The following is a 57,671-nucleotide window of genomic DNA, read 5'->3' on the forward strand; positions in this document are numbered from 1 at the left end:
AAATATCTTTACGCCGTGTATTGAGTGCACTATTTAAGTTGCGCTCAATGGGTTAACAAGGCGTGAAATCGTGTGTTAAACGTCTTAAGCGGTTAACCTGATCAGCGTAAGGAAAGTGTATGCGTAAACTTTTAGCATATTGCCGTCGTGCACCACAATTAACAGTCGTAATTTTTGCTTTTCCTTTTATTGTGGCTTTTTACTCATGCAATTTGCCTATATTAACTACTTTCTGTGAGCACATTGCTAACTTTACGCAACAAATCTTTAATCTTTTAAAACTCAATTACGATATTTCCATAAATCTTAGTCTTGGCAAAACTATTATCGCTATTCTAGTTTTATATACCAGCCTTGTTTCTTTGCATAATATGATTAAAGATTTATTGCATGGAACTTTAGGTATTGATTTGCTAGCTTTTGTTGCATTGCTTGCAACGCTTTTTATTGGTGAGTTCTGGGCAAGTTATTTGATTGTTGTAATGGTTTGGACGGGAGAAGCGATTGAAGATTTTGCGCATATGAAAGCTCAGCGCAATCTATCTCTTTTAGTAAGCGCAGCTCCAAAAACTGCTCATCTTATGACTTTGCCAGGTATTGAGCATGGAATGAATAATAATCAAGCAAATGATGAATCCTACGAACCGCCATGTTTGAGTGAAAATCAGTGCAAGCCTAGCTCGTGTGTTCTGTGCCAGCATGCTGAATTTAGAAAAGTAGATGCCGCTAATTCTAAGCAATCTAATAGTAGCGAGCAAAATTGCGAAAGTAATTGCGAAAATAATAACTTGCAAAATTTCAACTGTAAACGAAATAATTGCCCATTTTTGCAAGCATCTGCAGACGGCGAAATCTCCTCAAATTTGCAGCGTTACAAAACGGTTCCAGTTGATGAATTAAAGATTGGAAACGTAATTATTGTGCTTCCTGGCGAAACTGTGCCAGTTGATGGCGAGCTGCTAAGTGGTTCTGCAATTTTAGACACAAGTGCTATTAACGGAGAATCCGTGCCCCGAGAAGTCTATGCGGGAGCTGCAGTGCTTTCAGGCTGTGTAAACGGTGGAGTTGTGCTTATTATGCGCGTAACAAAGCTGTCTAAAAACTCGCAGTATCAGAAAATCATGCAGCTTGTTGAGTCTGCTAGGTCTTCTAAAGCTGCAGTAGTTAGATTTGCAGACATGCTATCTGTGCCGTTTACAGTATTATCTTTTGCGATTGCAGGTATTGCATGGGGCTTTTCTGGCGACGTATTGCGATTTGCGCAAGTACTGGTTTTGGCAACTCCTTGCCCGCTGCTTATTGCGGTGCCGGTTGCGTGCATGGCTGGTACTGGGCGTTTAGCGAAACTTGGAATCGTTGTAAAAAGTCAGGATGTTCTGGAGCAGTTAAGCCGAGTAACAGACGTATTCTTCGACAAAACTGGCACATTGACAGTTAAGCAGCCGCAGGTGGTAAACGTAGATGTAATTGACGCTACGCAGAATGCTGATCGAATTGTGATGCTCGCAGGTGTTCTAGAAACTTATTCTCAGCACATACTTGCAGGCGGTATTGCTAAAGCTGGAGCAAGCTTGTGGGAAAATACTCACCCATCTTCGGTTCCGCAGCTTCCTAGCGTTAGAGAGTACCCAGTAGTGCACAGTGTTAAAGAAACTGCAGGTCAGGGTATTCAGGGCGTTGTGGACGGTGTTTTGGTGCGCGTTGGCAGACGCAAGTACGTTACAGAGCAAAACGCGAATCAAACTATAGGTAAATCTCTTGCAGCAGACGAAATGGCAACCTACGTGTCTTTTGACGGCGTGCTGGTAGGAAGAATCGTATTAAAAGACGTGCCGCGAAATAACGCGAAATCAACTGTTGAAAATTTGCGTTCGCTTGGAGTTAAATCAATATCTATTCTTACTGGCGACGGCATGCAAGCTGCAACAACCATTGGCAAAAGCGTTGGTATTGATTCTGTGCATGCAGATTTACTTCCGCAAGATAAATTAGCGTATGTAAAAAAGCGCAATTATAATGCAGTCAAAAATAAGAAAGATTCAACCGTAACCATGATGGTTGGAGACGGCGTAAACGATGCTCCTGTGCTTGCTGCCTCCGATATTGGCGTAGCGGTAACGGACGGCACGGATACAGCAGCATCTGAGTGTGCGCAAGTAGTTATTATGAACAACAATATTGCGTCAGTTGCTGGCGCAATACGCGTGGCAAAACAAACTAAGCGCATTATGGTTCAGTCAGTAATGATTGGAATTGGTTTAGCGATTATTAGCATGATTTTTGCAGCTTTTGGCTTTATTCCAGCGGTTATTGGAGCCATGATGCAAGAAATAATCGATGTTATTGCAATTACGTGGGCTTTAACAGCATTGCGCGAACGCAAGTAAATTATTCTTAACCATAGTTACTTGGGTATGTTATAAGACGAAACAATGCGCTAGTCTAATTATGAAAGCATACGAGTTAGCTTCGCCTATTAATAATTAAGCTGGAACGTAACTTATTTTTGCAACGTACAGATAACGCTTTTTAGTTACGTAGAAATAGAAGCAACCTATGCTTGTAGGCCGCGCAAAATAGCGCGAACACGGTGAAACTGCCGTATATATAGCTCAATATGGGGATAATAATGGAAAAAAATAATTTAAACGAAAATGTTTCACGCGAAACATCTCAATTGCGAATTGCAGTAATTGGTGCAGGCCCTGCAGGAGTGTATTCTTCCGATATTTTCTTGCGACAACTTGCTAAACGTGGCGAAGAATTAGGTCTTGGCACGAGCGCTCGCATTGATCTTTTTGAAAAGTTGCCTGTGCCTTTCGGCTTAGTGCGTTATGGAGTGGCTCCGGATCACCCAAGTATTAAATTTATTGCTGACGCACTTGAAAAAACGCTTTATAATCCAAATATTCATCTTTATGCAAATGTTGAATTTGGTAAAGATATTACTTTAGAAGATTTATTGGAGCGCTACGATGCAGTGTTATTTGCCACAGGAGCTGTGGAAGATAGGCCGCTTAGAGGGGTTCCAGGTGCTGATTTAGACGGAGTTTACGGAGCTGCAAAATTCGTAGAATGGTACGACGGATACCCAACTAGCAAGCGCACATGGCCGCTTGAAGCAAAGGAAGTAGCTGTTATTGGCGGCGGAAACGTGGCAATGGATGTTGCTCGTGAGCTTTTGCGCGACCCTGATTATTTGCGCGCGCATACAGATATTCCAGACGACGTATACGAAGGATTACAAAAAAATCAAACTCATACTTTGCATTTATTTATTCGCCGAGGCGTAGCTCAAGCGAAATTCTCCGTGCAAGAATTGCGTGAAATGGAAAAGTTATCCGGAGTGCAAATTGTTATTAACGAGGACGATTTTGAGCTAGACGATGAAACGATAGAAGTTGCTGGTAACGATAAGCTCACGCGTCAAATGGTTGAGGAGCTTTTTGCGATTCGAGACATGGCAGAAGACATGGAAGATGGCGGAAACGTTGATTTTGAAGGAAATCCTGCCAACCGACGTTACGTTATTCATTTCAATTCGGCTCCGGTTGAAATTCTTGGCGAAGATGGGCGTGTGAAAGCAATACGAGTTGAGAAAACTGTTACAAGCGCGGACGGCACAATGACTCGTACTGGTGAATTTGAAGATTACGATGTGCAAGCTGTGTACCATGCGATTGGCTACCATCCTGCAGAAGTTGCAGGCATTGCTTACGACGAAAAGCGCACTCTGCTTGCAAATAATGATGGTCGAATCGTAACTTCTGTAGAAAATGGTGAGGTGCGCGAACGCTTGTATGCTACCGGCTGGGCTAAAAGAGGACCTGTTGGTTTAATCGGCTCTACTAAATCCGACGCGCTTCTTATTGTTGACCGCATGCTTGAAGATTTAGCAAAATCCGGGCTTATTGCAAAAGATCGTGACGAAAAGTCTATTGATAAACTGCTAGCTTCGCGTGAAATACGCCATGTTGACTACGCAGGCTGGAAGCGAGTTGATAATTACGAGCGTGCGTCCGGCGCAAGTGAGCAGCGCGCGCGAAAGAAAGTGGTATCTTCTGCAGAACTTTTAGAAATTGCTCTAGGAAAATAGCTGAAATTTAATATTTTTTCTTGTAGTGAGTAAACATGCAGTATATATTCAGAAAAATTTAAGTTCAAATTATTAAACTGGCTCCCATGTTTAAAGGCGTAAGGGACTACCACTATAACAGCTTGAAAGCCATACTGTTTTTTGGCGTTGTGTGGCTCATTCTTGCGTTAATTTGGGTTCTTTCTGGCACTAATTTTGTGATGCTTATATGGCTTTCGCTGATTGGAATTGTTTTCAGCGCTAGTGCTTACTGGTTTTCTAGCAAGCTCGCCATTTTTGTTATGCATGCTGTTGAAGTTAGTGAAGATGAGGAGCCAGTTTTATACGGCACTGTTAGAGAATTATCTGCGCGAATTGGTAAGCCAATGCCGCGCGTGATGGTGTCTCCTCACCAAAGTCCTAATGCTTTTGCCACTGGAAGAAGCGAGCGTCACGCAAGCATATGCTTTACTAGAGGATTAATAAACATACTTAACGAACGTGAGCTTCGCGGAGTAGTAAGCCATGAATTAATGCATATTTATAATCATGATATTCTTGCTTCCGCTTTAGCTACTGCGACTGCAACAGTTCTTACGTACGTTGGTTCTTGGCTTGTTTATATAGGCGATACATACCATCGTGATATTCGTAAGTATTGCAAATTTGTGGGCAGAGTTTTTAATATGCTGTTTGCTCCTATTGCTGCAATTATTATGAATGTTAATATTCCAGTTTCTAGAGAATTTGATGCAGATAAGGGCGGAAGTGAAATAACTGGTGATTCTGCTGCTCTTGCGTCTGCTTTAAACAAAATTGCGTACGGATTGCAACTTCATGAGATGAAATCGACTGCAGGATTGCAAGCTGTAGCTTCATTGATGATTATTCAACCATGGAATAATCATGCTTCAATGTTAGTGCGTTTGTGCTCATCGCATCCTCCTGTTAAAGAGCGCGTTGGTCGTCTTATGCGAATGGCTGCGTAAATTCGTATTTGTTGTGTGCTACATGTGTTGAAGCAGTAAGCTGCACATGGTACCCTTAAATGGTTGTTAAGAGTTATTTTGACGAATTATGGTTATAAATAACTTGATTGATTGCAACTTGCGGACATAGTTCATCGGTAGAATGGAAGCTTCCCAAGCTTCAGAGGCGGGTTCGATTCCCGTTGTCCGCTCCACTTGAAAGACATTGATATTAAGTATGGAGTCTATAGAAAATCTCTATAAAACTAGAATTCTTTATAGGCGTAACCTATTCTTAAGGTGAAAATCAAAAGCACAAAGAAAGCGCAACGAATGCGCAAAATCAATATATTTAGGAGCATAATATGAGTCTTATGAACACGCATATTCTTCCATTCAAAGTTAATGGCTATAAGAATGGTGAATTTGTTGAAGTAAGCGATGTCGACGTACTCGGCAAGTGGGCTATTTTCTTCTTCTACCCAGCAGATTTCTCATTCGTTTGCCCAACTGAGTTGGAAGATTTAGCAAACCATTACGAAGAATTGCAAAAGCTTGGCGTAGAAGTATATTCCGTTTCTACGGACACTCATTTCGTGCACAAGGCATGGCATGACGATTCCGAAGCTATTGCAAAAGTAAAGTACACAATGTTGGGAGATCCTTCCGGTGCGCTTTCGCGTAATTTTGATGCTTGGAATGAAGAGTCCGGTTTAGCTCACCGCGCAACTTTCTTGGTTGATCCACAAGGCATGATTCAGTTCTTCGAAATGACAGCTGATGGAATTGGACGCAACGCTGACGAACTTCTTCGCAAAGTTAAGGCAGCACAGTATATTGCTGCTCACCCGGGCGAAGTTTGCCCAGCAAAATGGGAGCAGGGCGAAGAAACGCTCGAGCCTTCTATCGATTTAGTCGGCAAAATCTGATTTTTGCAATTAAATATTAAAGAATCTTTTTTAAAGAATCTTCTCAATGCGTAGGGAGCTACGTTCATAGTTTCCTACGCATTCGCTTATTTTTACTTGTGACTAAAACTACCGAAGGAAGTAAATTATGTCTTTGTTGAATGCGTCATTAACTGCTCAGCTGGCGGAATTATTAAAGAAGATGGTTTCTCCTGTTGAACTTGTAGCGTATACGGATAATTCTGAAACATCTCAAAAAGTTCGCGCACTACTTAATGAAGTATCTCAACAAAGTAGCAAAATCAGTATTGTTGAAGGCGAACAAGTAGCAAATCAGTATGGCATAATTCGAAAGCCAAGTTTTGTAATTAGGCGCGCAGAATCTAAAAATAGTAATAATCAAGAAAATGAAGTATTAGTGACCTTCGCAGGCTTGCCTTTGGGTCACGAATTTAGTTCGCTTGTTTTAGCACTGCTGCAAGTAAGCGGATATGCTCCGAAAGTTAGCGAAGAGCAGCGCAACGAAATACTAAAACTCGGTTCGCACAACGTAACAACCTACATGTCGGTAACTTGCTTAAATTGCCCAGAAGTTGTGCAATCACTAAATACTATTTCCATAATCAACCCTAAAATTCAGCATACCGCAGTAGAAGGTAGCGCTTTTAGAGAAGAAGTAGAGCGCCTTGGTGTAATGAGCGTGCCGGCAGTGTTTGAAGACGGAAAACTTATTTCTTCCGGACGAGCAGGAATAGACGAACTGGTGGCAATACTTGCGTCTAACGAAAAATCTGATGGAAATAATAGCACTTCTGCGCAAAACGCTTCGCTCGCAGAGAAAATGAATGCACAAGATCCTTACGATATTATTCTTGTTGGCGGCGGTCCTGCAGCCTCAGCTGCTGCAATTTACACTGCGCGCAAAGGTTTGCGCACGGCTATGATTATGGATCATCGCGGCGGTCAGGTTGTAGAAACCGAAAGTATTGAAAATCATATTTCGCAAACGCATACTACTGGCGCTCAGCTGGCTGCAGATTTAACTAAACATATTGAGCAATACAATATTGACGTTTTTACGCCAGATTGGGCAGATTCGCTTGATTTAGCTAAAGAAGCATACGGTTTGCATACTATTCACGCGCGTTCTGGTGGCTCTTTGAAAGCTCGTGCCGTGATTGTTGCAACTGGTGCAACTTGGCGTACTTTGGGAGTTCCTGGAGAAGACGAGTATCGCAACAGGGGAGTGTCATTCTGCCCTCATTGTGACGGTCCGCTTTTTAAAGACAAGAATGTTGTAGTTGTTGGCGGAGGCAATTCTGGAGTAGAAGCAGCGATTGATTTAGCTGGTATTGCAAAGCATGTTACTGTAGTCGAATTTATGGATACTCTTAAAGCGGATCAAGTATTATTAAATACTTTGCATAATTTGCCAAATACTGAAATTATTACGAGCGCTGCTGTAAGCAAAGTTGAAGGTAATGGCAATAAAGTTACGGCAGTGCATTACTTAGATCGAAACAGCGCAAATAATTCCGAATCTAAAGAGCATGTTATTGAAGCGGACGGCGTATTCGTGCAAATTGGTTTGGCTCCAAATACTAGCTGGCTGGAAAATCAGCTGCCTCTTAATAAGAGAAAAGAAATTATTACGGATAGAGCAGGATGCACAGAAGTTCCTGGTATTTTTGCTGCAGGAGATTGCTCGGATGAGCCGTATAAGCAAATCGTTACGGCGTACGGATCTGGCGCAAATGCAGCTTTATCCGCATTCGACTACATTATTCGCAATCCGCAAAATAAATAATTTGCTATTTTGTAAACACTTATTAATTGCATTAATATTAAATACGCAACTTTAAAGACAAGAGATGTGTTATGAATATTAGAGCCTTGGAGTATCTTGTAGCTTTTGCCCAAGAGGAAAGCTTTACTAAAGCTGCTATTCGTATGAAAGTTTCGCAACCTACTCTTTCTACGCAAATTAAAAAGCTTGAAGAAAGTTTAGGAGTGGATCTTATTGAAAGAGCTCCTGGCAAACAAATTTTGACACCAGCTGGGCGAGAAGTTGTGTACTACGCAAGGCGCATACAATCAGACGTGTCTAGTATTCGTCAAGCTGCAAGACGTGCAGAAGACCCATGGTCGTCGACAGTAGTTTTAGGTGTATTCCCAACGTTATGCCCGTATTTACTGCCACGTATTATGCCAACGATACGCAAGATAAAACCGAGTCTGACTATTCGTTTCGTAGAAGAAAAATCTTCAAAACTTATTGGTTTGCTTGATAGTGGTCAAATTGATGCAGCTATATTAAGCGAAAGCTTGAACGAATCCTCAATAAAAATGCAACATATTTTTGATGAAGATTTTCTCTTAGCCGCTTCTACAAGTTCTAAACTTGGGCACGAAAGCACTCCGATTGATATTTCGGAATTGTCAACTCAGCGCATACTTTTGTTAGAGGATGGGCATTGTATGCGAAGAAGTATGCTTGACGTGTGCCAAAAAGTTGGTGCAAAACAGTCAGAGTTTAGAGCTACTTCGCTAGAAACATTGCGTTATATGGTTGTTGGCAGTCGCGACGTGACTTTATTGCCGCGTTTAGCAACAGTGCCGCCTATTGTGCAACCGGCTGGTTTAATGCTGCGTGAATTTAAGAATCCTAAGCCTTATAGATCGTTGTATTTGAATTGGAGATCAGCTTCTCCAGTGGACGCGATTATGGAAGGATTGTGCAAAATAATCGCTTCTGCGTGCTTCAATTTGCACGAAAAATAAACGTGCCCTATGTGGTTGGAATTATACAGGCGTTTTAGTGTTTGAGTGTTACTTTCTCAGTTTGTTAGCTGAGTTAGTAACGGTGTTTTGCTTATTACCGTTATTTTCTCAGTTCGCTAGCTGAGTTAGTAACGGTGTTAAGCGCATGGCCTATGCTGTGTTGCTTGGCTTAAAAAAATTTAACCCCGGCGCTATGCGCCGGGGAAATAAAGGAGAGAAGAAAAGAATAAGTTTTAGGTGCTGCGCACCTGCCGTTTCGTTCGACAATATTATAAAACCATATTATTCTGTGCAGTACAGTAATACAGCCTGAAAATTCTCTGTGAATACTGTACTTTTCTTCTGAATTTTCAATTTTTCTATAAAATTAGACTGATTAATCAGCCTAATTTATTATTCGCTTAAATTATTCGCTTAAATCCGCGCGATAAAAATGCTCGTACGAGCGCGAAGGTGTTGGGCCGCGCTGACCTTGGTAGTGAGATCCATTAACAGCTGAGCCGTACGGGTTTTCGCATGGTGAGCTTAGCTGGAAGAAGCACATTTGACCAATCTTCATTCCAGGCCAAAGCTTAACAGGCAAAGTACTCACGTTAGAAAGCTCCAAAGTAATGTGCCCTTCAAAACCTGGGTCAATAAAGCCAGCTGTAGAATGAGTCAAAATACCAAGGCGACCAAGCGAGCTTTTGCCTTCCAAACGCGCAGCAATAGTTGCGTCAAGTTTTACGTACTCCCAAGTAGCTCCTAGAGCGAACTCGCCTGGATGCAAAATCCACGGCTCGTTTGGAGCAACTTCAAACTGCTCAGTAAGCTCACCCTGATTTTCTGCAGGATCAACATACGTGTACGCATGATTGTTAAATAAGCGGAAGAATCGGTCAAGACGCACGTCAATCGACGCAGGCTGCACCATTTCCGGGGTCCATGGGGTCAAATCAATATGACCCTCATCATGAGCTTTGAGAATGTCGTGATCAGACAACAGCATAGCGTCAAATCTCCTTGTGATGTATCAACACATAAACAACTTCATTGTTCGCACGAAATAATTTGTTCTCTATTTTGTACGAAAATTACAATACGGCCAATTGTAGCGCGTGCCGCGGTCTGTGATTGAGTGCAAAAAATTTTATAGAAAATAAAAACACAAAACGCGGCACAGAAACGTAGCCGATGTAAGAAAACTACGTACTGTACCGCGTATTTGCAAGGCAGATTAATAATTTATTTATTAAGCTGCAATAGTTAAGGCTTTTGCAGCTTTACGCTTAGCAAGAAAACGCAAGAAGCACTTTCTAAGTTCGGAAGCTATTAGCACAACCATTGAAAGGCCAAGGCACTCAAACCATTCAGTTAAGCTCAAAGGCACAGTGCCAAATGGTTCGTTCAAGAATGGTATGTAAATTACAGCCAACTGAAGAAGAACAGAAACTGCAATAGCGCCCCAAAGCCAACGGTTTGCAAACAAACCTACGAACACACTTTGCGAATCGGAACGAGATGCCAATGCGTTCAACATTTGTGCAAACACAAGAATTGTGAAGCCCATTGTGCGAGCGTGAGTCATTTGTGCAGCGTGGCTCATAATGCCAACAGAACGGTCAGTAAATAAGCCTCCTGCCAAATGCATATCCATGCCAATTAACGTAATAGCAGCCATGATTATGCCGATAAATACAATATCTCCCCACATTCGTCGGTCAATAACGCTATCGGTAAGCTTTCGAGGCTTCCTGTCCATTACGTCATCAGTTTGAGGATCAACTCCCATAGCAAGAGCAGGAGCAGCGTCCGTTAGCAAATTAATCCACAAAAGCTGAGTTGCAAGCAAAGGCAAAGTAACTCCAACAGAGTGAGGTTGCGTAATTCCAAGCGCGCCAGCAAAAACTACGCCACCGAAAACTGTGCAAACTTCACCAACGTTAGAACTTAACAAGTATCGCAAGAATTTACGAATATTGTCGAAAATTCCTCTACCCTCGCGCACAGCAGCAACAATAGTCGAGAAATTATCGTCCGCAAGAATCATCTTTGCAGATTCTTTCGTAACTTCTGTGCCGGTAATGCCCATAGCAACGCCAATATCTGCCGACTTTACAGCTGGAGCGTCGTTTACACCATCGCCAGTCATAGCAACAATATTTCCTTGACGTTGCAATGAAGACACAATAGCAAGCTTGTGTTCAGGAGCAACTCGCGCGTAAACGCTGGTTTTGTTTATTGCTTCGTCAAAAGCAATATTGTCGTCGTCTAGAGAAAGAAGATTATCGAGATCGTCGCCAGTAAGTGCGTGCTCGTCTTTGCCAACAATGCCAAGATCTCGAGCAATACGAGTTGCCGTAAGCGGATGGTCGCCGGTAATCATAACAGTGCGGATTCCAGCTCGGTGAGCTTGAGCAACGCTGTCTCGAACTTCAATGCGAGGCGGGTCAATAATACCAACCATGCCGTTCCAAATTAAATCAGACTCCAACACGTCACTTTGCTCAGCAACGTCAGCAATCTGGCCGGCAGCGTTAGATGTCATGCCGTCAACTTTCGCCAAACTATCCACTCCAAGCGGACGGTACGCCATGCCAAGAGTGCGGTAAGCTTCGCCCGAAAGACGCTCAACTGTAGCCAAAATATCTTCACGATCGCCATCAGTAAGCGGACGTACGGCACCAGCTACTGCAATACGCGTGCAGTAAGAAAGAAGCACATCCGGAGCGCCCTTAGCGCAAACAATAAGATTTCCAGAATCTGAACCATCTTTTACGACTACAGACATGCGCTTGCGTTCGGAAGTAAACGGAATCTCCGCAACACGAGTTAAGTGAGCGTAACGCTTATCTGCCTTCGTTTTACGCGCGGCAACAACAATAGAAACTTCTGTAGGATCACCAACCGGCTGCCAACTCTTAGTAGATTCGTCGTAATGAAGATCGCCATCGTTAGCCAAATAGCCGGAGCCTAAAGCTCCTAACACTTCCGTAGCAAGATTTTGAGGAACAGCAAGATCCGCATCCGCAGAATCAAGAAGAACCATGCGACCTTCCGGCTTGTAACCGCTGCCAGTGAGCTGAACTTCACCGCTAGGTGTTATTACGCGCTCAACAGTCATCTCGTTACGAGTAAGAGTACCTGTTTTATCGGAGCAAATAACGGAAGCAGAACCAAGAGTTTCTACAGAAGAAAGCTTCTTCACAACCGCATGATGCTTAACCATGCGCTGAACGCCCAAAGCAAGTACAACAGTCAAAATAGCAGCTAAGCCTTCTGGCACAGCAGCAACCGCAAGCGAAACAGAAAGCAGAAGCGAATCAATAATATCCTGGATTGTGTGGAAGCCTTCGAGAAGCCACATTGATGCAAGAACAATAACCGCAATAACACACACTGCAATTCCAAGAACTTTAGAAACTCGCACCATTTCACGCTCAAGAGGAGTGGTTTCTTCTTCCGACTTGGAAAGCATATCCGCAATTTTGCCAACTTGAGTGTGCATACCAGTTGAAGTGACGATAGCGCGACCGGTTCCTTGAGTTACGGCAGTGCCGTTGAAAACCATGTTTGTGCGATCGCCCAAAGCCTTGGCGGATTGCAAAGTATCCGGGCGCTTGCTTACAGCAACTGATTCGCCTGTAAGACTTGCTTCAGCGATACGCAACGATGCTGCAGCAATTAAACGACCGTCTGCAGAAACTGCGTCGCCTTCGCCAAGAACAAGAATATCGCCCGGAACTACTTCCGTAGTATCGATGCGTATGACGCGTCCGTCTCGCAAAACTGAAGTTTGCGGAGCGCTCATTCTTGCCAAAGCTTCAACTGCTTCTTCTGCACGTGATTCCTGAATAAAACCAAGCACAGCATTTGCAATCAAAATTATGATAATAACAATGGAATCAAACGGCAGAATTTCGCCGCCACTGTTACCCTTATGTTGCGCTCGCTCTACGAACCATGCGATTGCAGAAATAATTGTTGCTGCAATAAGCAAGTAAACAAGCGGATCTTTGAACTGATCAAGGAATCGTTTCCAAGCTGGCGTCTTTGGAGCGGCAGCAAGTGCGTTTGGGCCAAATTGTGCAAGTCGTTTAGATGCTTCTTCGGAACTTAAGCCGCGAGTCACATCTACATGTAAAGCTTGTGACACTTGCTGAACGTTTTGCAGTGACGGATCCTGATTAGCAGAATCAGACGCATTATTTTTGGATTGATCAAGAACGTGATCAACCATGTTTTCCCCCTTGGGAGCGCCGCGGAGTAGTCAATAATCGCAATGCGAACGCTATTTTCGCGCGTTCTACACTGTAACTATTGCGCGGTTGTGGAATATTGCGTAACTTTTGCCGATTAATATAAATATGTTTATTTAATTAAGCAAGCAAAAGCTTATTGCAATAAATTAAGTACTTTTCTATTATGTCATACAACTCGCCGCTATTAGCCAAACAGAAAAGAAAAGCGGAATTAAAAATTAATAAGCAAGAGAGTTGTAATAAGTAAGAACGCACTAATAATAAAGAACGTAGACTCAATGCCTCGGGGGCATGTGAGAATAGAAAATATGACTACGAAAAAAGGGCCGACCAAGGGGTCGGGTGGAAAACATCGCAATGCGTTGCGTGGTAAAGGTCCTACTCCAAAGGCTGAAGATCGCGTGTATCACAAAGCTTATTTTGCTAAGAAAGCCGCTATTAAGCGCACTTTCGCTGATCCGCGATTAGCTGCAAGGCGAAGGGTAGATAAATTTGCGTCTGATTCTGACGAGTTGGTTATTGGACGTAATTCTGTGCTTGAAGCGCTTCGAGTTGGAGTGCCAAGTACGCAACTGTATGTGGCAAGCAGAATTGAGCATGACGATCGCACGCGCGAAATTGTTAAGCTTGCAGGCGTGCGCGGCTTGCGTTTGCTAGAAGCTGACCGATTGGAAATGGATCGTATTGCTCGTTCCAGCAACCATCAAGGCATTATTTTGAAGGTGCAGCCTTACCAGTATTACTCTTTACAAGAGTTGGTTGAGCGTGCAGAAAAGAAGTCTCGCGCAATGGAGGCCGCCGATTCTGCAGCCGCTCGAATTAATGCTCGTCCTCTGTTTATTGCTTTGGACGGCGTGACTGATCCGCAAAATTTGGGTGCTGTTATTCGTTCTGCAGCAGCTTTTGGTGCTAACGGCGTTATTTTGCCGGAGCGTAGAAGCGCTTCCGTAACGGCGGCTGCGTGGAAAGTTTCTGCCGGTGCTGCAGCGCATTTGCCAGTTGCGCGAGTTGTTAATTTGAATAAGGCAATTCAGGGCTTGCGCGAACGCGGTTGGTATGCGATTGGTCTTGATGGCGGCGGCGATAAGCTCGTTGGCGAAACAGGTTTTGAAACTGATCCGTTAGTTGTGGTTCTTGGCTCTGAAGGCAAGGGCATGAGCCGTCTTACTCGCGAAGTTTGCGACGCTATTGCAGGAATACCAATTTCTAACGCAGTTGAGTCTCTTAACGCTTCGGTTGCTGCCGGAATTAGCTTGTATGCTGTTGCTAACGCTCGTCGTTTGGCAGCAGAAAAGTAAAACTAAAAAAATTTCAAACTTTAAAATCACGCTTGCACTGTATTGTTACGGTGTTAGCGTGATTTTATTTGGTTGGGGCTTTTATTTGCTGAAGTTTAGTACTGACGCAATTTTGAAAGAAATAATTAAATATAAATATGCGTATTAGTGAAAATACTATAGAAGAAAATAAAACATTTATGAACGAAAATACTATTACGAATACGAGTACTGCAAATACAAATACTCCGAAAACAACAGATAAACTATGGATTGTAAAGCATGCGCGCGTGCTTAGTTTTATTGCATACATGGCTGTTGTTGCGGTAGTTATGTACTTTCATGAACCGTGGTTTGACGAGGCGCAGAGTTGGCTTATTGCGCGTGACTCGTCTTTTGCTGATTTGCTAACGCTTCGCCCGCACTACGAGGGGCATCCTCCGCTGTGGACGCTTCTTCTTTCTATACCTGCAAAAACTGGTGTTCCGTACGAAATTGGTCTTAAAGGCGTGCAACTTTTATGCGCTGCGCTTTTAGGTGGATTCTTGATTTTCCGCGCTCCTTTTAATCGCATTACGACTGCGCTTCTGCCATTTACTTATTTTCTTTGCTTCCAATACGGCGTGACAGCGCGCCCTTACGCATTACTGTGCCTTTCTTTGCTAATGGTTGCGTATTACTGGAAACAAGCGGATTCTAATCCGGCTTATACTTGGAAACTTGCGCTAAGTCTTATGCTTATGTGCGTAGTTAGTGCTTACGGAATTGCGATTGCTGCAGGTTTCGCTTTAGCTTGGATTGTGCGAAGCGTTAAGGCGGCTGTAATTAAGCGCGCTTTTTACGAAATATTTTCTAACGTAAATCGTCTTATAAGTTGGGTTCTTCTTGCTTTTGTGGGATTAGCAAGTATTGTTTGCATCTGGCCAGCTGCTAATGCTTTTGCTGCACGCACAACAGTTAGCGGAAATTCTCATATTGTTCAATTCTTGTCTTTTATTTTCGTAGTGCCATCGGAAAGCATGTTTACAGCGTTCGCTGGCGACGTTTCTTTGCGCAGAATGTCTTTAGGAGTATTGCCAACTATTATTTGCGTGCTTATTTCGCTACTTATTTGGGCTTTTGCTATTCTTATTGCAAAACGTAGGGGAATGCTGGTATCTCTTATTCTTCCTTATTTGACTTTTGCTATTATTGCGACGCAATATTTCACTTTGCATCACGCAGGAATCGTATTTGTGTTCTTTATTGCGCAACTGTGGATGTGCGTTGATCAAAAGCCGCTTAATTTTGATATTGCGTTTGCAAATAAGCTAAGTAATAAGCTAAGTAATAAGACAAATAATAAGAGCGCATTAACGCACGCTATTATTGTTATTTTGCTTGCTCCAAGTTTGATTTGGAATATATTTGCTTGCGTTAACGATATTCGATTTGACTACTCGGGTTCTCGCGCACTTGCGCAATTTATTCAGAGCAAGCATGCAGAAAATAAGCGTTTTGTAACTTCATGGTTGCATCAAGACGAAAAATCAGATAGCAACGGTAATACTATTTCGCCTGAATTTGAAGATGTACACCAATATTCTTGGCAACTTATTACCGCAAATCCTTATTTTGCAAAGAATCTTATTGATTGTAGCTATAAAAACAGTTCGTTTATTACTAACGAGCGTCCTTCTGAGGATCAAGAGTGGAGTGAAATGTCAGCTTGCAAAGCGAAGAAAGAACCGCAATTCTTTGTCACTGAATCAAGCGAGCCATGGTACTACTTTGTTGCACTAGATTACAATATTGAGCACTATACTCCTCATGTTATTGCGCAAACTAAATCTTCTTGGAAAGCGCAAACAAGCGATGGAAAAGTTACTGTTTACGAGCGCAAAAGTAGCGTTAAATAAATGAATAAATAAACAAATACGCTCCGATGCAAGATGGATTTTGCAGTCGGAGCGTATTTATTTGCGCGTATTTATTTGCGCGTATTTATTTGCGCGTGCTTATTTGCGCGTGCTTATTTGCGCGTGCTTATTTGCGCGTGCCTCTCAATTTACCAGAAGCCGAACGGATCGAAGATTCCACCGTCGTCACCGTCTCCGTCGTCTCGCTGTTGCATGTCATCATCGTCGTCAGAACCATTGTTGTTCTTGTTTGGATTGCGCTTTTGACCCTTATTTGTTTGATTCTCTTGACGATTCATGCCAGTAACTTTAGCTTCTTCTTGATCAAACTTTACGGTTAATTTAAGAGTGTTTCCTCCACGAACTACCGTAAGCGTAGCCTTTTCATTGAAAGCTGTTGCTCGCACATAACCAAGCAGTGCGTAATTATTTGTTACAGGCTTATTGTCGAACGCAACGATAGTATCGTTAGCTTTCAATCCAGCTTTAGACGCAGGAGTGTCTTGGTTTACAGAAATAACTTGAGCACCTCCGCGAGTGATGCCATTCGACTCAACAGCTACGCTCTTAATCGTAATTCCTAAAGCTACGTGCTTAACTGAACCTTTTTTAATAATCTCTGAAACAACTCGTTTTACCAAATTTGCCGGAATTGCAAAGCCGATGCCAATAGAACCAGCTGTGCCACCTTTAGAAGATGTTGCGGCAATAGACGAATTAATACCAATAATTTGGCCGGCTGCATTAAAAGTAGGGCCGCCAGAATTTCCAGGATTAATAGCTGCGTCAATTTGTACAGCGTTCGTAACAATTTCTGCACGGCTTTGATCGTCCATAACAGATACTGGGCGGTTCAATGCAGAAACAATGCCTGTAGTAGCAGTATCGTCATATCCAAGCGGATTGCCGATTGCCATAACTGGTTCGCCAACTGCAAGCAAGTTTGAATCAGCAAACTGCGCTGCCTTCAGATTTTTTGGAGCGTTATCAAGCTTAAGAACAGCTAAATCAGTTGTTTTATCGGCTCCAACTAATGTTGCTGAATACATTTGGCCGTTAGAAAGAGTTACTTGAATTTGTTTTGCGCCTGCAATTACGTGATTATTTGTAACTACATAGCCTTTCGGATCGATTATTGCTCCGGAACCTTTTGCGGAACCCTTATCTAAACGAGTTTGTATTGATACAACGGATCCTGAAACCTTGCTTGAAACTGCACGCCAGTCGGGAGCTTGGCCACCTTTAATAACTGCGCTTCCAGGGCCGGAAGTATTTGAAATATTTTCCAAAGATCCGCTTTGAGGAAGTGAAATAAGTCCTTGCGATATTGCAAAAGCCATTACTATAACGCAAACTATTGCAGAAATTGATGCAGATATGATTGCAGTAAATACAGGCGGTATTGTATTAACGCTTTGTTGGTTTGGCTGATTATTCGGCTGATTGTTAAGCTGATCGTTCGGCTGATTGTTTTGCGAATTATTCTGCAACTCGTTATATTGAGGATTTTGCTGGTTGATTTGATTAAAATCAGCGCCTGCATTGGAAACATACGGATTCGCAAAAATGCCAGCATTCGGTGACGAATTTCCTTGAAGATTTTGTGCGCCAAAATATGCTTCTTGCCCAGAATTATTATTTTGCTCATTAGATTCAGCGTTTACATTCGCATTATTTGCAGGTCCGTAAGCGCCGAATTCTGGAGCAGGACTATACGAAGGAGCTGCCTGATATTGTGGCTGCTGCTGAATTGGTTGAGTTTGCAGCTGATTCTCCTGAGTAGCTTGAGTAGGTTGAGTATCTTGAGTAGCTTGCGCTGGTTGCGCTGGTTGCGCCTGCCACGCAGCTTGTGGAGCTACTTGCTGTTCAGACTGTTCATACTGCTGATACTGTTGCATTGGGTTGATTTGCTCATTCTGAAGCTGCTGTTCTTGCTGAGTGTAGGACTCATTATTCGCATTTTCATTGGATTCTTGCTGATTTGCACCATACATATCGTCAGCCATTCATCCTCCTTAAAAAGACTCTTGATACACAATAATAAACCATGCTATTAGTTATGCGCTAGTAAATTTATTTACGTTATTTTCATGCCTCCTAATAAAGTAAAAGATATGACAAGTCTTCTTGAACATCCACGCGGAGCTGAGCCTGGGAAGCCCGGTGACCGCAAAGAATTTTCGTTTACAAACAAAACGCGACTTTCTAGCACTGCTGAAGGTAAAGGTCGTGACGGCGCTCGCTACGGGCGCACAGGCGTAATTCATACGCCTCACGGAGATATTCAAACTCCAGCATTTGTGCCAGTCGCAACTCAAGCTGCGATGAAAGCTGTATTGCCGGAAAGTATTAAAGATTTAGGCGCCCAGTGCATGCTTTCAAACGCTTTCCACTTGTATGAGCGTCCGGGTGCGGATGTTCTTGACGAAGCTGGCGGTTTGGGAAAGTTTATGAACTGGGATAAGCCAACTTTTACGGATTCTGGTGGTTTTCAGGTTCTGTCTCTCGGCGCTGGCTTTAAAAAGACGCTTGCAATGGATGTTACTGGCATGAAGTCGGATGACGTTATTGCAGCCGGTAAGGAGCGTATGGCTTTTGTTGACGAAGATGGCGTAACCTTCAAGTCTCCTCTTAACGGATCCAAGCACCGTTTTAGTGCCGAAATTTCTATGGGAATTCAGCATAAGCTGGGTGCTGATATTATGTTTGCTTTCGATGAGCTTACTACTTTAATGAATACTCGTCGATACCAAGAAGAGTCTGTAGAGCGCACTTTCCGTTGGGCAAAACGTTGCGTTGCAGAGCATCAGCGTTTAACTGAGGAGCGCGTTGGCAAACCATATCAGGCATTGTATGGAGTTGTGCAGGGCGCGAATTATGAGGATTTGCGTAGGCATGCGGCTGAGCAGATTGCTTCTTTAGATTTTGATGGCGTAGGTATTGGTGGCGCTATTGAAAAGCGAATTATTGGTGATACTTGCGCATGGATTTGCGATGCTATGCCGGAAAATCGACCTCGTCACGTGCTTGGTATTGCTGCAGTTGATGATATTTTTGCTTGCGTAGAAAACGGCGGAGATACTTTCGACTGCGTGGCTCCAGCTCGCTGCGGAAGAAACGGTGCAATTTTTACTCGCCATGGACGTTACAACGTTAAGCGTGCTGAATTTAAGCATGATCAGCGTCCGCTTGAAGAAGGTTGCGATTGCTACACTTGCACGCATTATTCCAGAATGTATGTGGATCATTTGTTGCGCGCTAGCGAAATGAATGGATTTACTCTTGCAACTATTCACAACGAGCGTTTCTTCGTGAAATTACTTGACGATATTCGAGCTTCTATTGATGGCGGATATTTTGAAGAGTTCCGCGATGAAACTCTTGCGCATTACTACGAAAACGGTTCAAAAGGCTGATATCAATTTTGAGCACAAAAGTATATATGTAAAACACAAAATGCTAGGCTAAATATTGCGAATTTATATCAAATATGATAGCCTTGCACTTTGTATGCGAACGTGGCGGAATGGTAGACGCGCTGTCTTCAGGTGGCAGTGAGTGTATACTCGTGCGGGTTCAAGTCCCGCCGTTCGCACTCTTTCTTAACTCTGCAAAATCAAGATGCAATTAAATAATTTAGTTTGTATCTAATTTAATTTGTATCTAATTTAATTTGTATCGAAGCAACTTATTTTATTAATTTATTTAGCTAGTTCATTTAGCTAATTTATTTGTCTAATTTATCCGCAATTAAAGCGATGCAATTAGAGTTACGCAATTAAAGCTTGCGAGAATAGTTGGAATATTCCGTCAATTAAATGAAAATGTGTGATAGACTATATAATTAACTAACGTAAGACGTCAGACGTGTTAAAACATAGGAGTTTTAATTTTTACGTTTATTGAGCTGGAAGGAGCTGATATGGAAGAAACGTTTAGTGATAATGAAGACAGCGAAATGTCAACGCTGAATCGACTAGCTCTTCTACAAGCAGGCACAACTTCTGCTCCAATCGTCTTAAGAAAGCGCTGCGACGAAACGATGGATGCAATTAGATCGCTTATTTTGCGCGAGCGTTTGCAACCAAAAGATATGCTTCCAACCGAGCCGATGCTTTGTAATCTAATAGGAGCTTCAAGATCTTCTGTGCGCGAGGCTATTCGTAAATTAGAAGCGCTTAATATTGTTGAGGTTAAGCAGGGTAAGGGCATGTTTGTTGGATCTTTGTCGCTAGACCCAATGGTGGAAACGCTGGCTTTTCGCTCGCTTGTGTCCGTTAATAAAAATTTTGAAGACTTAAGCAATGTTGTAGAAATGCGAAAGTTCTTGGATCTTGGTTTTGCGGATAAAGTTGTTGAATCGCTTAAAGGAACACAGCAGCCTGAGCTTGAAGCACTTTCGGAAAAGATGACTAAAGAAGCGCTTTCTGGAAAGACATTCCTTGAGCAAGATATTGAGTTTCATACTGGAATTTTGCGAGCAGTAAACAACAAGATTGCTGAACAGTTTGTGCGATGCTTGTGGCTTGTGCATATGGCCGTTTTGCCGCAATTGGGGTTGGCTGTTTCGGATGAGCTTGAAAAAACTGCTAAAGCGCATGAGCTTATGCTGCATACTGCTATAGCTGGAGATGCTGATGGCTATAGGGAAGCAGTAAATTCTCATTATGAGCCGATTCAGTCGATTTTGTTGCACAGATTGAAGCAAGATTAATCGCTGCAAATTAGCGCGTAAATTGACTCATAAATAAACGCGCAAATAAAAGAACCGCTCTTATTTACAGAGCGGTTCTTTCATCTTCAATGGTGATGCCTGAGTACTACAGCATCACAATTAATCGCAACGATACGATTTCCGTTACGAAATTTTATGGCCGTCGCACCAAACGTGCTCAACTGCCAAAGTTCCTGGATTAAGCAAAAGCAAATCGGCAGCATATCCTTTTTCAACCAAGCCCAAAGGAGCGCTAGTTATAGCGTTCGGCTTATCTACTCCAAGCACGTGAGCAGGAACAAGAGTCGCCGCAGCAATCGCCTCTGGCAAACCAATGCCAAGCTCTTTAACAGCGCGCTTAATTGCAACGTCTAAAGTTAAAGTAGATCCTGCTATAGCGCCGTTAGAAACAAGCCTTGCGTGACCGCCTGTAACTTGAACGTCAAGAGCGCCAAGCTTATACGCACCATCCGCACATCCAGTTGCAGCCATAGCATCTGTTACAAACGCAATCCTTCCAGCCGCCGCCTTAAACGCCATTTGCAAAACTGGATTTTCAACATGGAAACCGTCGTTAATAAGCTCAATCGTTACGCGCGGATCTTCCAAGGCTGCAGGAATTGGGCCTGGCTTTCGGTGATGAATGCCATTCATAGCGTTAAACATGTGAGTCATAAGCGTAGAGCCATCGTTAAAAGCCGCGCGCGCTGTTTGATAATCCGCATCGCAATGTCCCACTGCTGGAATCACGCCAGCTTTCACAAAACGCTTAATAGCTTCCATACCATGTGCGCGCTCTGGAGCCAAAGTAATCTGGCGCAAAGTGCCATCCGCCGCCTCAAGCAGCGCCTCAACGCGCTCGGGAGTAGGATCCACTAGGCAATTAGGGTCGTGCGCGCCTTTTCGAGAAAGCGCCAAAAATGGTCCTTCCAAATGCGAACCAAGCACATCCGGGCGCGTCTGCATAACGTGCTTAACTGTACGCAAATTCTCTTGCATTACGTCAAGAGGATTTGTAATCAAGCTAAGAACTTGCCTAGTTGTTCCGTGAAGCATGTGATACGCGCGCGCAATGGCAATCCCTTCGGCGCCGTCGTCAAACGAATGCTCCCATGCTCCATGCGCATGCAAATCAATATATCCTGGCGCAGCAAAGCAGCCACGCCCGTCTACAATGCTTAAATCGGATTCGCTTAGACCGTAAGAAGTAATCGCTGCGGTAAGCTCGTCTTTTAAAATGCCAGTTTCTAGAATCACGCCGTCTTTAACCAAAATCCAAGCGTTTGGAACGATTCCGCGCGCATCAACAATGCTTACGTTTGTAATTGCAAACGCTTGGTTTTCGGTTGATTTTAGCGAATTATCAATATTGTTTACTGCTTCTAAATATGCATTTTTTGACATTTCACTCACCTGCGGGTATGCGATTTTGTTCGGTTTTCTGCGGTTCCTGCGGTTCCTGCAATTTTCTGCAGTTCCTGTGGATGATTCTGTAACTTACTGCTGGTTTATAAACGCAACTATATATTAAATTCCCTGCCAAGATGGCTTGTTTGCGTACACCCAGCGATAGTAGTCAGCAAGTTTTAGCTTGCTTGCTGCTGCCTCGTCTATAATCACGGTTGCGTGTGGGTGCAATTGAAGCGCGGAGGCTGGGCAAAGAGAGCTAACTCCTCCTTCTACGGTTGCTGCGACAGCTTCCGCTTTGTTCTCACCAAACGCAAGAAGAACAAGATGCTTAGCGCGCAAAATCGTTCCAATTCCTTGCGTTATGCAATGAGTTGGAACCTGGTTAATATCTCCGTCGAAGAATCTGCGATTATCTACGCGAGTCTGCTCGGTTAGTGTTTTAACGCGCGTACCAGACGCAAGAGAAGATCCTGGCTCGTTGAATCCAACATGGCCATCGGAGCCAATTCCCAAGATTTGCACGTCGATTCCGCCGGCTGCCGCAATAGCAGCATCGTAGTCTGCGCCGGCGTGCGCAATCTTGCTGCCTTCGCTTAATGGCGCTCCGTTAAGAACATCTCCTGGAACGTGCACTAAATCTGGGTTTAAGCCGATTAAGTCTGTTACGGTTCTGCGAATTGTGCTGTGGTAAGACTGTTCGTGCTCTAATGGCAATCCAATGTATTCGTCGAGAGCATATCCGCGCACGTTAGAGACGTCAATATTTTCTTCTTTGACTCGTTTTGCAAGATGCTCGTAAGCTTTAAGCGGACTTGAGCCGGTTGCCAATCCTAATACTGCATCCGACTTGCGTTTAATTAAATCCGCAACTGCTTTTGCGTAAAGCTCGCCGGCTTCATCTTGATCTTTTACAATAATAACCTCTGCCAATTTAACTTCTCCTTTAAAGTCTTGTGATTATTAGCATTGCGGCATACGGCTAAACGTATACCGCAACGCTATTTACTTACTATGCCAATAGATAAACGCCAATAAATAAACGAATTTTATTTAAGTGATTTAAATTATTAATCTAATAAATTATTAATCTAATAAAAACCACTTAAGACGTTACTTTGTGGAATCGCTCACTTCTTGCGGAGTCTTTGCCAAAGTCAAGCCAACTTCCTTAAGAACGCGAGCCACGGCTTCAACATTTTCTCCCTTAAGTGGGCAAACTGGATCTGGCATCTGATTCGTGTCGAACACACCAAGCAACGCCATTGCGGTCTTAAAGGCACCAACACCAGCGCCAAAGCCAGCCACGCCGCTAGGCACTGTAACAATTCGCATCAAAGCCGAAAGCCAATCCTGCTCCTTCTTAACCGTTGCCCAATCTCCCTCTTGAGCAGCCTTCCACATTCGCACGTAACCAGTTGCTTCAACGTTTGCAAGACCAGGAACAGAACCGTCTGCGCCAGCCATGTATGCGCCGTCAACAACAACCTCTTGGCCGGTAAGAAGAATCAAAGGATGGCCAGCCTTGTTATTGTCATCAACCAAGAATCTGAAGGACACGTCATCGTTGGATGAATCCTTAACGCCTGCAAGAACGCCATCTTTTCCAAGCTTTACAAGCAAATTGCCAGGAAGTTTCGTGTGCACGCAAACTGGAATGTCGTAAGCAAATAACGGCAAATCTGGAACAGCTTCGTGAATAAGACGGAAGTGGCGCTCAACTTCTGCCATTCCGCCAAGTGCGTAGAATGGCGCAGTTGCAACGATTGCGTCTGCTCCAAGTTCCTTGGCTTCTTTTGCGTGCTCAATTACGCGGTTTGTTTCAGTGTCAATGCAACCAACCAAAACTGGCACTCGACCGTCAACAATGCGCATCACGTTTTCAATAATTTCACGGCGGCGCTTATCGGTGCTAAAAGCAACTTCGCCAGAAGAGCCAAGAGTAAACAGGCCGTCTACTCCAGCATCAATCATGCGATTAAGTGAGCGCTCAAAGCTAACAACATCTACTTCGCCGTCTGCAGTTAATGGAGTAACAACTGGAGGAATAACGCCATGGAATTTTTCAGTCATAATTACACTTCTTTCGTGCTTAAAATTTCGATATTAAATTTCGATATTAAATTTCGAATTTAAAATTTCTGTTTAATATTTTTTCGTAATTTAGTTGAGTGAGATGGGCGGCTCGCTTGAGTTTTGTTGTGAGGAATAGCGAACCGCCCAAGATTTTGTGTGGATTTATTTAACGCACCTTACTTGCACTCTTCTTCCGTTGGGTGCAATAGCGACGGTGCTGCGCCCATGAGAATCTTCGTGTAATCATTTTGAGGATTGTTAATAACCTGATGCGTTTCGCCTCGCTCAACAATCGTTCCGTGATTCATAACAACGACTTCGTCGGATATGTAGCGGATTGTTTGAATATCGTGGCTAATAAACACCATCGAAAGATTCAGCTTCTTCTTTAAATCGGAAAGAAGATTCAAAATCTGCGCGCGAACCGAAACGTCCAAAGCGGAAGTTGGCTCATCTGCGATGATTGCATCCGGATTAAGGGAAAGTGCTCGAGCGATTGCAACGCGCTGACGTTGACCACCAGAAAGCTGGCCTGGCAAAGCGCCAAGAACAGAAGAAGGCAAACCAACCATTCGTATTAGCTCCTTCGCCCTTGCGTCACGCGCTTCCTTGTCGCCAATTTTGTGTACAACAAGAGGGTCAATCAGCTGGTCAATAACGCTCATGCGCGCGTTCAACGCCATTGCTGGATCCTGGAACACAACGGAAACAACGCGACCAATATCCATACGCTCTTTTGCAGTGCGATGCGTAACGTCTTGCCCCTTGAACAGAACCTTGCCGCTCGTAACCTGTTGAAGACCGCACATAATATTTGCGGTTGTTGACTTTCCACAGCCAGATTCGCCAACAATACCAATTGTTTTGCCCGGCATCAGCTTAAGGTTTACCTTGTTTACTGCAGTAATCTGGTTCTTATGGAACAGGCCAGATCCAGCTCGAGTAGTAAACACCACTTCTGCGTCTACAAGCTCAATAATTGGAACATTGCCATTTTCGTTCTGTACTTTGTTTATTTCGCTAGTATTCATGTTCATCGCACATCTCCTTGATCAGATGCGGTCAAAATTGCGGAAGGTGCATCAGTTTCAGACTCTGGAGGTGCGGCGTAGAAGTGCCATGTTCCTGGAATGCGCTTCATTATTGGGCGCACATCAAGTCCTTGATCTGGATGCGAGGAGCGCGGAGCGAATCGGTCTCCCTTAGGGAAGTCGGATGGGCTTGGAACTGTTCCTGGAACCTGGTGCAATCTTGGAGCTCCAGCTTCGATAGAAGTTACAGAACCGAGCAAACCGCGCGTGTACTCGTGGTGAGGATCTGTAAGTATTTCTTTAGTTGCACCCTGCTCAACAACCTGTCCTGCGTACATTACGGTAATGGAGTGCGCAACCTTAGCAACAAGAGCCAAATCGTGACTTACGAATACCATTGCAAATCCAAGCTTTTCGCGAAGCTCATTAAGAAGGTCAATTACCTGCTTTTGAACAGTAACGTCCAAAGCGGTTGTTGGCTCATCTGCGATTATAAGTTTTGGATCGCGCGTAAGTGCCATTGCGATTAACACGCGCTGACGTTGGCCGCCAGAAAGCTCGTGTGGATATGATTCAAGCGTGCGTTTTGGATCCAAACCCACAAGCTCCAACAGTTCTTCGGCGCTACGAGTTCCTCCGCGAGATGTCAGCTGCTTCATTTGAGTTTTAATCAGCATGGATGGGTTTAAGGAAGACAATGCGTCTTGATAAACCATTGCAATTTCGTGACCGCGAAGAGCGTTATGCTCCTTCGGGCTAAGTTTTACAAGATCCTTGCCATTAAATAGGATTTGTCCGCTAATTTTTGCTTTTGGATCAAGCAATCCCATAATTGCGAGCGAAGTAATCGACTTTCCGCATCCGGATTCTCCAACCAAGCCCATTGTTTCGCCAGGGCGAACTGAGAAGCTCAAGTGGTCTACAACGTTTACGTTTCCGTAACGAGGGAACTGAATGCACAAGTCCTTAACCTCAATAGCTGGAGCTTCTGTAGACATTGGTTGCAAGCGGTCCGTGCGCTTTAGTTCAGCTTCGCGAAGTTTCGCAAGAGATTCAACCAAAGCTGCGTGCTGTTCTTTGTAAGCTGCAACTGGGTCGGTAAGAATCCTGTCTTCCTTGCGTGCGGCGTCAGCGTCGGCAGCAGTCTTAGAAACTGGAGCAGTTGGCGCTGCGACCATTGCGTCAGTAATTCCTTCAGAAAGAATGTTCAAGCACAAAACGGTAATCATAATCGCAAGGCCTGGGAACAATGCCTGCCACCAGTATCCAAAGATAACGCCTGCTTTTGCGGAAGACAAAATGTTGCCCCAAGTTGGAGTTGGCTCTGGAATACCTGCGTTAATGAAGCTAAGCGAGGCTTCGAAAACGATTGCGTCTGCAACACAAAGCGTCGTGAACACCATAACTGGTGCTGCAATATTTCGGGTTACGTGCTTGAGTAAAATCCATGGTGCTCGAGCGCCGGAAACGATTACTGCTCGTACGTAGTCTTTTCCATATTCGCTTATAATATTTGCGCGCACAATTCTTGCGATTTGTGGAACGTAAAGCACGCCGATAGAAATGATGATGCCAATCATGGATTGTCCAAGAATTGCAAGGCATACGGCCGCTAATGCGATTCCTGGAATGGACATTACAATATCAATCAATCGCATTATAAGCTCAGCAATCCAGGTGCGGCTTACTGCTGCGATTGAGCCGATGATAGCTCCCACAACCAGTGCGAAAAGCACAGATGACAAGCCAATTACAAGCGAATAGCGCGCGCCATACATAACCCTAGAGAACACGTCTCGGCCAAGGTTATCGGTACCAAACCAATGAGCACCTGTTGGAGCTTGATAGTTTTGCGTAATCTTTACTGGATCGCACGGAGCTATAAATCGCGCGAAAATAGCGCAAAATGCTAGAAGCGCAATCACAATGAACGCAATTCTGGAGCCTAAGCTCATTTTGTTAAATCTATTAAACTTGATGCCTGGCTTTGATGCGGCATCTACTACCTGATTCTTTCCAAATAGCATGTCACACCGTCCTAATCCTTGGGTTGATTAATACGTAGAGCAAATCAACAATGATGTTTATGAAGATGAATGCGATTGCAACAACCAGTACAACGCCTTGCACAAGCATTGGCTGGTTGCCGTTAATGCCATCGAACATTGCAGTGCCCATTCCTGGCAGAGCAAAAATAACCTCAATAACGATTGCGCCACCCATAAGGTAACCAATCTTCATGCCCAAAGTTGTAATTGGGGTGATTAGGGCGTTGCGGAATACGTTTCTAGCAACTACTACGCTTTTTGGAATTCCTGCGCCGATTGCGGTTCGTACGTAATCTTTATCCAATTCTTCTACCATTGAGGTTCGTATGATTCGCGTAAGCTGGCCGGCTACCGGAAGTCCTAGTGCGAAGCACGGCATTGCCATTCTTGCCATGTATGCTTCTGGATCTTCGAAGAACGGCACAAAATCGCCGGAACCTGGGAGCCAAGCTAGCTTAATTTGAAGAACGTAAATCAAAAGAACACCAAGCCAGAAGGATGGGGTTGCAATTGCAATAATCGAAAGAATTCGAACTGTTTGGTCAACCCAAGTATCGCGGTAAAGTGCTGCAAAAACGCCAAACACTACTGCAAAAATTATTGCAATTAATAAGCCGATGAAAGTTAACTGCAGAGTGATTGGGAATGCTTCTGCAACGCGTTCTGCTACGGAGTCTTTATTTACGCCGTAAACACCCATGTTTCCTTGGAAAAGACCAAGAATGTAGGATCCGAACTGTTCCCACCATGGGCGGTCGTAGCCCATTTCGTGGCGGAAAGCTGCAAGTGCTGCTGGAGACGAGTTTTCGCCTAAAGCTGCAACTGCTGGATCATATTTTGAAAATGACATAAGGAAGAATACGAGGAACGTAACGCCGAATGCCATGAACGGCAGGGCAATTAGTCGCCTACCTAAAAGTCTAAGAAAATTACTCATAAGACATCCACACATCCATTGAAGAAATTGTTATTTTTTATAACAAAACCGGCCCGTCTGCACAGAAGCGAGAAAGGTAAACAGTTGGGCCGGTTTTGCGGTTAGAGGTTAGGGGATTGACGTTTATTTAATACTTCTGGTTCTGCACCTACTTTGTAAGCTTTGCTTTTACAAGGTTGATGCCGGTGGAACCGATTGCATTCCACTCTGCCAAAGAGCCTTTCTTTACGGCAGTCGTAGTCTTGCGGTGGAAGAGTGGGTACAGAGGAACTTCGTCGCTAATCAAGTCGAAGCACTGGTTCCAATAATTTTGGCGCTCAGCTGGGGTGCTAGATGCCAAAGCCTTGTCCATAAGACTGTGAAGTTTTGCGTATCCTTCGGAAGTCTTCCAGAATGTGCGCTGACGGGTCCAAGCGTTGTCGCCGTACCACCAGCTCATCAACAAATCTGGGTCGTTTCCGAATACGGATGGGTCGCCTGGTGCCAAAACCATCGAGTAGTTTGCGTCTTCGCGATCGGTGATTGATGGGTAAAGTGCGGAAGACTTCATAGACTGAATGTCTACTTCCATACCTATTTCAGCGAGATCGTTCTTGATTTGTGGAGCGAGCTGGGTGATCCAAGTGTGGTCGGTTGTGTAAAGGGTGAACTTGATAGGTCCTTTTACGCCGGCTTCCTTGAGTAAGCTCTTTGCTTTTTCGATGTTCTTGGTGTATACGTTCTTTGCCTTATGGTAGTTTGCGTAATTCTTTGGCAAGAAGCTTGTTGCAGGATCGCCTTGGCCGCTCATTTGGTTTGCTATGAGCTTATTTACGTCGATTGCGTAGAGTACGGCTTGGCGCACGCGCTTGTCGTCGAATGGCTTCTGCTTCGTGTTGAACATAACGAATGGGAGATTGAAGCCCTGAGCGGTTTTAAGTTCAGAACCGGAAGACTTCAAAGTATTGAAGGCTTGTGCTGGAACCATTTCCATTACGTCTGTTTTGCCGCCTTGCATAGCAGTTACGCGAGCTGTATCGTCAACGGTTATGTTCCAAACCATGTTCTTGGCTTGTGCCTTGTACTTTCCGTTGTACAAATCGTTGCGCTCAAACTTTACCTGATTGTCGGTGATTGATGAGTACTTCCATGGGCCGGATCCGATTGGCTGATTCTTTAAGTCTGCATCCGACTTTGAGGTTGGAACAATTTGAATCAAGGCAAGACGCTGCTTGAACAGTGGGAAGGCTTTCTTTAGCTTAAAGATTACGTGACGATTGTCTTTTGCTTCTACGGAATCAATGAAGTCAAGCATCGATATGTAGAGGCTTCCTTGCGCGGTTGTGCGCTTGAATGAGGATACTACGTCGTTTGCGGTTACTTCTGTTCCGTCCGAGAATTTGGCTGCGTCGCGAATTGTTACTTCGTACTCGGTGTCGGAAATCTTCTTTGGTTCTCCTTTTGCAAGTGCGTTGAAAACTTTAAAGTTGCTGTAATCAAGAGCGTAAAGTGGCTCTGTAACATGCCAGTTTGCTGCCATTGGCAGTGCGCCGGATGTTGTTGATGGTGCGAAATCGCGGCTTGCGTACGCAACTTGAGCTGTAATCGTATCTTTTACAGCAGTATGTGCTTTTGCTGACTTATTTTTTGCTCCACCGCAGCCAGATAGCATAACTAATGCGGCTAGGCTTGCAGCTATTGCAGCGGTTAGCTTTGAGCTAATTCGTTTCATATTTTCTCCTCACCGTTGAGTTTGTTGATTCACATTTCATCTTTGAATGTGAATAGTTTTCAATTATGCGCTCGCGTGATTTTCACGTTACTTTAAACATAAGAGGTCTGATGTCTGATGTCAAGTTGTACGTGTGTCGAGATTGTGAAAATTCATTTATTCTTTTTAAAGCTTTGCTGCAAACCAACGCGTAATTGACGTTGGATGCGTAATTGCCGTCCCAACAACTGCAGCCCACGCGCCCATTTGCATAACCTCATGCAATTGTTCAGGAGTGTGAATGCGCCCCTCACAAATAATAGGGTAATTTGGGAAAGCTTGCAAAATTTGGCCTAAAAGTTCAAAATCAGGCCCGTCTGTTTTCGGTCTTCCTGGAGAAGTGCCAGCTAAAGTAGTAGATATAATATCCGTTCCACAATCTGCAGCGCGTTTAGCGTCGTCGAAGTTTCCGCAATCAGCCATAACTACTATGCCCTCATCGTGCAAAGCGCTAACAGTCTGCTCGTAAGTAAGCCCGTCTGGACGCGGCCTATCAGTTGCGTCAATCGCAATAATATCTGCTCCAGCCGCCGCACAGCAGCGCGCATGACGCAAAGTAGGTGTTATATAAACTCCATCGTGTCCATCTTTCCAAATGCCGATTACAGGAACGTCAACTTGACCCTTAATCGCGGAAATATCCGACAATCCTTGGCATCTAATTCCAATAGCGCCGCCTTCTACGGCAGCCATTGCCATTTGCGCCATTGTTTCCGGGTGCCTAAGCGGCTCCTCAGGGTAAGCTTGGCAGCTAACAATTAAGCCGCCCTTAATTTTTTCAACTACAGGATTCATAGTTTTTCTCCTTTTTAAAAATATTTCAAATTTGAGAAGCTGTAAAAGCGGCGAAAGCAGCACCAATAAGCGGAGCTGTGCCACCAAGCTTTCCCTTAAAAATCGGCGTGCTTTTAACCAAATCTAAAGCAGAATCTTCAAATCCAGCTCGCATGGAATCCCACCAAATATTTCCTGCCTCTACAACAGACCCCGAAAGCACAATAACATCCGGGTCTATAAGATTTGCCATTCCAGCTATGCATTCTCCTAATGCTTTTGCGCTTTTAGCAAGCGTTTCTTTGGCGTGCGGCTGACCTTCGTTTGCGTAAACGCATACTTCGTACCCGTTTTCCGCTTTTTGAACACCTGCAGGCAAATTATGGTTGTATAAAGTTGCAAGACCAGTTCCGGACGCAACTGGCTCAATATGCCCAGCATGCGTTCCGCAAGAGCATTCGAATCCAACTCCCAAATCGCTAACAACGTGACCGGCGTGACCGGCAACTGAGTGGGCTCCCGTAAAAAGTTTGCCGTTTATAATAATTGCACCGCCGATGCCGGTTCCTATTCCAACGGAAAGTACGATTGATTTTCCGCGTCCAGCTCCGTAAATAGCTTCCCCTAGTCCGTGTCCGCCAACGTCTCCAATCATATAAACTGGCAAATCAGTTATGCTTTTAAACGCGTCGTAAATTCGCTGCCCGCGCCAACCGGGAAGAATGTCTGTTGCTGCAACGATTTCGCCAGTTTTACTATTTGGTACTCCTGCGGCTGCTATGCCGATTCCGCTAATGGTTTTGCCATTTTCTTGCGCTTTTTCCAGGATTTGTTTCGCTAGTTCTACTAAACGATTTTTTATGCTTTCGCCACCTTTTGACGCTTCGGTTGGTATTGAACCGTATTCTTGCACGGACGGAATAACGCAACCTGCAGCATCTGCAATATTTTTGCTGCATGCCGGCTCCGGTAATGTAACCAATCCGTAAGCTATTTTTGTTCCGCCTATATCAAAAGCAAGATATGTAGAGCGAGAATCTTTTATTTCGTTCATAAGTCACATCCGTAGAAATATATTTTATTTGCTGATATTTGCTGATTGATTGAGTCTTTAATTCACGCAATTTGTGTTGCGTTTACAGCTTCGTAAATATGCTTTAAGTAGTTCAAGCGTTCCGGAACGCTGGAATCCTGCGGCACGCATACTTTTGCACCCAAATAGTCGATTAAATAATCGTCTTTTAAAGCTTCGCGCGCAGTTTCCTGAATTTCCGCAAGAGTCATTAAGGACGTTGGTTCGTCCGGAGCCATAGGCAAGTGTCCGTCAATCCATTCGTACCCGTATTGCGTAGCGTCTGGGCCTGCTCCCGAGAACATCACTCCCTTAAGCACTCCAGCTTTTCTTGCTTCGCATACGTGATTTATAGCGGCTTTAGCATTGCGCTCTTCAACAACGCTACGACCCCAATTAATTGTGATTCCAATTCCTGCATCTTTTGCAATTTGAATTTCATCTTCGAGTGAAAGGAAGCCTTTTTCTGGATTTTGCCCTTCAATATACCTGTCGCAATGTTCTATTACGAGCTTTGCTCCAAGCCAATCTAATTGCGCGAGCTCTTCTAGTGACTTTTTCATTGCGTCCGCGCTCGCTATTCGAGTTGGTGCCGTGTGTATTTCAATATGCGAAATATCGCAGCTGTGTCGAAGGTTTGCAAAATCAGCTACTGCGTTACGAATATTTTTGAAGAAGTCGATTGCGCGAAGTCGACCTTCTTCGCTCGGGCTTGCTAAGCCAAATTCTGGATCGGGATCAAAATTTATATGCCGCATTGTTCCGGGAATTGCGGTTATTGTGTTTTTGTGCCAGTTTGATGGTATTGCGTTTGCTAGCCATTCTCGGGTTTGCGGATCTGCTAAATCGCCTGGGTATGGGATTTCTGTTCCTGCAACCCAGTTTTGACTTCCGAGTAAATCGTAGTATTGTTGTTGTTCTTCGCGTGATTTTGGCAGTGACGCGTACGCGCCTACAACGAATTCAGTTTTCAGCATGATATCCTCCTTGAAATCGCGGCTGAATTGGCTTTCTTTGTATGTTACAGTAAGCACGTTACAATTCGTCAGACGTCTGATAAATTATCAAATCGTACTAAATTTGCGATACTTTGCTTTTTTAATTCGAAAGTTACGAAAATCAAAATATTTATTAAAATAAAGATTTGTAACGTAACAATTTATACAAGCGGCGGTGAGGCAATGACTACTAACGATGAACTGAAGCGCAATAATGCGCAAATCAATTCTTACGAACCGCATATTGGCCGCGAATCTCATGTTGTACCCGGTCGTTTTGGAGAGCCGCTGAAAGTAACGCACGCACAATATTCACAAGGGAATGCTGCTGCGCACCCAACGCACCCACTGCTACTGTTATTGCACGGTTGGGGATCTAACGAAGAAGATTTACTAGATTTATTGCGAATCGTTGCGCCTTACAATGATGCAATCGCACTACGCGCTCCACTTAAGCTTGCGCAAGGCGCTTACAGCTGGTTCCATGACGCTGTGCCGCAGCGAGAAGATTTAGATTATGACATGTACGCTGCTGCAGCCGCAATAGACGAGTGGGTGTGCGCAAATATTCCTGAAAATCGCGACATTGTGCCATTCGGATTTTCTCAAGGAGCAGCGCTCGCAGTTCATTTATTGCGATTGAATCCTGCACGTTATCGCGCATCCGTTGCGCTTTCCGGATTTATAGCTCCTAACGTTCCTGCTTTAGCAAACGAAATTTCTTTAAAAGATGACGATTTAGCAGAGCGCAATACGCCTGTATTTTTCGGCTACGGTTTGGAAGATGCCGTGATTCCGCCTTACGAATTTTCGGCAGCTGCCGCTTGGCTTGAGGAGCACACGTGGTTGGAAGAAAAGCGCTACAAAGGTCTTGACCACGCTGTGCATATGGAAGAACTTGGGGATATTCGAAAGTGGTTCTTGCTTCACGATATTACGTCGGGACTTCTGTAGTAGTTGCGATTTATGGGTTGATTGTGTGAGTTGATTGTGCGAGTTGATTGTGTGAGCCGATTCTATGAATAAAAATGATGATTCCGTTACTTACGCAATGAATGAAGCGTTGCGATTGGCGCTAGAGGCTGCTGAGTCTGGAGAAGTTCCGGTTGGTGCAGTTGTGCTTGATGGTGACGGAAATATTATTGGCCGCGGCGCAAATTTGCGCGAGGAAATGCACGATCCTTTAGCACATGCGGAAGTTCTTGCTATGAAATCTGCTGCTTCTTCGCGAAAATCTTGGAATTTATCTGACTGCACTTTAGTTGTAACGCTTGAACCATGCCCAATGTGTGCTGGAGCGATTTTGCAAACTCGTCTTAAGCGCGTAATTTTCGGCGCGTGGGATGCAAAATTAGGTGCATGTGGGTCGGTATGGGATATCTTACGAGACCCTCACGTAGGTGCTTACCCGGAAGTTATTGGCTCGGTGCGCGAATCTGAATGTGCGCAAATTTTGCGAAACTTTTTTGAAAATCATAGATAAAACTGAATAATTTTTAGTAAGAAACGCCATAAGAAACGTAAACAGAAAAATTTTGACAATCTCAGCGAATTGAGTAATATGCTATAAAAACAAAAAGCAATCGTTTTTACTTTTGCTTTTATTTATACCTATAGTCGCTTCGACGTAATTCCTGTAAAACGCATGAATCTCGCCTAAGCACACTTTTACCTAAAAGGAGGTGTCACTATGAGTGGCATGAAATATGCAATGATCGGTTCTGGAGCTATGGGATATCGCTATGGCGTTTTGTTGCAGGAAACGGCCGGTATTCATGTTGACTTCATTGACGCCTGGGATAAGAACGTAAATAAAGTGCGCGAGCAGGGCGGCGTAATGGTGAGTCGAGACCACGAAAACCGCCATTTAGTGCCGATTAATATGTATACGCCGGAAGATTACGATGGCGATCCAGACGTGTGGATTGTGTTTATGAAGCAGATGCAGCTTGCAGAAATGTTGGAACGTTGCAAGCATCTGTTTAAAGATCATCAAGTTGTGTTTGCTGCAATGAACGGTTGGGGACACTTTGAAAAGTTGCAGCAGTACTTCCCGGATGATCATATTTACGGCGGAACTGCCATGATTGCAACCGTTTTGAACGGACCTGGAGACGTTGATTTTATTGGTAAAGTTGGCGTTGGAACCATGAATATGTGCGCGCTTAATGAGCAGGTGAGTGACGTTGAGCTTGCTATGCGAGACGATTTTAAAGCTGCAGGATTGAACCCTACAATTACGGAAGATTTCAAGGGTACTTGCATGGCGAAGGTGATTTTCAATTCCGTAATTAATACTTTGTGCACTATGTATCAGATTCAAATGGGTCAGTTTATTTCTTACCCAGGCGCTATGGATATGGCTCGACAGCTTATTAACGAAGCGTACGATGTGTGCGATCGCGCCGGAATTCGTATGGTTAATACGCGTCAGCAGGAGATGGAAGCTATCGATTACGTAAGTCGCGTGGCAAATCCTTTGCACTATCCTTCTATGTACCAAGATATGAGCCGCGGCCGCGAAACGGAAGTCGATTATATCAACGGTTATATTGCGAAACTTGGTCGCGAAAACGACTACGTTTGCCGCACTCACGAATTCCTAACTCACGGCGTGCATTTAGCGGAACTTGCTTTTAAATTGCACCATCAGCAATGATTTGGAGAGCATTCTACAATTCGTAACATGAATGAGAAGGAGGCGCGGATCGCGGTTTTTACTGCGGGCCGCTTTTTTATTAGCTGCGCAACATCTGATATTCTGCTAAAATTTAGAGTCTAAAATCACAAATACTATTAAATAAATAAAAAATAGTATTAAATAAATAAAATTATCTGCAGCAAATAATAAAGAAAATAAATAATAAAGAAAATAAAAAATAAATATTTATACAAATAAATGGGGAATGTATGACGACTTTTGACAGAGCGAATTTGCCGCAATCCGTGCGCACAAACGGCGCTACGCCAAACCCTTGGTGGGCGAATGCAGTTGTGTATCAGATTTATCCGCGAAGCTTCCAGGATACTAACGGCGACGGTATTGGCGATTTGAAGGGAATCACTTCGCGCCTCGATTATTTGGCTGATTTAGGCGTTGATGTGATTTGGCTTAGCCCTGTTTATAAGTCTCCGCAAGACGACAACGGCTACGATATTTCCGATTATCAAGATATCGATCCGCTTTTTGGCACTTTGGAAGATATGGACGAGCTGCTGGCTGGCGCGCACAAGCGCGGGCTTAAAGTCGTGATGGATTTGGTAGTAAATCACACTTCCGACGAGCATGCTTGGTTCCAGGCTTCTAGGGATGCTTCAAGCGATTACGCGGATTGGTATTGGTGGAGGCCTGCGCGCGAAGGATGCGTTCCTGGAGAGCCGGGCGCGGAGCCGAATAAGTGGGGTTCGTATTTCGGTGGCTCTGCGTGGACTTACGACCCGAAGCGCGGCGAATACTATCTTCACCAGTATTCTCCAAAGCAGCCAGATTTGAATTGGGAAAATCCTGCGGTTCGCGCTGCCGTGTACAAAATGATGAATTGGTGGATGGATCGCGGAATTGACGGTTTCCGCATGGACGTTATTACGCAAATTTCTAAGCATGTTGATTCGGAAGGCCGCTTGCCGGGCGAAGTTGGGTGCCAGATTGAAGATTTGCCAACTGGTGCTGATGGCTATTCTTCGCCATTCCCATTCTGCTCAGACGGCCCTCGTTTAGACGAATTCTTGCGTGAAATGCGTGCAAAAGTTTTCGAAGGGCGCGAAGGTTATCTTACTGTTGGCGAAGCTCCGGGAATTTCAGCGCATCGCAACACTTATATTACCGACCCTTCACACAGCGAACTCGATATGCTATTCCTGTTTAATCACGTGGATATCGATTGCGAAGACGGTACGAAGTGGAATCCTGTGCCGCTTAAGTTGACTGATTTGAAGCGCGTGATGGCCGAGCAGCAGCAGGCTGTAGCGGATGCTGGTTGGGCGAGCCTGTTCTTTAATAATCACGATCAGCCGCGTGCGCTTTCGCGTTGGGGAAGTGAGTCTAGCGACGAGATGCGCGTGCGCTCTGCGAAGGCGATTGCAATGCTTCTTCACATGCATCGCGGCACGCCTTACGTGTACCAAGGTGAGGAAATTGGTATGACTAACGCGCACTTTACGCGTCTCGAGCAGTATCGCGATTTGGAAGCGTTGAACATGTTTAAGCAGCGCGTAGAAGAAGCGCATATTCAGTCGGCTGAGTCGATGATGGATGCGCTCGCAAAGCGCGGCCGCGACAATTCTCGAACTCCAATGCAGTGGAATGCGTCTAAATATGCGGGATTCATGCCTTTTAATGTTCAGTCGGTAAATAACGCAGAGCCGTGGATTAGCGTGAATCCTAATTATGTGGATATTAATGCGGCTGAGCAGATGGAAGATTCAGATTCCGTTTACGCTTTCTATAAGTATTTGATTGCGTTGCGTCATTCGGAGCCGATTGTTTCTGCTGGTTCTTGGGATTTGGTTGATGCGGAAGACGAGTGCGTGTACGCTTTCGTGCGCGAGCTTAAATCTGGTTGCGCAAAGCAGGAGAATTCTGCGGAAGCTGAAGCGGAAGTTACGGAAGAATCTGCAGAATCTTCTACTGAATCTAAAGCAGAATCTTCTTCAGAATCTTCTTCAGAATCTACAGAACGCATGCTTGTAATGGTTAATATGACTGATTCAACCGTGCCTGTTCCTGCGCAAAGTGCGAAAATGCTGCAAAATCGCGCTTCTGGCAGCTTTACAGCGCATGACGTAATGGTTACAACCTACGACGTAAATCACGCGCTTATATCGCTTAAAAACGGTACTCTTGCGCCTTGGGAAGGTATCGCTGTTACTTTGCAATAGTTTTAATAGCGGCACTTAGCAATAATTACTTTGCAAACTTTGCAATAATTGTTTCGCAATAATTACTTTGCAATAGTTTCGTCTACTAATTTTGGCAGAGCTTTCGCAATATCTTCGCGAATAATACGCTCTGCCAAATAATCATATTGCGTAGATCCCAAGTTCATTATCGTAATCGGCACTCCAGCGCGCGCAGCTAACGGCACGAGGCTGGCAGCCGGGAATACTTCCAGCGTGGAACCAATAACCCACAGCTCATCCGCTTTTACAATTGCCTGCGCGCTGCGTTCCATAGCGCCTTCCGGAAGTGCTTCTCCAAAATAAACAACGTCTGTTTTTATAAGACCGTTGCAAGGCATATTCCCGCGGTACGGCAGAGCGCGCCTGCAATGCGGATCTGGATGCTCGTCTAAATCTGCCATAATATCGGCGGTTTTATAGCTTGCGTGGCAGCTCATGCAGTGCGAAGTTCCAATACTTCCGTGAAGATTGACTATAAAGTTTGGATCGTTTCCGGCTTTTTCGTGAAGAGCATCAAAGTTTTGAGTGGCTATAAGATCGAGCATTCCAGCTTTCTCGAGTTTTACAAGCGCTTTGTGCGCAGTTCCCGGCTGCGCGTTCCACACAGGCGACTCTTTTTGCCATCGCCAAGAATATATGCGCTCCTCTTCGCTGCTTAGGAACGCGTCTATATCGTAGACGCTCATTTGCTCCGGGTGCTTAGTCCAAACGCCGTCCGGGCCGCGAAAGTCGGGGATACCTGCGCTTGTGGAGATTCCGGCTCCTGTGAGCACAACAATGTGGTGTGCTTTGTTGCTTGATTGCTTGTTGCTTGATTGATTGTTGCTCATTCTTCTTCTCCTGCGTTCTGTTGATATCTTATTTTTGTTTTGTTTTATTTTTTATTTATGTTCTTTGGTTATGTTTTTTGGTTTTATATTTTTAGTTTTACGCTCTTTATAAATGCTTACTTAATAAGTAACTATTTTATATACGTATTTCTTATTTCATAAATAGAGCTCATTATTTTGCGTGTACTGCTGCTGGTTTGCGCGAGCGTTGTAAAGCAAGCGCTACCGCATTAAGCTCGCTTTAAGTTAATCTTCTTTGGTCGTCAGATTACGCTTTCTTAATTAGTTTAAAGAAAGCGTAATCGTGTGCGCGCTTGCGTTGAAAGCACACTGTGCTTTCAACTCTGAGCAAGCGCTACCGCATCGGGTTGCTTTTCGCGCTACGCTTAAGCGAAAAGCAAGTCGATGCGACACGCCCGGTTTTTATGTTTTTGGGGTTGTTTTTGGTTATTTTTTGTTGGTTTTGGTTGTTGGTTTTGGTTTTGTGTTGGTTTGTGGGGTGTTTTTTCACTGTTTTCGACACGCCGGTGTTTTGGCTTGTTTTCAATGGTTTTGGGGTGTTTGTTTTTGGTGGGTTTGCGTTTTGGCGTGGGTTGGTGTAAGTTTATCTCTTGCTGCTCAGCGCGGCTGGTTCTCCTCGGTTGAGGTTGATGGGCCGGCTGGTGTGGTGGTGGTTTGAGAACTCAAGAGCGTGTCTGTACTACTTATTAGTTAATTATTGCCAGTTCATTGTCAGCCTTGCAGGTTGCAGGGTGCCTGAGAGATGGTTAAATGGTGGTGAGGTTTTTGTTGGGATGTTCTTTCCTTAAAGAATGTCTCGTCTTTTTCTTTATTATTGGAGCCTAGTTTGGCTCTTCATTGAAGTTTTTCGTGGAGGGTTCGATTCTGGCTCAGGATGAACGCTGGCGGCGTGCTTAACACATGCAAGTCGAACGGGATCTGACCAGCTTGCTGGTTGGTGAGAGTGGCGAACGGGTGAGTAATGCGTGACCAACCTGCCCCATGCTCCAGAATAGCTCTTGGAAACGGGTGGTAATGCTGGATGCTCCAACTTGACGCATGTCTTGTTGGGAAAGTGTTTAGTGGCATGGGATGGGGTCGCGTCCTATCAGCTTGTAGGCGGGGTAATGGCCCACCTAGGCTTCGACGGGTAGCCGGCCTGAGAGGGCGGACGGCCACATTGGGACTGAGATACGGCCCAGACTCCTACGGGAGGCAGCAGTGGGGAATATTGCGCAATGGGGGAAACCCTGACGCAGCGACGCCGCGTGCGGGATGAAGGCCTTCGGGTTGTAAACCGCTTTTGATTGGGAGCAAGCTTTCGGGTGAGTGTACCTTTCGAATAAGCGCCGGCTAACTACGTGCCAGCAGCCGCGGTAATACGTAGGGCGCAAGCGTTATCCGGAATTATTGGGCGTAAAGAGCTTGTAGGCGGTTCGTCGCGTCTGGTGTGAAAGCCCATCGCTTAACGGTGGGTCTGCGCCGGGTACGGGCGGGCTAGAGTGCAGTAGGGGAGACTGGAATTCCCGGTGTAACGGTGGAATGTGTAGATATCGGGAAGAACACCAATGGCGAAGGCAGGTCTCTGGGCTGTTACTGACGCTGAGAAGCGAAAGCGTGGGGAGCGAACAGGATTAGATACCCTGGTAGTCCACGCCGTAAACGGTGGACGCTGGATGTGGGGCCCATTCCACGGGTTCCGTGTCGGAGCTAACGCGTTAAGCGTCCCGCCTGGGGAGTACGGCCGCAAGGCTAAAACTCAAAGAAATTGACGGGGGCCCGCACAAGCGGCGGAGCATGCGGATTAATTCGATGCAACGCGAAGAACCTTACCTGGGCTTGACATGTGCCTGACAGCTGCAGAGATGTGGTTTCCCTTCGGGGCAGGTTCACAGGTGGTGCATGGTCGTCGTCAGCTCGTGTCGTGAGATGTTGGGTTAAGTCCCGCAACGAGCGCAACCCTCGCCCTGTGTTGCCAGCGGGTTATGCCGGGAACTCACGGGGGACCGCCGGGGTTAACTCGGAGGAAGGTGGGGATGACGTCAGATCATCATGCCCCTTACGTCCAGGGCTTCACGCATGCTACAATGGCCGGTACAACGGGATGCGACATGGTGACATGGAGCGGATCCCTTAAAACCGGTCTCAGTTCGGATCGTAGTCTGCAACTCGACTACGTGAAGGCGGAGTCGCTAGTAATCGCGAATCAGCAACGTCGCGGTGAATGCGTTCCCGGGCCTTGTACACACCGCCCGTCAAGTCATGAAAGTGGGCAGCACCCGAAGCCGGTGGCCTAACCCTTTTGGGATGGAGCCGTCTAAGGTGAGGCTCGTGATTGGGACTAAGTCGTAACAAGGTAGCCGTACCGGAAGGTGCGGCTGGATCACCTCCTTTCTACGGAGTTTTTGTGCACGCTCAGATGAGTGTGGTTACTGGTGTGGAAAACAATGGTTAACGTTTTATGTGAGTTTAGTTGGGCATGCTTTTGGGTTCCCGGATTGCCACCCCCCTTTGTTTTGGGGTTGCGGTCCTTGACCCATGGGATTTCAGGTTGATGCTTTTATAGTGTTGATACTGGGTTTTGTGGTGTTGTGGTGGTTTGAGAACTGGATAGTGGACGCGAGTAAAATGCGAAACTTTTGTTTCGATTTTTTTGCTTTTATCAATTTCAACCGGCTCCTTTTGTTGGAGTCGCTTGATCGTTTTGTGATCGTTTAGTGTGATGATTTTTTGTCTAGAGAATTTTGCTGATGGGTTCTTACTTTAGTGTTTGTCACTGGTAAGGGCGTATGGTGGATGCCTTGGTAGACAGGACCGATGAAGGACGTGACGGGCTGCGATAAGCCTCGGGGAGCTGCCGAGTGGGCTTTGATCCGAGGATTTCCGAATGGGGAGACCCGGCCACTGTTATGGGTGGTCACCACAGTTTTGTGGGGGGTACGCAGGGAAGTGAAACATCTCAGTACCTGCAGGAAAGGATACTCCGTGAGTAGTGGCGAGCGAAAGCGGATCAGGCTAAACCGGGTGCGTGTGATAACCGTCAGGTGTTGCGCATTCGGGGTCGTGGGATTGGTTGTTCAGCCTCTGACGGGGTTGAGAAGAGTGATAAAATGTCGTGCTAGGTGAATGGGATTGAATTCCCAGCCGTAGAGGGTGATGGCCCCGTAGCTTGTCGTGCGATGTCTCTTTATGCTTATTCCCAAGTAGCGCGGGCCTCGTGGAATCCCGCGTGAATCTGCCCAGACCGTTGGGTAAGCCTAAGTATTCCTGTCTGACCGATAGTGTACTAGTACCGTGAGGGAAAGGTGAAAAGCACCCCGGGAGGGGAGTGAAATAGTTCCTGAAACCGTGCGCTTACAATCCGTCGGAGCCTTCTTTGTGGGGTGACGGCGTGCCTATCGAAAAATGAGTCTGCGAGTCAGTGGTATGTGGCGAGGCTAACCCGGGTGGGGGAGCCGTAGCGAAAGCGAGTTTTAAAAGGCGTTTGAGTCGCATGTCCTGGACCCGAAGCGGGATGATCTAGCCCTGAGCAGGTTGAAGCGCGGGTAAGACCGTGTGGAGGACCGAACCCACCTAGGTTGAAAACTGGGGGGATGACTTGGGGTTAGGGGTGAAAGGCCAATCAAATTCCGTGATAGCTGGTTCTCTCCGAAATGCATTTAGGTGCAGCGTCGTGTTATTGCTTACAGGGGGTAGAGCTACTGGATGCTTGCGGGCCCATACCGGGTACCAATAGCAGCCAAACTCCGAATACCTGTTAGGTTTATCACGGCAGTGAGTCGGCGGGGGATAAGCTCCGTCGTCAAAAGGGAAACAGCCCTGATCGTCGTCTAAGGTCCCGAAGCGCGTGCTAAGTGGGAAAGGATGTGGAGTCGCATAGACAGCCAGGAGGTTGGCTCAGAAGCAGCCATCCTTGAAAGAGTGCGTAACAGCTCACTGGTCTAGTGGTTCCGCGCCGACAATGTAGCGGGGCTTAAGCACGCCACCGAAGACGCGGCTGCATGAATTTTGTTCATGCGGGGTAGGAGAGCGTCCTGTATGGGGTGAAGCGGCAGTGTGAACTTGTCGTGGACTATACAGGAGTGAGAATGCAGACATGAGTAGCGAGAGACGGGTGTGAATCCCGTCCGCTGAATGACTAAGGGTTCCGGGGCCACGTTCGTCGTCCCCGGGTGAGTCGAGTCCTAAGGCGAGGCCGACAGGCGTAGTCGAATGGATGAACGGGTTGATATTCCCGTACCGGTGTTACACCGTTCGAACTGAATCTGAGAGTACTAACCTTCATTTATGAGCTGGCTTCCTTTCGGGGTTGTTGGCTTGTTTGTGTTGGGACTGTATCGGTAGTAGGTTAGCGTGGGAGTGACGCGGGTAGGTAGCCGGCTGCGGAGGTGGTTTTCCGTGGCTAAGCGTGTGGGCTGTCTCCTAGGTAAATCCGGGGGATGTTAAAGCTGAGGCGTGATGGGTAGGCTGTAAGGCTGATTCCGGTGATCCTGCTTGCCAAGAAAAGCTTCAACGTGAGGTGTGATTCCGCTCGTACCCTAAACCGACACTGGTGGTCTGGTAGAGTATACCGAAGCGATCGGGCGAATCCTGGCCAAGGAACTCGGCAAATTACTCCCGTGCCTTCGGCATAAGGGAGACCCTTGATGGTGATATGGTTTTACGCTGTTGAGCTGTTGGGGGTGGCACAAGCTAGGGGGTAGCGACTGTTTACCAAAAACACAGGAGCGTGCGAAGGCGTAAGCCGCTGTATACGCTCTGACGCCTGCCCGGTGCCGGAAGGTTAAGAGGATCCGTTAGCTTCGGTGAAGCGGTGAATTTAAGCCCCGGTAAACGGCGGTGGTAACTATAACCATCCTAAGGTAGCGAAATTCCTTGTCGGGTAAGTTCCGACCTGCACGAATGGCGTAACGACTTCCCCACTGTCTCGGCCAGGAGCCCGGCGAAATTGCAGTACGAGTAAAGATGCTCGTTAAGCGCAGAAGGACGAAAAGACCCCGGGACCTTTACTATACCTTGGTATTGTCGTTAGGTGTGGATCGTGTAGCATAGGCGGGAGGCTGTGAAGCGTGGGCGCTAGCTTGCGTGGAGTCGACAGGTGAAATACCGCTCTTTCCATATCTGGCGTCTAACCTCGACGCGTTATCCGTGTTAGGGACAGTGCCTGGCGGGTAGTTTAACTGGGGCGGTTGCCTCCTAAAGAGTAACGGAGGCGCTCAATGGTCCGCTCAGCCCGGTTGGCAATCGGGTGTTGAGTGTAATCGCACAAGCGGGCTTGACTGTGAGACTGACGGGTCGAGCAGGGACGAAAGTCGGAGATAGTGATCCGGTGCCGGCGTACGGACGTGGCATCGCTCAACGGATAAAAGGTACCCCGGGGATAACAGGCTGATCATTCCCAAGAGTCCATATCGACGGGATGGTTTGGCACCTCGATGTCGGCTCGTCGCATCCTGGGGCTGGAGCAGGTCCCAAGGGTTCGGCTGTTCGCCGATTAAAGCGGCACGCGAGCTGGGTTCAGAACGTCGTGAGACAGTTTGGTCTCTATCCTCTGCGCTCGTTGGAATGTTGAGGAGACCTGCCCATAGTACGAGAGGACCTGGGTGGACGAACCTCTGGTATGCCGGTCGTCACGCCAGTGGCGCTGCCGGTTAGCTACGTTCGGAAGGGATAACCGCTGAAAGCATCTAAGCGGGAAGCCTGCTCCAAGATAAGCATTCCTTGCACTTTAGTGTGTGAGCCCCCATGTAGAACACGTGGTTGATAGGCTAGACGTGGAAGCCCTGTAAGGGGTGGAGCTGACTAGTACTAACGGGCGATGGTGACATTCTTCCTCATTCTAGTTAGTGGGGAGGGTGAGTTCCTTTTGAGTATTATTCTTCTAGCGTTAATGAGTACTGAATGTTTTGCTTAACGATCAGTTGATAAAAGAGTTTTTACACGCGTTCATGTCCGGTTCCCAAACCGCCACGTGTTGCCACTCACTGAATGTGAGTGTATAATCTAATTTTGCGGTGGTCATGGCTCAGGTGAGACGCCCGGTCCCATTCCGAACCCGGAAGCTAAGGCCTGACACGGCGAGGGTACTGCACTCGATAGGGTGTGGGAGACTAGCACGCTGCCGCATTAATCTTTCAAGCGGGGAGTTTCAACTCCCCGCTTTTTTATTACCTACACTACCGTTTTTTGTAACACTCCAAACGCGCGCTAGTATCCTCACGTTTGGAGCGCAACACACGCCAACACGCTCCAAACGCGGGAAAGTATGCGCGCGTTTGTGGACTTACACCCAACCTAAGTACACAAAACCGAGAAAGTATGCGCGCGTTTGTGGACTTACACCCAACCTAAGTACACAAACCCGAGAAAGTATGCGCGCAAATGTGGACTTACACCCAACCTAAGTACACAAACACGAGAAAGTATGCGCGCAAATGGAGCGCAACACACACCGACACGCTCCAAACGCGAGATAAACTCCCGGCAAATGTGGTCAAGGCAGACTAGCAGAGACACGCGCGCAGTAAGCGTACTGCGCGAAAGTCCGATAATCCACCACCAGAGACCATGACGCAGAACACCATCTGCATTAGAGCCTCATTTCGCACATCTTCCGACCCGTGCGCAGAATCCGTACTGCACCAGTGTCCGAAGAACGGACAGCGCGCTAAATCTCAGCGCGAAAGCAGGCCGTCAGCGTACGCCAGCCACAACCTAGTTTCTAAAGCACGGCTGCACAAACCTGCCCTGCCTGCGTCAATAAAGACGCAGGCAGACCTCGCTTGCGTTGAAAGCACACCGTGCTTTCAACTCTAAGCAAGCTCGGCGCTCCGAGTTGCTTTCGCGCGCGCAATGCTGCGCTCAAGCAGGTCGTCGCGCAAACGCCGGAAAGTACTGCGTGCGTATTTGGTGCGATATACTAAAAGCATGACTACACAAACTTTTGAAGCACTCGCAAAGTCGCGATTTTCTGCACGTGATTTTCTAAATAAACCAGTCGATTCTAAAATCCTTGAAACTATTTTGCAAACAGCTGCACAATCGCCGAGCTGGTCTAACACTCGTGGTTACATGCTCGCTATTGCTCAAGGAGAACGCAAGCAGCAGCTTATTGATGCTTATACGCAAAAATGCACAGCAATGTTTCGTACTAAAGACGCAACTCTTAGCGAAGAAGAGCGCATGATAGCCCAGAAAATGAGCCAGCCGGATGGAGATTTTCCTGTAATGGCTCCGTATCCGCAATCGCTTAAAGAGCGCAGTGCGCGTTTAGGATTGGCGTTGTATAAACATTTAAATATTGATCGCAAAGATTTTCCTGCTCGAAATGCTCACACTTTGCGCAATTTCCAGGCATTTGGTGCGCCAGTTATGGGATTTGTGCTTGTGCGTCGCGATTTTCTGCCGTTTGCTGCGCTGGATGCTGGAATTATGCTGCAAACGTTACTGTTGGCAGCTATTGAGCAAGGCGTAGATTCATGCCCGCTTGGCGTTCTTGCTACATGGCGTTCACCACTCGACGAAGTATTCGATATTCCGCCGGAGTATGCGCTTATTACTGGTTTTGCGCTAGGGTATGCGTCTGAAGCGCACGTAAATGCTTTCCGCGCGGAGCATCCGCCAATCGAACTTGCGCAAGAAAAGTAACTTCGCACAAACCAATCTATCTTGCAAAACCCAAAGTACTTTGCTAAATATCAGATAGAATTGCCAAATATGCCCTATTTTCGCTAATTCTATCTTGCAAAACCCAAAGTACTTTGCTAAATTGAAGATAGAAGTGGAAGGGAAGGAATGCGAATGATTTTCAATCGTCAAAGGTACATAAGGAAACTTAACCAGCTTAGTTGGAATGGTTTGGTTAAAATCATTACTGGTGTGCGCCGCGCGGGAAAGTCGTTCATTCTTAACGAGCTGTTCTATAACTCTCTTATTTCTCAAGGTGTTTTGCAGAATAATATTATTCGGTTCGCTTTTGATGCAGACGAAGATATTGATCGTCTTGAGCCATTCGCAAATGGCGAGCCAGTAAAAATCGCAGATAAAAAACTTGGCTACGTTATAAATGCTAAAGTGTTCCGTCGCTACATTGCGTCGCAAATAAATGATAGCGACAAGTTTTACATTTTCCTTGACGAAGTGCAATTGCTTGATAATTTTGTTGGCACACTTAACAGTTACTTAAGGCACTCAAATTTAGACATATATGTTACTGGATCTAACTCCCGTTTTCTTTCATCAGACATTGTTACTGAATTTAAGGGGAGAAGCACAGAAGTTCACGTTCAACCTCTTACTTTTGCCGAATACATGGAAAGTTCTAGCAAAACGATTTCAGAATCTTGGGCAGATTACATTGTTACTGGCGGAATACCGCTTGTAGCTAAAATGCAAAATGTTGAGGAACAAATAAAATACCTTGAAAATCTTGTTAAAGAAACTTATTTGAAAGATGTAGTTCAGCGAAACGGCGTGCGAAAAGAGCAGGCTCTTTCTGAAACGTTGCAAGTAATAGCTTCGTCAATAGGCGCTCCTGTTAATCCAAGGAAACTTTCTAACACGTTTATTAGCCACGGATATGGAGAAATTACTTCGGAAACTGTTAGTCGTTTTATAGATTACTACAGCGATGCTTTTCTTGTAAGCAAAGCTCAAAAGTACAATATTAAGGGCAAAAAATACATTGATTCCTTGTTCAAAATTTACTTTGAAGACATTGGTGTACGCAACGCTTTACTTAATTTTAGGCAAATCGAAGAGTCGCATATTATGGAAAATGTTATATACAACGAGTTAAGGTATCGCGGATATAACGTAGATATTGGCGAAATGAATATTGCTGAAAATACTGGTAGAAAAGATAAAAATAACCATGATATTTATGCGCAAAAATCTTTGGAAATAGATTTTATCGCTACTTTGGGAAGTGAAAAATATTATATACAATCTGCGCTCGCTATGACGACGGAAGAAAAATCATTGCAAGAAAAGCGCTCGCTTTACTATATTGATAATTCTTTCAAAAAGATAGTAGTTACGAAAAATGGGTTGCATGCTACAAGAGATAATCGTGGAGTAATTACCATGGACCTATTTGATTTTTTGCTTAACGAGGATAGTCTTAAGCGGTGATTTAATAGAGTGATATTAAACCTCTGAGCAAGTCAATCACTCAGTAACGTATAGACTCTATGCAAAACAAATCATTCTCTGGTATTACACAAGCTTCAAGAATCATAAATAAAAATCATCATTTAGTGTGATGCAAACTCTTTACGGCGATTATAGGCTATTAACCAAAAGCTGAAATCCTAAATAAAGTGGCAATCATAAAAGCGTTAATTGCAGCATTACCGAGCCCTTTATTTATTTTGGATCAGTTTGAGAGGCTCGTTTCGACGCATCCTATGCGTTTACGAGTTTGGTGAGTAAGGAGCTTTGTGTTATGCGTAAGTTTACGAAAGTATTCTTGTTAGCTGCTCTGCCAGCGTGTTTGCTTACTGCATGCGCTGGTAGAGCAGTTGATGATAGTCAACAGCAGGCATCGCATGATTCAGTTCCACTTATTTCAGTCAAAAAACAGCCTTTAACACAAGTTGTGTCGGGTAAAGCAGCAATAGAACAATCGTCTACCTTTGTTATCACTGCTGTAAGTAGAGGGAATTTTTCTCCATCGGTAAAAGCAGGAAGTGCTGTAAAAGCTGGAAGTATTTTAGGCTACAATGCTGGTAACAAAATTATTGCTCCCGTAGACGCTAAAGTTGTGTCAGTAGCTGAATCATCTGCGGACGTGCCTAAATCTTTCCCGCTATTCACTCTTAAATATGAAGGTTTTTCAATAAGCCTTAACGCAAAAGCTTTACTTCGTTCTGCAGATATTGCAGATGTTAAAGGTCGCTTCCAAGTTGAAGACGGTGTTGGACCAACCAATTGTTTGCAAATAGTACAAAGCGGTGGAACTTCTACCGATGTTGCAGCCTCGGGCAGTAGCAAGAATGATAATGCTGATTCAACTGAAACGGCTGAATCTAGTGAGCAAAGTACGCCTAGTGTATCGTCAAAAGTTTTAACGTGTTTAATAGATAAAACCACAGAAGTAGAATCAGGCCAAAATGCGACGCTTGTTTTTAATGGCAAGCATAAACAATCGGTTCTAACTCTGCCTGTTAGTGCGGTTGCTGGAAGAGTCCAAAAAGGCTTAGTCTCATACAAGAAAGGCGATAATTGGGAGCGTAAAGAAGTTGGTCTTGGAATCAGTGACGGCGCTAATATTGAAATTACGTCTGGTTTGCATGAGGGTGATGTTGTAGCAGGTGTTTCTCCTGATCTCATTCCAGGAGTGCGATGATTATGGGAAACAATCCTGTTCCACTGGTTGAACTACAAGACGTGTCAGCACGTGTAAAACTAGGCAATGGCGAATGGCTTACCACTGTCAACTCTGTTTCTATGCTACTTAATCAAGGTGAAACATACGCGGTAGTTGGTAGGTCTGGCTCTGGCAAAACAAGTCTTATTTCTATTATTGGATTTTTGAATAAAAATTTTACTGGAAAATACTATTATTCTGGCAAGTCAATCCAAAAGTGTAGTGATGCTACAGTATCGCATATGCGCGCTCGAAATATTGGTTTTGTTTTTCAAAACTATTCGCTTATTAAGCATTTAAGCATTAGAGAAAATGTTGAGTTGCCGCTTTTGTACGCAGGACTACAACAAAGCAAGCAGACAAGAAGAAAAACGATAGAAGAAGCATTATGTGCTGTTGGATTGCAAGATAAACTAAACGAATACCCTGGAAGGCTATCAGGCGGTGAACAGCAGAGAGTTGCAATAGCGCGTGCTCTCGTTACTAATCCCGAATTACTTATTTGCGATGAGCCAACTGGTGCGCTCGATAGTAGTACGGGAGAAAAAGTGCTTCAAGTTTTGCATGATCGTGTTCAAGAATCTGGAACAACATTACTATTAGTCACTCATGATATGAAAGTGGCTCGCTCTTGCTCTCACATTTTTACTATGGAAGGCGGTGTTCTTTATGATCATGCTGCTTAAAGATTTGCGACTTTCTCCTATGAGATCCTTCCTTACAGGTTTTTCAATGTTTATCGGCATTATTGCCGTTATTGCGTCAGTGCTTATTGGCACGGTTGGTAAGGACTACCTTATTGCAACTAACGAACAGCTAAACGGTCGTAAACCAACATACGAGATTACTTTTTCAGCACAAAATTTTGACGAATATTCAGTATTTAACAAATTCTTAAATCGCATTGAATCCGCAAACCGTAATGCTAACGTTATGCTACAACCAAACACTGGACTACTGTTTAGCGCTTCTATGCCAGCTTTGAAGAGCGTAAAAATAAGCAAAGAATATAAAACCAGCAATCTTCAATATGTTGACGCTGTTTATACTACGGCAGGATACAACAAAGTTTATAACTTACCTATTGTAAGTGGAAGATGGTTTAGTAATAGCGCTAAAAGCAACGCATTAGAAATGGTAGTAAACCAATCTGCTAGCAAAAGATACAAGATTGGTGAAGTAGCATTTATTACTTCTCGCAAAACAACACAAATGAGTCCTATAAGGATTGTTGGAGTTGTGAACGATGGCGTAGACTCAGCAAAAGCATACGTGAATATTCTAGGCTTGTTACGTTATGCTCCAACTCTTTGGGAATATTCTGAAAAAGAAACTCAAGGCTCAATCTACTGGTTGAATAAAGAAAATCGTTCTCAAAAATCAATTAAATCTTATGTTTCAGATGCTCTTCATGACTGTTGTGGTGGGCAAGTAAACGAAATTAGAAGACATGATAATAGTGATAATTACGAGAATGTGATAACAGTATTGCAATTAAGTTTTGCTATCGTAGCAGCATTATTGCTTTTTGTTTCCGCGTTAGGTTTAATCAATATTGGTTTAGCATCGTTGGAGCAGCGCACACATGAACTGCTTATACGCAGAGCTTTGGGTGCTACTAGATGGTCGATTGCTTCACTCGTGTTAGGCAGTGCGATTATTTTAGCGCTGATAGTTTCGATTGCTGCCGTCGCTGTTTCTTTTGGTCTTGTGTCTATTGCATCAAGTTTTTGGGATGCAGCAAGCCCAGTTAGTCCGCCAGTTTACCCATATGAAGCCGCTATTGGAGCTGTTATTGCGGCTTTTATCACAGCGCTTGCTGGAAGTGTGGTGCCGGCAATAAAAGCATCGCGTTTACAACCAGCATTAGCATTGCGTTAATTTTCAAAAAATAAGAAAGAAGGAATAATGAATAATCATACTATTGGTAAAGCAACTCTTATTATTGGTGTGCTTAGTGCGATTCTTATGTTCAATGCTTGTGGAGGAGTAGGCAACAATAATGCGAGTGATGTGGGTGGTGCGCGCTCGCAAAATAGTTCGCCTAGAGAGACTGTTGATTTTGCTCATATAGAGAAGGAATATCAGGAATCTGTGGCAAAGCTTAGTTGGCCTGAAAAATATAAAGCTCCTGCAAACTTGGTTGGAGAAGAAAAAGACAGTCAGTTCCAGAGTGGATATGGCGATACACAAGCATCTAATTATTATCAGTGTGCTTGGGAACGGCAATGGCTAGACACGTATGCTAGTGATGAGCGCGCGGCAAGTAAAGCCTTGCATGAGCTTGAAAAAGTGCCTAGTATGCCGTTTATGGATCCAGATCATTGTGATGATGCAACGCGAAACTTTTTCAAAGAGCACATGCGCAAAGCAAAACTGGGAGATCCATCAGGATTCCAACAGGATGTGCAAACTAATTGCCCTGTGATGTAATTGCATTTGTATAGCTTTGTTGTGCTGATTTTGTATGCAATGCCTATTTACTGAATTGATAAATAGGCATATACTTATATGTGTGAAGCGAAAAGAGTTGGAGAAAAGACTCAATCAATGAGTGCTACTGAGCATGATAATGCAACGACTTGTTTGCAAATGGTGACAGCTATAGCTCGCAGATGCGATGGTTGGTGGGCTATAGAAGTGCCAGAAATACCTGGATTATTTACTCAAGTACGTAGGCTTGATCAGGTTGCAGCAATGGTAAAAGACGCTGCTGCAACGTTAAATGTTAAAGTCAATGGCGTGAAAGTAACTCCGAAACTTAGTGAGCAAGATGAGCTTATGCTTCAGCGCATGCTAGATGCAAAATCGGCAGCTATAAAAACTCAGGAAGAAGCGTCTATGCTTATGCGTGAAACGGTCCGCTTATTAAGGAATCAGGGATTGACGGTTCGTGATGTTGCAGAGCTTACGGGAGTTACTCCGCAGCGAATAAGCTCGCTTAAAGCTTAGTGATTTAATCGCAATGTGGTTGAGGCTATAAGCAAATGAATTGTTAAGTAACGTATAAACTCTATGCAAAATAAATCATTAACAGATAAATAATAAAGGCCAAGCCGTAGTATGCATGGCTACAGCTTGGCCTTTGAAAATTGTGATATGTTTTTAAGTTAAAATCGCAGTCTAATGCTTTTATTTATTCTTGGCAATTCCAAGAGCTTTTGAACTTTCATCCTTGTCAAGGCCTATAAATAAAAGCACGATTATGCCAATAATCAGCGGAACATAACCGTATCCAGATCCGTGGATTATGCCGAATATTTCCATAATCCCATTTGCTATTACAGCTAGTGAAGATACGATAAAATATAGCTGCGCGCACCACGGTTTTTTAATGAGAAACATGGTTGCAAGTCCAAATAATCCAGCGATAATTTGAGGCACTCCCCATAGATAATCATTACGCATTACAATCAGCGCAATTCCGCTAGCAAGAAATACGCCATTGGCTATTGTCCAAAATACGGACGGAATTTGTGCTTTTGTATCTTCTAAATTACTCATATTCTTCTCCTTCTAATACAAGAAAATAATTGCGTATATAAAACCTTGACAATTTATAAATTAATTGCGCGCTAAATGGTAAACAATATCTTGTATATGAAAACCTTTACAAATAATTACTAACTAAAACTGCTTAAGATTCATTAATCTTTTAAACTGAATCAGTAAAGTATACTATTTATACGGTCATGTTCATTTTTTAAAGGGATAACTGCATTACATTCCCAATACTTGCCAAAGGCTCGAAAATAAAGTGAACCGCCTAAATGCTTTAGTGTATCGCGATGAAGCAGAAGCCCTTTTTGAGATACTGCGCGAATCGCATCTTTACTTTTCTCGCCCAAAAATCGAACATTGAACTGTTTTATAACAATTTGTTTTTTACATATCGAAATTCTGATGTAATAAACTAGGGAAGCATATTTTCGCATGTTCAAATATAGCTCTTCGATTAATTCAATAACTTCACAGATGATTTCATCGCTAATGTCTTCAGGAATATCGTTACTAGATATATTGCATATGGATCTTCCTTTTAATCCACATGATTCATTGATTGAGTCGTTCATTTGTAGCGTATCTTCAATGCGCTGAATGAACTCGCTTCGAGCATCATGCTTAGCAGTATTTCCACGTAGAATGTCGATAATATTATGGCCTTCTTCAAAAGCCTGATCTGCCAAATCATTTATTTCTTCAATAGCTTCTCGTTGCTTTTTAGAAATAGACTTGTCAAGTAATGCTATTTTACTTTGTAGTGCAATATCTGCAATCTTATTAGTTAATTTATCGTGCATTCGCACAGCCAAATTAAGATTATTAATTGTTTGCTTGTCTTTTTCATAAAGAACCATTTTTTGGTGATAAATGCGCAAAATAATACCAGTGCAAACGCAAAATATATTTATTAAAAGGTAAGCAATAAGATACTTGAAAGACAAAGTTGATAGGTATCGGTATGCAACGTAGTGTAATGCATCTAGTACTAAGAATAAAGGTAGTGTAAATTGAATCGGATATAAATATGAAATAAAAACAAATGATATGATGAGCCCGAAAGTTACTGGTGGAAGATTCAGACTAGGAATAACAAGAATGCTGAGGTGCACAAAAATATAGCACATGCTCATAAAATGCGGGAGCAAGCAAAGGAACAGATTCATAGCAGCAAGAATCATGTAAACTATGACAAGTTGTATTGTGCTATTGTCGCTATTTGAGTAAATATATGCATCCATTGCGCTCGACAAACATCCCAATAGTAAAAATGTTTTATTGTCAATAAGCTTTTCTCGCAAACGACGCATTAAGAAAATAATCATTGTGTATCATTTCCTAAATATTCATCATGCAGCCATGTGGTAATAAGTTGTGAACGATTCGTCACATTCAACTTTTTGAACACGCGACGAAGGATAGTTTCCACAGTACAAGTTTCAACAAATAAACGTTTAGCGATTTGCGCATTGGTCATGCCTTTACTGCACAACTTCACAATTTCAGTCTCATGATCCGTTAAAGCAAGGCGTCCCTTTTTTGGCTTATTTTGCAAACGTTGAAATGCTGTCATCGTGTCGTCAAAATGAAAATCACCTATTATTTGCGGCTTGAATGTGCCATGGGCAATACTGCTAAGCATGGCGCAAATAGTTTCTGGGTGGTTCTTTCCAACAATGCCTTGTGCGCCCGCTGTTGATGCTTTTAAAGCATAATCGTTGATAGGGAATGAAGTTATAGCAATTATTATTGGAAGTGAGTATCTTCTTCGCAATTCGTATAATATTTTAATTCCCGAAACCCCAGACATATACATGTCAATTAGCAGCACGTCTGGGCATTGATTTTGACAAAACTGAATTGCTTGATCGGCGTACGCGGATAACCAGCAAATACTGCAGGACGGAACAACCTGTTCAATATATGTTTTTAGGCCGTGTAGACAAAAACAATCATCGTCGACAATGCCAACAGTAATATGCTTTGCTGCCATACTGCTCCTTTATAAAAGCATTATTTAAGTAATAATAATACTTGAATTTGTATGATGAATATCTTGTCTAGGAAAACCTTTACAAATCTTATAAAGGTAGTCGCTGAGAGCTTACGGGGGTTACTCCGCAGCGAATAAGTTCGCTTAAAGCTTAGTAACTTAATGCAATATGGTTGAGGCTTGGCGATGACTGAGGCATGGCGATGGATGAGTAAAGAATGCCATGTGTGCTTTATGCTTCATTGTGCTGTCGCGCTAAATAGCTTGTTATATGCTTCTTTTTACCCATGTTGATGGTGTCCAATAATCTTTGGTAAGCATTGATGGGTATGTTTGTTTACGAGTTTGAATAATCCATAAGGCTATGCCTGTTGAAATAAGTATTACACCGGCTGCAATCATTATGAATAATGATGAATTTAGATTTCCCCATGCTAGTACGCTTGCATACCCCACGATAATGCCGCATTGCTCCATAATAGAAGTAAAAGTAGTAGTTGCGCCGAGAATGTGTGTTGGTATGCCGTCGAGAAGAGCTGTTTGTCCATAGACAATAGTGGCGTCAAAAATAATACCTGCAATGAAAGCAGAGCAAAGAAAAAGAGCAATCCAATTATTAAGTGCGAAAATAAGTAAAGGAATAGAAAGGAATCCAGGTAATAAAATAGAGTATAAAATCTCATAATGAAGCACAATATATTTGCATAATAGCGAACCTACAATCATGCCAATGTTAAATATGCTGACTATTGAACCCCACGTGGATGCCGAATGGAAAAGTGTGAGACAATGGTGTGCTCCCATTAGTCTAAATGCAGCAAGCCATGATCCAGATTGTAATGCCGATACTACTCCTAAGACTATTAACCATGGTGTAGATTTCATATAGTGTAGAGAAGCTGCAAAACCAGCAGTTTTATTGCTTCCTGTCTTCGTATTATTTGCGCTATTTTGGGATTGCTGGTTTAGATTAACTAACAGTAGAGGTAGTGCCGCTAATATCATCACAATAGCAATGCTCGTAAAGAAAATAAGCGGATTGCATATATCAACAAATATGCCAGTAATCGCAGGTGCAGCAAGCCTGCTGAGATTAATCCACATGCGCATGCTTGCTAAAAATTTGGTTTTTTCGCCAGTTGGTACGCTATACGCCATCAATACTTTTTGATTAGGTGAAGAAAATGCAGTAAAGAATCCGAATATTATGCCGAGTAGCGTAACCATAATAGCAATAAGATTATGCTGTGATACTAAAGCGAAACCATATCCAGTGCACAACAAGGCAAAGCAGAACGTTAGCGCTATAAACAATCTAGTTGGTGGATATTTATCTGCGATAATGCCGCCAAGCGGTGCTGCTATGCAGGTCATAAGAGCTACGGACACCGCGTTAAGCGCTGCGTGAGATAAGTCAACATGCATTAAAAGATATAGACTCACGCCAAATCTACAGCTTGTTAAAAGAAAAGCATTAAGTGATAAAACGGCAATAATAAAACCCGATCGTGCTCGTGCTGTAGCGTTCATTACTTACTCTTCTTACTTTTCTTTCTTTCACATTCTGAATGATATGTGTCTATTGATATACACCTTTTTCTGGACTGAGAGTGAAATGAGTGTTTATTGCGGTGTTTTACTCTTAACTACTCTTAACTACTCTTAACTACTCTTAACTACTCTTAACTGTGCTGAGCCCTACTCTTGTATAGCTTTGTTGGGTTTTTGTTGTGTTTATTGCTGTGCTTTACTCTTAACTACTCTTAACTACTCTTAACTGTTTTCTTTGTGCTTAATCTAATTCTTTATGCGCGCATAATATTGCTTAGGATCAAGTTTAGAATTTCCATGCCACAGTAGAGCGTGTTTATTAGCAAGTCCACGTAATAATTTTCGCGCTGTAGCTTCACTCATATTAATAAGATTTGCAGCTGTTTTTACGGTAATTCGATCATTGCTATATGAATATGCGAGAATTTTTCGCTCGTTCTCATTGAACTCGCCATTATTTAGTTTTTCCTCTAACTCATTTATATGATCGTCTACACGCATTTGACGCGAAGCATAGTTATTTTCTAACGTCAGCAATAAAGAGTAAGGATTTGGCTGGCTGTATTGAGGATCATTGAGATAAAATTCCGCCATTTCCTCATAAATTCTATTAATCCCTTCATTGAGTTCTCGAACCCAGCCGAAGTTAACTAATGCGCGAGCAATACGGGGATTCCTAGCGTAGCGCGTATGTCGCATATTTTCTAATGTCACAATATCTGGCAAGGAACCAGGACTGAATATCTCGAATCGATCGTCAAACATGCTGACGCGAATATAATCTCCTCTTAATGAATAATCGCGATGTGCTACGGCGTTAACAATTCCTTCCAACCAGGCAAATTCTGGATATTCTGGTACGACTTTGAATCTTCCATCGTTTCCAAGATATTCAAATTCGCGCAATTGCGCTCGTATAGCTGTTTGTGATTGTCGAATAATTGTTGGAATCGGTCCGTCAAAGGTTTGATCTTTAACAATATTCATTCGTGCGCCAGTCTCACGGTGGGTTCCTTCATATCGCAGGAATCTCAGACGGGCTTGTGGGAAATAATAGCTTGGATTTTTGCCAAACATTAGAATTGATGCGGCAGTTAGTTGACCTTGATGCATAAATCCGCGAGCTTCTAATACTTGCTGATTAGGTAAATGTTCGCAATTAAGTTGTTTTTTATATTCATTCAACAGTTGTTCATCAAGATCTGCCAGGTTAGCGTCTGGAATTAGATTATCTTCGAATAATCTTTCGCCTTTAGCATACTCTAATTGCTTAATTTGAGAGTAATTTTGTTTGACGCTTTTATCTCCAATTCTTAAATAAACTTCTTCACTTCGATTTTTAATAAGTTTATTTTTTGAGCAATCAATATGAATGATAAATAATGCATTTTTGCCATCTTTGGATTCGTATTCTAACTTGCTGTAATCGATTGAAGGCTGACCAATGATATCTTGTTGGATCGCTAGTTCGTATTCGTCTAAAGAATGAGCCTCCGTATAATTTGTGCCAGATAATTTGCCATTATCATCGATGCCGATAGCTAATGTGCCTCCGTCTGCGTTGGCAAAGGCA

The 57,671-nt window shown here is 44.2% G+C and carries 41 protein-coding genes, 2 tRNA genes and 3 rRNA genes (1 of these 46 cut by a window edge); 27 read left to right on the top strand and 19 right to left on the bottom strand.

The window, feature by feature from the left end; genetic code table 11:
* Positions 1–119: 119 nt before the first annotated feature.
* The 7 genes from ACTJLE_RS00770 to ACTJLE_RS00800 all read left to right on the top strand — a co-directional run bounded on the left by ACTJLE_RS00770 (position 120) and on the right by ACTJLE_RS00800 (position 8,732).
* The gene (locus ACTJLE_RS00770) at positions 120–2,387 is read left to right on the top strand and encodes a heavy metal translocating P-type ATPase (RefSeq protein WP_481267002.1); all 2,268 of its coding nucleotides are present in this window, start codon (positions 120–122) and stop codon (positions 2,385–2,387) included.
* A 242-nt stretch (positions 2,388–2,629) separates the two neighbouring features.
* Complete coding sequence (locus tag ACTJLE_RS00775; protein WP_481267003.1) at positions 2,630–4,096, top strand: FAD-dependent oxidoreductase; 1,467 nt, start codon at positions 2,630–2,632, stop codon at positions 4,094–4,096.
* 86 nt (positions 4,097–4,182) lie between these two features.
* Entirely contained in the window at positions 4,183–5,064 is an 882-nt protein-coding gene (locus ACTJLE_RS00780) for a M48 family metalloprotease (protein WP_481267004.1), read from the top strand.
* Between the two features lie 120 nt (positions 5,065–5,184).
* A tRNA-Gly gene (locus ACTJLE_RS00785) sits at positions 5,185–5,258 on the top strand.
* A 150-nt stretch (positions 5,259–5,408) separates the two neighbouring features.
* On the top strand, positions 5,409–5,972 hold the full coding sequence (gene ahpC / locus ACTJLE_RS00790; RefSeq protein ID WP_481267005.1) for an alkyl hydroperoxide reductase subunit C: 564 nt from the start codon (positions 5,409–5,411) through the stop codon (positions 5,970–5,972).
* Positions 5,973–6,099: 127 nt separating this feature from the next.
* A complete protein-coding gene (gene ahpF / locus ACTJLE_RS00795) occupies positions 6,100–7,758 on the top strand; it encodes an alkyl hydroperoxide reductase subunit F (protein WP_481267006.1) in 1,659 nt (552 codons plus the stop codon).
* Between the two features lie 71 nt (positions 7,759–7,829).
* On the top strand, positions 7,830–8,732 hold the full coding sequence (locus tag ACTJLE_RS00800) for a LysR substrate-binding domain-containing protein (protein ID WP_481267007.1): 903 nt from the start codon (positions 7,830–7,832) through the stop codon (positions 8,730–8,732).
* 406 nt (positions 8,733–9,138) lie between these two features.
* Here the strand turns inward: ACTJLE_RS00800 and dcd are convergent, their stop codons facing one another.
* Both dcd and ACTJLE_RS00810 read right to left on the bottom strand, forming a co-directional pair.
* The gene (dcd, locus tag ACTJLE_RS00805; protein ID WP_481267008.1) at positions 9,139–9,720 is read right to left on the bottom strand and encodes a dCTP deaminase; all 582 of its coding nucleotides are present in this window, start codon (positions 9,718–9,720) and stop codon (positions 9,139–9,141) included.
* A gap of 243 nt (positions 9,721–9,963) precedes the next feature.
* On the bottom strand, positions 9,964–12,951 hold the full coding sequence (locus ACTJLE_RS00810) for a cation-translocating P-type ATPase (RefSeq protein WP_481267009.1): 2,988 nt from the start codon (positions 12,949–12,951) through the stop codon (positions 9,964–9,966).
* A 330-nt stretch (positions 12,952–13,281) separates the two neighbouring features.
* Here ACTJLE_RS00810 and rlmB point away from each other — a divergent pair, with 330 nt between their 5' ends.
* Positions 13,282–14,271: a 23S rRNA (guanosine(2251)-2'-O)-methyltransferase RlmB gene (gene rlmB, locus ACTJLE_RS00815; protein ID WP_481267010.1), complete on the top strand. Its 990-nt coding sequence runs from the start codon at positions 13,282–13,284 to the stop codon at positions 14,269–14,271.
* 137 nt (positions 14,272–14,408) lie between these two features.
* Complete coding sequence (locus tag ACTJLE_RS00820) at positions 14,409–16,148, top strand: ABC transporter ATP-binding protein (protein ID WP_481267011.1); 1,740 nt, start codon at positions 14,409–14,411, stop codon at positions 16,146–16,148.
* Between the two features lie 149 nt (positions 16,149–16,297).
* On the opposite strand, the gene ACTJLE_RS00825 is transcribed toward ACTJLE_RS00820, so the two are convergent.
* Positions 16,298–18,154 (bottom strand): S1C family serine protease, encoded by a 1,857-nt coding sequence (locus ACTJLE_RS00825; RefSeq protein WP_481267012.1) that lies wholly within the window; start codon positions 18,152–18,154, stop codon positions 16,298–16,300.
* 84 nt (positions 18,155–18,238) lie between these two features.
* On the opposite strand from ACTJLE_RS00825, the gene tgt reads away from it, so the two are divergent.
* The 3 genes from tgt (at position 18,239) to ACTJLE_RS00840 (ending at position 20,862) form a co-directional block, all read left to right on the top strand.
* The gene (gene tgt / locus ACTJLE_RS00830; protein WP_481267013.1) at positions 18,239–19,564 is read left to right on the top strand and encodes a tRNA guanosine(34) transglycosylase Tgt; all 1,326 of its coding nucleotides are present in this window, start codon (positions 18,239–18,241) and stop codon (positions 19,562–19,564) included.
* Between the two features lie 96 nt (positions 19,565–19,660).
* Positions 19,661–19,743: transfer RNA gene (locus tag ACTJLE_RS00835), tRNA-Leu, on the top strand.
* A gap of 327 nt (positions 19,744–20,070) precedes the next feature.
* Entirely contained in the window at positions 20,071–20,862 is a 792-nt protein-coding gene (locus ACTJLE_RS00840; RefSeq protein WP_481267014.1) for a FadR/GntR family transcriptional regulator, read from the top strand.
* A gap of 144 nt (positions 20,863–21,006) precedes the next feature.
* On the opposite strand, the gene nagA is transcribed toward ACTJLE_RS00840, so the two are convergent.
* From nagA to ACTJLE_RS00890, 10 genes are all read right to left on the bottom strand, one after another.
* The gene (gene nagA, locus ACTJLE_RS00845; protein ID WP_481267015.1) at positions 21,007–22,266 is read right to left on the bottom strand and encodes an N-acetylglucosamine-6-phosphate deacetylase; all 1,260 of its coding nucleotides are present in this window, start codon (positions 22,264–22,266) and stop codon (positions 21,007–21,009) included.
* Positions 22,267–22,389: 123 nt separating this feature from the next.
* The gene (gene nagB, locus ACTJLE_RS00850) at positions 22,390–23,202 is read right to left on the bottom strand and encodes a glucosamine-6-phosphate deaminase (RefSeq protein WP_481267016.1); all 813 of its coding nucleotides are present in this window, start codon (positions 23,200–23,202) and stop codon (positions 22,390–22,392) included.
* Positions 23,203–23,382: 180 nt separating this feature from the next.
* Entirely contained in the window at positions 23,383–24,342 is a 960-nt protein-coding gene (locus ACTJLE_RS00855) for a dihydrodipicolinate synthase family protein (RefSeq protein ID WP_481267017.1), read from the bottom strand.
* 179 nt (positions 24,343–24,521) lie between these two features.
* On the bottom strand, positions 24,522–25,382 hold the full coding sequence (locus tag ACTJLE_RS00860) for an ABC transporter ATP-binding protein (RefSeq protein ID WP_481267018.1): 861 nt from the start codon (positions 25,380–25,382) through the stop codon (positions 24,522–24,524).
* A complete protein-coding gene (locus tag ACTJLE_RS00865; protein WP_481267019.1) occupies positions 25,379–27,403 on the bottom strand; it encodes a dipeptide/oligopeptide/nickel ABC transporter permease/ATP-binding protein in 2,025 nt (674 codons plus the stop codon). The genes ACTJLE_RS00860 and ACTJLE_RS00865 overlap by 4 nt, the downstream gene beginning before the upstream one ends.
* A gap of 1 nt (position 27,404) precedes the next feature.
* Entirely contained in the window at positions 27,405–28,361 is a 957-nt protein-coding gene (locus tag ACTJLE_RS00870) for an ABC transporter permease (protein WP_155114925.1), read from the bottom strand.
* A 148-nt stretch (positions 28,362–28,509) separates the two neighbouring features.
* Entirely contained in the window at positions 28,510–30,072 is a 1,563-nt protein-coding gene (locus tag ACTJLE_RS00875; protein ID WP_481267020.1) for an ABC transporter substrate-binding protein, read from the bottom strand.
* Between the two features lie 165 nt (positions 30,073–30,237).
* A complete protein-coding gene (locus ACTJLE_RS00880) occupies positions 30,238–30,906 on the bottom strand; it encodes an N-acetylmannosamine-6-phosphate 2-epimerase (RefSeq protein WP_481267021.1) in 669 nt (222 codons plus the stop codon).
* A gap of 25 nt (positions 30,907–30,931) precedes the next feature.
* Positions 30,932–31,939 carry an ROK family protein gene (locus ACTJLE_RS00885; protein ID WP_481267022.1) on the bottom strand — a complete coding sequence of 336 codons (1,008 nt, stop codon included), beginning with the start codon at positions 31,937–31,939 and terminating at the stop codon, positions 30,932–30,934.
* A 62-nt stretch (positions 31,940–32,001) separates the two neighbouring features.
* Positions 32,002–32,934, bottom strand: coding sequence for a DUF4862 family protein (locus tag ACTJLE_RS00890; protein ID WP_481267023.1), 933 nt, complete (start codon positions 32,932–32,934; stop codon positions 32,002–32,004).
* Positions 32,935–33,138: 204 nt separating this feature from the next.
* On the opposite strand from ACTJLE_RS00890, the gene ACTJLE_RS00895 reads away from it, so the two are divergent.
* The 4 genes from ACTJLE_RS00895 (at position 33,139) to ACTJLE_RS00910 (ending at position 37,833) form a co-directional block, all read left to right on the top strand.
* On the top strand, positions 33,139–33,909 hold the full coding sequence (locus ACTJLE_RS00895) for an alpha/beta hydrolase (protein WP_481267024.1): 771 nt from the start codon (positions 33,139–33,141) through the stop codon (positions 33,907–33,909).
* Positions 33,910–33,973: 64 nt separating this feature from the next.
* On the top strand, positions 33,974–34,438 hold the full coding sequence (locus ACTJLE_RS00900) for a nucleoside deaminase (RefSeq protein WP_481267025.1): 465 nt from the start codon (positions 33,974–33,976) through the stop codon (positions 34,436–34,438).
* A 207-nt stretch (positions 34,439–34,645) separates the two neighbouring features.
* Positions 34,646–35,614 carry a ketopantoate reductase family protein gene (locus ACTJLE_RS00905; RefSeq protein ID WP_415700709.1) on the top strand — a complete coding sequence of 323 codons (969 nt, stop codon included), beginning with the start codon at positions 34,646–34,648 and terminating at the stop codon, positions 35,612–35,614.
* A gap of 251 nt (positions 35,615–35,865) precedes the next feature.
* On the top strand, positions 35,866–37,833 hold the full coding sequence (locus ACTJLE_RS00910; protein WP_481267026.1) for an alpha-glucosidase: 1,968 nt from the start codon (positions 35,866–35,868) through the stop codon (positions 37,831–37,833).
* Positions 37,834–37,895: 62 nt separating this feature from the next.
* On the opposite strand, the gene ACTJLE_RS00915 is transcribed toward ACTJLE_RS00910, so the two are convergent.
* Positions 37,896–38,684 carry an SIR2 family NAD-dependent protein deacylase gene (locus ACTJLE_RS00915; protein ID WP_481267027.1) on the bottom strand — a complete coding sequence of 263 codons (789 nt, stop codon included), beginning with the start codon at positions 38,682–38,684 and terminating at the stop codon, positions 37,896–37,898.
* 532 nt (positions 38,685–39,216) lie between these two features.
* Here ACTJLE_RS00915 and ACTJLE_RS00920 point away from each other — a divergent pair.
* The 11 genes from ACTJLE_RS00920 to ACTJLE_RS00970 all read left to right on the top strand — a co-directional run bounded on the left by ACTJLE_RS00920 (position 39,217) and on the right by ACTJLE_RS00970 (position 52,005).
* Positions 39,217–39,363, top strand: coding sequence for a hypothetical protein (locus ACTJLE_RS00920; RefSeq protein ID WP_162720529.1), 147 nt, complete (start codon positions 39,217–39,219; stop codon positions 39,361–39,363).
* Between the two features lie 188 nt (positions 39,364–39,551).
* Positions 39,552–41,078 (top strand): 16S ribosomal RNA (locus ACTJLE_RS00925).
* A gap of 375 nt (positions 41,079–41,453) precedes the next feature.
* Positions 41,454–44,515: ribosomal RNA gene (locus ACTJLE_RS00930) — 23S ribosomal RNA — on the top strand.
* Between the two features lie 179 nt (positions 44,516–44,694).
* Positions 44,695–44,811 (top strand): 5S ribosomal RNA (gene rrf / locus ACTJLE_RS00935).
* The 16S, 23S and 5S rRNA genes sit together here, the layout of an rRNA operon.
* An 800-nt stretch (positions 44,812–45,611) precedes the next feature.
* Positions 45,612–46,331: a nitroreductase family protein gene (locus ACTJLE_RS00940; RefSeq protein WP_481267028.1), complete on the top strand. Its 720-nt coding sequence runs from the start codon at positions 45,612–45,614 to the stop codon at positions 46,329–46,331.
* Between the two features lie 153 nt (positions 46,332–46,484).
* Positions 46,485–47,816 (top strand): ATP-binding protein, encoded by a 1,332-nt coding sequence (locus tag ACTJLE_RS00945; protein ID WP_481267029.1) that lies wholly within the window; start codon positions 46,485–46,487, stop codon positions 47,814–47,816.
* 313 nt (positions 47,817–48,129) lie between these two features.
* Entirely contained in the window at positions 48,130–49,032 is a 903-nt protein-coding gene (locus tag ACTJLE_RS00950; RefSeq protein WP_481267030.1) for an efflux RND transporter periplasmic adaptor subunit, read from the top strand.
* The gene (locus ACTJLE_RS00955) at positions 49,029–49,739 is read left to right on the top strand and encodes an ABC transporter ATP-binding protein (RefSeq protein ID WP_481267031.1); all 711 of its coding nucleotides are present in this window, start codon (positions 49,029–49,031) and stop codon (positions 49,737–49,739) included. The genes ACTJLE_RS00950 and ACTJLE_RS00955 overlap by 4 nt, the downstream gene beginning before the upstream one ends.
* Positions 49,723–50,934, top strand: coding sequence for an ABC transporter permease (locus ACTJLE_RS00960; RefSeq protein ID WP_481267032.1), 1,212 nt, complete (start codon positions 49,723–49,725; stop codon positions 50,932–50,934). Before ACTJLE_RS00955 ends, ACTJLE_RS00960 begins: the two co-directional genes overlap by 17 nt.
* Before the next feature lie 27 nt (positions 50,935–50,961).
* Positions 50,962–51,486 carry a hypothetical protein gene (locus ACTJLE_RS00965; RefSeq protein WP_481267033.1) on the top strand — a complete coding sequence of 175 codons (525 nt, stop codon included), beginning with the start codon at positions 50,962–50,964 and terminating at the stop codon, positions 51,484–51,486.
* Between the two features lie 117 nt (positions 51,487–51,603).
* On the top strand, positions 51,604–52,005 hold the full coding sequence (locus ACTJLE_RS00970) for a type II toxin-antitoxin system HicB family antitoxin (protein ID WP_464410814.1): 402 nt from the start codon (positions 51,604–51,606) through the stop codon (positions 52,003–52,005).
* Between the two features lie 180 nt (positions 52,006–52,185).
* Here ACTJLE_RS00970 and ACTJLE_RS00975 read toward each other — a convergent pair whose 3' ends face one another.
* From ACTJLE_RS00975 to ACTJLE_RS00995, 5 genes are all read right to left on the bottom strand, one after another.
* Positions 52,186–52,557 (bottom strand): hypothetical protein, encoded by a 372-nt coding sequence (locus tag ACTJLE_RS00975; RefSeq protein ID WP_481267034.1) that lies wholly within the window; start codon positions 52,555–52,557, stop codon positions 52,186–52,188.
* Between the two features lie 161 nt (positions 52,558–52,718).
* Complete coding sequence (locus ACTJLE_RS00980; RefSeq protein ID WP_481267035.1) at positions 52,719–53,879, bottom strand: histidine kinase; 1,161 nt, start codon at positions 53,877–53,879, stop codon at positions 52,719–52,721.
* Complete coding sequence (locus ACTJLE_RS00985; RefSeq protein ID WP_481267036.1) at positions 53,876–54,547, bottom strand: response regulator; 672 nt, start codon at positions 54,545–54,547, stop codon at positions 53,876–53,878. The genes ACTJLE_RS00980 and ACTJLE_RS00985 overlap by 4 nt, the downstream gene beginning before the upstream one ends.
* Positions 54,548–54,814: 267 nt before the next feature.
* Complete coding sequence (locus ACTJLE_RS00990) at positions 54,815–56,077, bottom strand: MFS transporter (RefSeq protein WP_481267037.1); 1,263 nt, start codon at positions 56,075–56,077, stop codon at positions 54,815–54,817.
* 267 nt (positions 56,078–56,344) lie between these two features.
* On the bottom strand, positions 56,345–57,671 hold the 3' portion of the coding sequence (locus ACTJLE_RS00995; protein ID WP_481267038.1) for an ATP-binding protein. It continues 104 nt past the right edge of the window; 1,327 of the gene's 1,431 nt are visible here — the last part of the coding sequence; its start codon lies beyond the right edge, outside the window; it ends in the stop codon at positions 56,345–56,347.

This window comes from Gardnerella sp. CCPDSM (genome assembly GCF_056754715.1).

What these genes read in the sequence shown, in the direction of transcription:
- ACTJLE_RS00990 (WP_481267037.1), bottom strand. Translation starts at nt 56,077, where the DNA reads ATGAACGCTACAGCACGAGCACGATCGGGTTTTATTATTGCCGTTTTA.
- ACTJLE_RS00945 (WP_481267029.1), top strand. Translation starts at nt 46,485, where the DNA reads ATGATTTTCAATCGTCAAAGGTACATAAGGAAACTTAACCAGCTTAGT.
- ACTJLE_RS00910 (WP_481267026.1), top strand. Translation starts at nt 35,866, where the DNA reads ATGACGACTTTTGACAGAGCGAATTTGCCGCAATCCGTGCGCACAAAC.
- ACTJLE_RS00915 (WP_481267027.1), bottom strand. Translation starts at nt 38,684, where the DNA reads ATGAGCAACAATCAATCAAGCAACAAGCAATCAAGCAACAAAGCACAC.
- ACTJLE_RS00840 (WP_481267014.1), top strand. Translation starts at nt 20,071, where the DNA reads ATGGAAGAAACGTTTAGTGATAATGAAGACAGCGAAATGTCAACGCTG.
- ACTJLE_RS00865 (WP_481267019.1), bottom strand. Translation starts at nt 27,403, where the DNA reads ATGCTATTTGGAAAGAATCAGGTAGTAGATGCCGCATCAAAGCCAGGC.
- ACTJLE_RS00860 (WP_481267018.1), bottom strand. Translation starts at nt 25,382, where the DNA reads ATGAACATGAATACTAGCGAAATAAACAAAGTACAGAACGAAAATGGC.
- ACTJLE_RS00905 (WP_415700709.1), top strand. Translation starts at nt 34,646, where the DNA reads ATGAGTGGCATGAAATATGCAATGATCGGTTCTGGAGCTATGGGATAT.
- rlmB (WP_481267010.1), top strand. Translation starts at nt 13,282, where the DNA reads ATGACTACGAAAAAAGGGCCGACCAAGGGGTCGGGTGGAAAACATCGC.
- ACTJLE_RS00810 (WP_481267009.1), bottom strand. Translation starts at nt 12,951, where the DNA reads ATGGTTGATCACGTTCTTGATCAATCCAAAAATAATGCGTCTGATTCT.
- ACTJLE_RS00965 (WP_481267033.1), top strand. Translation starts at nt 50,962, where the DNA reads ATGAATAATCATACTATTGGTAAAGCAACTCTTATTATTGGTGTGCTT.
- ACTJLE_RS00940 (WP_481267028.1), top strand. Translation starts at nt 45,612, where the DNA reads ATGACTACACAAACTTTTGAAGCACTCGCAAAGTCGCGATTTTCTGCA.
- ahpC (WP_481267005.1), top strand. Translation starts at nt 5,409, where the DNA reads ATGAGTCTTATGAACACGCATATTCTTCCATTCAAAGTTAATGGCTAT.
- dcd (WP_481267008.1), bottom strand. Translation starts at nt 9,720, where the DNA reads ATGCTGTTGTCTGATCACGACATTCTCAAAGCTCATGATGAGGGTCAT.
- ACTJLE_RS00870 (WP_155114925.1), bottom strand. Translation starts at nt 28,361, where the DNA reads ATGAGTAATTTTCTTAGACTTTTAGGTAGGCGACTAATTGCCCTGCCG.
- ACTJLE_RS00855 (WP_481267017.1), bottom strand. Translation starts at nt 24,342, where the DNA reads ATGACTGAAAAATTCCATGGCGTTATTCCTCCAGTTGTTACTCCATTA.
- ACTJLE_RS00985 (WP_481267036.1), bottom strand. Translation starts at nt 54,547, where the DNA reads ATGGCAGCAAAGCATATTACTGTTGGCATTGTCGACGATGATTGTTTT.
- ACTJLE_RS00900 (WP_481267025.1), top strand. Translation starts at nt 33,974, where the DNA reads ATGAATAAAAATGATGATTCCGTTACTTACGCAATGAATGAAGCGTTG.
- ACTJLE_RS00980 (WP_481267035.1), bottom strand. Translation starts at nt 53,879, where the DNA reads ATGATTATTTTCTTAATGCGTCGTTTGCGAGAAAAGCTTATTGACAAT.
- ACTJLE_RS00825 (WP_481267012.1), bottom strand. Translation starts at nt 18,154, where the DNA reads ATGGCTGACGATATGTATGGTGCAAATCAGCAAGAATCCAATGAAAAT.
- ahpF (WP_481267006.1), top strand. Translation starts at nt 6,100, where the DNA reads ATGTCTTTGTTGAATGCGTCATTAACTGCTCAGCTGGCGGAATTATTA.
- ACTJLE_RS00975 (WP_481267034.1), bottom strand. Translation starts at nt 52,557, where the DNA reads ATGAGTAATTTAGAAGATACAAAAGCACAAATTCCGTCCGTATTTTGG.
- ACTJLE_RS00950 (WP_481267030.1), top strand. Translation starts at nt 48,130, where the DNA reads ATGCGTAAGTTTACGAAAGTATTCTTGTTAGCTGCTCTGCCAGCGTGT.
- nagA (WP_481267015.1), bottom strand. Translation starts at nt 22,266, where the DNA reads ATGTCAAAAAATGCATATTTAGAAGCAGTAAACAATATTGATAATTCG.
- ACTJLE_RS00820 (WP_481267011.1), top strand. Translation starts at nt 14,409, where the DNA reads ATGCGTATTAGTGAAAATACTATAGAAGAAAATAAAACATTTATGAAC.
- ACTJLE_RS00955 (WP_481267031.1), top strand. Translation starts at nt 49,029, where the DNA reads ATGATTATGGGAAACAATCCTGTTCCACTGGTTGAACTACAAGACGTG.
- ACTJLE_RS00775 (WP_481267003.1), top strand. Translation starts at nt 2,630, where the DNA reads ATGGAAAAAAATAATTTAAACGAAAATGTTTCACGCGAAACATCTCAA.
- ACTJLE_RS00970 (WP_464410814.1), top strand. Translation starts at nt 51,604, where the DNA reads ATGAGTGCTACTGAGCATGATAATGCAACGACTTGTTTGCAAATGGTG.
- ACTJLE_RS00780 (WP_481267004.1), top strand. Translation starts at nt 4,183, where the DNA reads ATGTTTAAAGGCGTAAGGGACTACCACTATAACAGCTTGAAAGCCATA.
- ACTJLE_RS00895 (WP_481267024.1), top strand. Translation starts at nt 33,139, where the DNA reads ATGACTACTAACGATGAACTGAAGCGCAATAATGCGCAAATCAATTCT.
- tgt (WP_481267013.1), top strand. Translation starts at nt 18,239, where the DNA reads ATGCCTCCTAATAAAGTAAAAGATATGACAAGTCTTCTTGAACATCCA.
- ACTJLE_RS00800 (WP_481267007.1), top strand. Translation starts at nt 7,830, where the DNA reads ATGAATATTAGAGCCTTGGAGTATCTTGTAGCTTTTGCCCAAGAGGAA.
- ACTJLE_RS00960 (WP_481267032.1), top strand. Translation starts at nt 49,723, where the DNA reads ATGATCATGCTGCTTAAAGATTTGCGACTTTCTCCTATGAGATCCTTC.
- ACTJLE_RS00885 (WP_481267022.1), bottom strand. Translation starts at nt 31,939, where the DNA reads ATGAACGAAATAAAAGATTCTCGCTCTACATATCTTGCTTTTGATATA.
- ACTJLE_RS00875 (WP_481267020.1), bottom strand. Translation starts at nt 30,072, where the DNA reads ATGAAACGAATTAGCTCAAAGCTAACCGCTGCAATAGCTGCAAGCCTA.
- ACTJLE_RS00890 (WP_481267023.1), bottom strand. Translation starts at nt 32,934, where the DNA reads ATGCTGAAAACTGAATTCGTTGTAGGCGCGTACGCGTCACTGCCAAAA.
- ACTJLE_RS00880 (WP_481267021.1), bottom strand. Translation starts at nt 30,906, where the DNA reads ATGAATCCTGTAGTTGAAAAAATTAAGGGCGGCTTAATTGTTAGCTGC.
- ACTJLE_RS00770 (WP_481267002.1), top strand. Translation starts at nt 120, where the DNA reads ATGCGTAAACTTTTAGCATATTGCCGTCGTGCACCACAATTAACAGTC.